Below are 54,460 nucleotides of genomic sequence, written 5' to 3'. Positions count from 1 at the left end.
CCGCAGTACAGCAACGAAGTGATCATGATGCTGCAGACCACCAGTCTGGCGTCCATCGTGACCCTGATCGACATCACCGGTGCCGCGCGCACGGTCAACGCCCAGTTCTACCTGCCGTTCGAAGCCTACATCACCGCCGGCGTGTTCTACCTGTGCCTGACCTTCATTCTGGTGAAGCTGTTCAAACTGGCCGAGCGCCGCTGGCTGGGCTACCTGGCCCCGCGGAAGCACTGATATGGAACGCATCGATCATGCATTGCCGTGGAGCCACCTGGGCAGCGAACGCCAGATTTCGGTGTTCCGCTTCGGCTGCGGCGAGCGCAAGGCCTACATTCAGGCCAGCCTGCACGCCGATGAACTGCCGGGGATGCGCACGGCCTGGGAGCTGAAAAAGCGCCTGGCCGAACTCGAAGCCCAGGGCTTGCTCAACGGCGTGATCGAACTGGTGCCAGTGGCTAATCCGATGGGCCTCGGTCAATTGGTTCAAGGCAATCATCAAGGGCGTTTCGAAGCGGGCAGCGGCAAGAACTTCAACCGTGATTTCGTCGAGTTGAGTGCGCCGGTTGCGGCTGCGTTGGCTGGAAGTCTTGGTGATGATGCGCATGCCAACATTCGCTTGATCCGTCAGGCGATGGCTGATCATCTGGCCGAATTGCCAGAGGCGAGCAGCCAGTTGCAAGGCATGCAACGCATCTTGCTCAGCCACGCCTGCACGGCTGACGTGGTGCTGGATTTGCATTGCGATTCGGAAGCGGCGCTGCATATGTACGCGCTGCCACAACACTGGCCGCATTGGCGTTCGTTGGCTGCGCACCTGAATGTGCGGGTCGGCCTGCTGGCGGAAGATTCCGGTGGCAGTTCGTTCGACGAAGCCTGCTCGCTGCCATGGCTGCGTTTGTCGCGCCTGTTCCCGGAGGCGCAGATTCCACTGGCGTGTCTGGCGACTACCATTGAATTAGGTGGGCAGGCTGATACCGGTCGCGTTGAGTCTGAGGCTCACGCTGAAGGCATTCTGGCGTTCCTCGCCGAACAGGGCTTGATCAGCGGTGAATGGCCGAAACCTGCGCAAGAGCCTTGCGAAGGCATGCCGTTCGAAGGCACTGAATTGTTGTTTGCACCGCACCCTGGTGTGGTGAGTTTTCTGCGTAAACCCGGTGAGTGGATCGAAACCGGTGACGAGATTTTTGAAGTGATCGATCCGTTGTCGGATCGGGTCAGCACGGTGTGTGCTGGTACGTCCGGGGTGCTGTTTGCCATTGAACGGCTGCGTTATGCCCAACCCGGTTTCTGGCTGGCCAAGGTGGCGGGGCGCGAAGCGCTGCGTCACGGGCGCTTGCTCAACGACTGACTGACTGTTTTTGTGAGAACCGACCGCATGTACAAACTTGAAGTCCAAGACCTGCATAAACGCTATGGCAGTCACGAAGTGCTCAAGGGCGTGTCCCTGAAAGCGGCGGCTGGCGATGTGATCAGCATCATCGGCTCCAGTGGCTCCGGCAAAAGTACCTTCCTGCGCTGCATCAACCTGCTGGAGCAGCCGCACGCGGGCAGGATTCTGCTCAACAACGAAGAGCTGAAACTGGTCGCCAACAAGGACGGCGCGCTGAAAGCGGCCGACCCGAAGCAGCTGCAACGCATGCGTTCGCGCCTGTCGATGGTGTTCCAGCATTTCAACTTGTGGTCGCACATGACCGCGCTGGAAAACATCATGGAAGCGCCGGTTCACGTGCTGGGCATGTCCAAGGCCGAAGCCCGCGAAAAAGCCGAGCACTACCTGAACAAGGTAGGCGTGGGTCATCGCAAGGACGCTTACCCGGGCCACATGTCCGGCGGCGAACAGCAACGCGTGGCGATTGCCCGTGCGCTGGCGATGGAACCTGAGGTGATGCTGTTTGACGAACCGACCTCGGCACTCGACCCGGAGCTGGTCGGCGACGTGCTGAAAGTCATGCAGGCCCTGGCCCAGGAAGGCCGGACCATGGTGGTGGTGACGCACGAAATGGGCTTTGCCCGTGAAGTGTCGAACCAGCTGGTGTTCCTGCACAAAGGTGTCGTTGAAGAAAGTGGCAATCCGCGTGAGGTGCTGGTCAATCCCCAGTCCGAGCGCCTGCAACAATTCCTCTCGGGCAGCTTGAAGTAATCAGGGCTGCCGTTGTGCACCGCGATAGTGCATGCTTCGCAGTCTGAAAGCTGGCCCCGATTTACTGTGGGAGCTGGCTTGCCTGCGATGGCGGTGGGCCAGTTAGCATCTTTGGCACTGATACACCGCTATCGCAGGCAAGCCAGCTCCCACATTTGATCTTTGCTGGCTTTGAGATTTGTGTTCATTTCCGGGCTAGCATTGGCCCATGCCTTCATCACCGTTCTTCGTTTCGGATTGCCCGCCATGACTGCCCATCGAATTGGTTTCCTGATTTGGCCCAGCACTAAAGCCCTGACGCTTGCGCTGGCTGAGGAGGCCTTGCGTGTTGCCCAGCGTGTGCACCCGGACGTGGTTTACGAACTGTCGTTTTTGCAGGCCGAACCGGCGACCGAAGGCGCCTGGCAATTGCCGGGTGAGCCCTGGGCCGGCAAGCTCGAAAACTTCCAGAAGCTGTTTCTACTCGCCGATGAGCCGCCGACTGCACTCGCGCCGGCGCTCAGCAGTGCGTTGAAACAGCTGGTGCGGGCCGGTTGCGTGATTGGCGGTTTGTCGGCCGGTGTTTACCCGTTGGCGCAATTGGGTTTGCTCGACGGCTATCGTGCTGCCGTGCATTGGCGCTGGCAGGACGATTTCGCCGAACGTTTTCCGAAAGTCATCGCCACCAGCCACCTGTTCGATTGGGATCGCGATCGTCTGACCGCGTGCGGCGGCCTGTCGGTACTCGACCTGTTGCTGGCCGTGTTGGCCCGTGATCACGGCGCCGAACTGGCGGGTGCCGTGTCGGAAGAACTGGTGGTCGAGCGCATTCGCGAAGGCGGCGAGCGTCAACGCATTCCTTTGCAAAACCGTCTCGGCTCCAGCCATCCGAAGCTCACCCAAGCGGTGTTGCTGATGGAGGCCAACATCGAAGAGCCGTTGACCACCGACGAAATCGCCCAGCACGTGTGCGTGTCCCGTCGACAGTTGGAGCGCATCTTCAAGCAGTACCTCAACCGTGTGCCGAGCCAGTATTACCTGGAGTTGCGCTTGAACAAGGCGCGGCAGATGTTGATGCAAACCAGCAAGTCGATCATCCAGATCGGCCTGTCGTGTGGCTTTTCCTCGGGGCCGCATTTCTCTAGCGCCTACCGCAACTTTTTTGGTGCCACGCCGCGCGAAGATCGCAACCAGCGGCGCAGCAGCAGTCCGTTCGAATTGTCGTCAGTGCCGTCCGAGCGCGGCTGACAGTGCTCGCCGCGCCCGGACATGCAGGCTGCTTTACTCGTCTACTTCGGAACCACCAGACGTCGATATCTCCATCTGGCCTTGGTTGATGATTTCTTCCACACCGAAATCCACTCCAGTGCGCTCGAAGTAGCTGACCAGCCGTGACAGGCTCTCCACGGAAAACCGGTTGCCTCTGAAATTGATGTTCTCTGCGATTTTCAGTGGCAACTCCAGAATTTCGCTGGGCACTTCGGTGATTGCGTTTGCGCTCAGGTCTGCCCATTCCAGTTCACTCATTTGCATCAGCCCGTGCGGTAGTTCGGTGATGCCGGTGTCATTGAGCAGGATGGTCTCCAGGCTGCTCATTTGGCTCAGGTCGGGTGCTTGCTCCAGCCTGTTGTAGCCCAGGTCCAGATACTCCAATTGTTCCATTGCCGCCAATGCACTGACTGAATCAGTGGTCAAGCGGACGCGGCAATGTGGCAGCGATAACGACCGGAGTTGACCCATCTTGAACACGGCTTCCGGTATTTCTCCGAGATTGCAGTAGCGCAATCTGAGGTTTTTGAGCTTGGGGAAAGACTCCAGGAAGCGCCCGATGCGCGTTACGCCATCGGCACTCTGCAGTTCCACCGACGAAACATGATCAAAGTTGGCGCTCAGGGTTGGCAGTTCTCCATGGACAGGCGATCGGATGACCAGCTCGTAGCCGGGTTCAAGTGACGAATCAAACTCATCCAGTTCCGTTTCCTTGCGCCAGCACTGCTCCAGTAGGTGCTTGAGTTCGTCGCGGCTTGAATGTTCGAAAAACTCTTGCAATGCGGTGAAGGGTTCACCTGTCAGGGGGTGATAGGGTGGCAAGTTGGCGGTCCAGGTGGACAGATCGACTTGGAGCTGACTCAGTTCCTGCTCAAGACGGGTCAATTCGATCCGGCCGTCTTCCAGCGTACCGGGCAAGTCATACACAAATTCGCTCGCCTGCTCGACCTCCATGCCCGGATACAGCGCTCTGACGCGGACAATATCTGCCTCAGGGGCGTAGGCACCCAAATCAAAGGAAGTGCTGAAGTATTGCTGTTTGATCAGCTGTCGCGCGGCGTTGGACAGGGGATTGTGTGTGAGATAAACGCCTTGTTTTTCATACACCGCACTGTCGAACAATTCAGTGGGTAGATCAGTGATTTTATTGTCCAGCAACATCAGCGATTCAAGGTGCGGGCTTCGGAACGCGCCGCGAGGGAATTTGGACAGGCCCGTGTCACTCAGGTCCACCTGGACCAGATCGGGCATCGATTCGAGGCTCGGGACTCCTTCAATCGAATTGCGATAGAGGTCCAGTGAACTCAGTTTGTTCAGCGATTGCAGCTTCGACCAATTGGCGGCGTCAAAGTTGATCCCGCAGTCGCTCAGCACCAACGCGTCGAGGCTGGTCATCCGGGGGATGGCGTCGGGCAGTGTGCTCAGATGGAAGCGGCGCAGTTCGAGACGGCGCAGCCCTTTGAAGTGTTCTAAAAAAGCCGGGATGCCCTGGGGGGCGAAATGACCCTCGAGCGACAGTGTGGACACGTGGTTGAAATCGGCATTCAGGGTCGGCAGATCGCCCGGGACCGGATCCACAAAGGTGAGCACATAGCGCTCGACGCCATCCTCGGAGTCCAATTCCCGATCAGTTTGCCGGCGCCACGCTCGCTGGATTTCCCGGGCCAGCAACTTGCGATTACGCTGGGCGATCTGGCGATCCATATCGTTCAGCGCGAACCCTGTTTCGGCGTCGGTGGTGGGCGCGTCGAGTACCCAGCCATTCAAATCTTGACGAAGCCGGGCCAATTCGCTGGCCAGGCGCGAAAGTTCGAAGCGAGCGCCATCAGGGTGACGTTGTAACCTCAGAACCATGGACCGGAGCTCTTCCTCGTTGAGCGAGGGATAAACCTCACGAACCCGGTCGTCGAGCGTTGGCGCCATGCCGACGCGGCGGGTGTAACCCTCGGTGCCGCCGGGCAGGCGCATGGTGGTGGGGTCGTAAAAGGGTTTTCGATGAGGGTTTTTCGCAAACAGAGTGCGCAGGCCCGGTTGTTCCAGTGCGTGTTCTGCAAGGCGTTGTTTGAATCTGCGGCTGTCCCCTATCGAGGTGCGCTCTGTGTCTGGCAGTGCCTGAAACAGGGTGTGGTAAAAGTCGCCGGGAGTGGCATCGTTATCGTGAAGTCGATAGCTACCGTCTACGGTGCGCACCAGTGTTTTGAGGTTTGGAGCGTCGACGCGGCCCATGCTGTCGCGCAGGGCGCCCTCCTGTGAAAAATCCCTGACTTCAAGGCGCAGGTCAGTGGGCCAGTCGGGCAGTGTGTTCAGGCTGTGCAGCGCCAATTGATGAGTGTCTGCGGTTTCCAGTGCGTCACGAAAAAGTCCTTCGTAAGCCCGGGTAATACGCACCGCCTCCATGGCTTTCAGTGCGACGTCCTTCAGGCGTTGAGGCACTGTTCCGTTATGCAGTTGCGTCAGCTCGGTGCCCGATGCGTTGCTGGCCAGTTCTTGTGCGATGTCTGTCGGCAGCCCTTGGGTGTTGGCCTGAAGTACTTGAACTGGCCGATCCGTGGTTTTCTCCAGCGCCCGATAGCGTGATTCGAATAGCGATTTGCGATGGCTGAGCGCCCGATCGTAATCGGGGTGTTCGGTGTGGTTCTGGTCAATCAGGTTTTGAATGTCACGATCGATTTTGAAGCGTTTGATCGTGTCGGTCAGAAGTGAGGGCGGGCGATGGTTCTCGACATGAATCTCCCGTAGCACATTGTCGTGATAGCCACTGATGCGCAGGATCGCTTCGCGTTCGGCGCGGCTGAAGGATTCGACGCTATGCCCGAGGCGATGCATTACGGTATCGCGGTCCCAGCTCAGCGGCTGTTCCAGCTCGGTCGTCCAGGCACCGTGGCCGTTGTGGCGCAAGGTGGGCTGATAGGCGTCGACCCGGTCGGGATGCTCGATCTTGAACGCACCTGTCCTGGCATTCGATTGCACGGCGTACAGCTTTCCCTCGAGGGGCAGCAGCGTCTTGTTCTCGTGTCGGTACAGGCCAAGGTCATCGGGTTGCAAGCCAGCGGGCAAGTCGATGGTTTGTTCGTAGCGGGTGAGGTCCGGATTCCAGTAACGGGTTTTTCCGTCCGGGCCCGGCACCGGTTTGAGCGGCTCGATCAGCGCCACTGATTCAGGGGAAAGCAGGCGCTGGAAGGTGCGGGCGGCAATGGCGCTGCCGATCACAAATGTTCCCGTTTGAACCACGGTTTCGACCACGCTCATCAGTTGCCTGAACGCTTCTGTTTTTTGGTCTTCGGCCCAGTCCACGATACCTTCGAAGGTTTCGTCGAGGACCTGATAGGCCATGTAGGCCAGCATCAATTCGCCGAGGAAGGGCACGAACGGCAAGGCGACGAACGTTGCGACTTCCAGGACCGCCGAGGCCACTTTGCTGAAGGCGTCCCACATTGCCCAGCGTGCGTTCTGGTCGGCGCGAGCGGTGGAGACGGCAACGGTGCTTGCATCATTGAGGATCTTGTTCAGCTGCCGTTGATAGAGGTGGTTCCACAGTCCCGCCCTGAACGGGGTCATCGAAAACCGTAGATTGGGATGGTCGATCGGGGTTTCCCGCCAGCTCGGCAGTGGGTCACCACGGGTATGCCGATGCCAGGTGACGGCCTGCAGGCGACGATTGAGATCAGCAAAGAAATAGCCCCGTTCGTGGTGATCGACGAATCGACTGAAAAACGCTTGATAAGCGGGTGAGTGCAGCTTGTGGGTCAGTTCATTCATGAACGCCACGGTGTCGGGGTATTGCTTGAGCGGATGCTCCGGATCATCGGGGATGTAGGCGATGATCCGGGTGGCCTTGGTTGTGTGGCTCGATTTGGCGCTGAATACGATGATGCCGGTCAGCGATGACGACATCATTGTCAGGTCGTGACAGTGCAGGGGATAGCCGTCCAGTGGCATGGGCGCGCGCGCCTCGAGCAAACGCTCGATTGCGTTATAGGCATCGTCCTCGATATCCCGGCGGGCATGAGCCAGCTTCAGCGCAGAGCGAAGTGCTGCCTGGTTTGTTTGGCCGACCTTCGATTTCAAAACAGCCCCGGCTACCCGGTTGGTCAGCCCCAGATTGTCTTTGAGATAAGCGTTGTATTGGCCGCCGATATCCAGTTCGCGGCACAGCTGGGTGAAGGCCTGGATCGTCAGTTTGCGAGAGACCTCGGGCAACGTATCGAACTGCCCTGTGGGCGACGGTGCGCTGATGAAGGTGGAGTCAGCCTCATAAGCGCCGACCTCGGCCTCTGATGGCTGAAAGTTGTGCAGCGCCGCGTCGAGCATCGACACCGTCCAGGTGCGGGCGGCACCGGTCTTGATCGCAAACCAGGGTGTGGTCAGCGGGATGTACAGACGCAGGAAGGTGGTTTTGACATCCAGCTCAAGGTCGAAGCGGGTTTTCAGCGCTGAGGCCAGAATCGGCTCTGCGTAGTCCTGAGCGTTTTGCACCTTCGCCAACATCGATCCCAACCGGTTTCGTTCGGTCCAGTGCGTCTGGCTTGAGCTTTTCAGCACCTGGTGTTGCAAGCGCGAAGCGGTGCGATGCCAGGGAGGCGCTTCAAGACTGGCGCTCTTCAGCGCGCCGCGCGTTTCGGTCGATGACTCTAATAGCCATGCGGGCAGGTTTTGGTAAACGTGATGAAAGTGAGAGTCCGGTTGCGAGGCGGGCTCAAAATCGTCTTGATTCATGCGCTATTCCTTTAGCGTTTGGATTAGCCGCCAGCAAAACAGATGATGATGAGTGGCGTGCGGTACATATTTACCGCACCGTTCATCAGGCCTGCCTATAACCTGCGCCGGCAGTTTAAACTGCGCCTTTGCGACGCTATATGTCGCATTGCCGTAAACCCGGCTGAATCCGGGGTTTGCGCTATAAGAAGTTGTCGCTTGGCGGCAAGGCCGGGCTGAAAACTGTCCTTACAATCCCCCCATCGCTCGCCAGTTTCAGGCGAGTGTTCCTCTTCAGGAGACTCCGATGTCCGTTGAGCACGCTGCGGTACAACGCGCCGATTTCGACCAGGTAATGGTTCCCAACTACGCGCCTGCCGCTTTCATCCCCGTGCGTGGTGCCGGTTCCCGCGTCTGGGACCAGTCTGGCCGCGAGCTGATCGACTTCGCCGGCGGGATTGCCGTTAACGTATTGGGCCACGCACACCCTGCGCTGGTCGGTGCCTTGACCGAGCAGGCGAACAAGCTGTGGCACGTGTCCAACGTGTTCACCAATGAGCCGGCCCTGCGCCTGGCGCATAAGCTGATCGACGCTACCTTTGCTGAGCGCGTGTTCTTCTGTAACTCCGGCGCCGAAGCCAACGAGGCCGCTTTCAAGCTGGCCCGTCGGGTCGCCTTCGATCGCTACGGCAGCGAGAAGTACGAAATCATCGCCGCGCTGAACAGCTTCCACGGCCGTACCCTGTTCACTGTGAACGTCGGTGGCCAGTCGAAGTACTCCGACGGCTTCGGTCCGAAAATCACCGGCATCACCCACGTGCCTTACAACGATCTGGCTGCGCTCAAAGCCGCCATTTCCGACAAGACCTGCGCCGTTGTGCTGGAACCGATCCAGGGTGAGGGCGGCGTATTGCCGGCCGAACTGGCTTACCTGCAAGGCGCCCGCGAACTGTGCACCGAGCACAATGCGCTGCTGGTGTTCGACGAAGTGCAGACCGGTATGGGCCGCAGCGGCAAGCTGTTCGCCTACCAGCACTACGGCGTGACCCCGGACATCCTGACCAGTGCCAAGAGCCTGGGCGGCGGTTTCCCGATCGCTGCCATGCTGACCACTGAAGACCTGGCCAAACACCTGGTCGTCGGCACCCACGGCACCACCTATGGCGGTAACCCGCTGGCGTGTGCGGTTGCTGAAGCGGTGATCGACGTGATCAACACCCCTGAAGTGCTGGCCGGCGTCAACGCCAAGCACGACAAGTTCAAGGCACGCCTGGAGCAGATCGGCGAGAAGTACGGCCTGTTCACTCAGGTCCGTGGCCTGGGGCTGCTGATCGGTTGCGTGCTGAGCGATGCCTGGAAGGGCAAGGCCAAGGACATCTTCAACGCCGCCGAGCGTGAAGGCCTGATGATTCTGCAAGCCGGCCCGGACGTGATTCGTTTCGCCCCGAGCCTGGTGGTTGAAGACGCCGATATCGATGCCGGTCTGGACCGCTTCGAACGTGCTGCTGCGAAGTTGACTCAAGCCTGATAGACCCTTCGGCGCCTGACTATTCAGGCGTCGAATCAATTTTTTGTGCCGGGCTTAGTAAGTGTGGGAGCGGGCTTGCCCGCGATGAGGGCCTGACAGCCGACTTCATTGTTATCTGACAGGACGCTATCGCGGGCAAGCCCGCTCCCACATGAGCCGGGCATTTTACTTATGAAAGTTTTTAGAGAAAGGAGTGACACCATGCTGGTGATGCGCCCCGCGCAAATGGCTGATCTGGGCGAGGTACAGCGTCTGGCTGCGGATAGCCCGATTGGTGTCACTTCCTTGCCGGATGACGTTGAACGCCTGAGCGACAAGATCGCGGCAAGCGAAGCCTCGTTTTCTGCCGAAGTCAGCTTCAACGGTGAAGAGAGCTATTTCTTCGTCCTCGAAGACACCGCCACCGGCAAACTGGTCGGTTGTTCGGCCATCGTTGCTTCGGCGGGTTATTCCGAGCCGTTCTACAGCTTCCGTAATGAAACCTTCGTGCACGCTTCCCGCGAGCTGAAGATTCATAACAAGATTCACGTGCTTTCCCAATGCCACGACCTGACCGGCAACAGTTTGCTGACCAGTTTCTACGTACAGCGCGAGCTGGTGGGGTCGCCTTGGGCCGAACTCAATTCCCGTGGCCGCCTGCTGTTCGTGGCCAGCCATCCGGAGCGCTTCGCCGACTCCGTGGTGACCGAGATCGTTGGCTACAGCGATGAAAACGGTGACTCGCCATTCTGGGATGCCATCGGCCGTAACTTCTTCGACCTCAACTACGCTGAAGCCGAACGTCTGTGTGGCCTCAAGAGCCGTACGTTCCTGGCCGAGCTGATGCCGCATTACCCGATCTATGTGCCGCTGCTGCCGGACTCCGCTCAAGAGGCGATGGGCCAGGTGCATCCACGGGCGCAGATCACTTTCGACATCCTGATGCGCGAAGGTTTCGAGACCGATCACTACATCGATATTTTCGACGGTGGCCCGACCTTGCACGCACGTGTGACGGGGATCCGTTCGATCGCCCAGAGCCGCGTCGTGCCGGTGAAAATCGGCGAGCCGGTCAAAGGTGCCGGTCGTCAGTATCTGGTGGCCAATGCCCAATTGCAGGATTACCGCGCCGTGTTGCTTGAGCTCGATTACGCGCCAGGCAAACCGGTAACCCTGGACCTGGAAGCGGCCGAAGCCCTGGGCGTCGGCGAAGGTGCCAGCGTGCGCCTGGTGGCGGTTTAACGCCGGCTTTGATTTCCAGAAAGAAATGCCTGGAAAGCAGCGAAATTTCACGGGTGGCGCAAGCGGCCCGTTTGAGGAGATAGCATGATCGTTCGTCCCGTACGCAGCAGCGATTTACCCGCTCTGATCGACCTGGCCCGCAGCACTGGCACCGGCCTGACCACTTTGCCGGCCAACGAAGAGCGGCTGGCCCATCGGGTCGGCTGGGCCGAGAAGACCTTTCGCGGCGAAGCCGGGCGCGCTGATGCGGACTACCTGTTCGTACTCGAAGACGACACGGGGCGCGTGGTGGGCATTTCTGCCATCGCCGGCGCCGTCGGCCTGCGTGAGCCCTGGTACAACTTCCGGGTCGGCCTGACGGTCAGCGCTTCGCAAGAGCTGAACATCTACCGCGAGATCCCGACGCTGTTCCTGGCCAATGACCTGACCGGTAACTCTGAGCTGTGCTCGTTGTTCCTGCACGCCGATTACCGCACCGGGCTCAATGGCCGCATGCTGGCCAAGGCGCGGATGCTGTTCATTGCCGAGTTCCCGCAACTGTTCGGCAACAAGATCATCGCCGAGATGCGCGGTGTGTCCGACGAAGCCGGGCGTTCGCCGTTCTGGGAAAGCCTGGGCCGCCACTTCTTCAAGATGGAATTCAGCCAGGCCGATTACCTGACCGGCGTGGGCAACAAGGCGTTCATCGCCGAACTGATGCCGAAGTTTCCGCTGTACACCTGCTTCCTGTCGCCAGATGCGCGCAATGTTATCGGTCAGGTCCACCCGGACACCGAGCCGGCACTGGCCATGCTCAAGAGTGAAGGGTTCAGCTACCAGGGTTACGTCGACATCTTCGACGCCGGCCCGGCCGTGGAATGCGAAACCGGCAAGATCCGCGCCGTGCGCGACAGCGAGGCACTGGTGTTGGCCATCGGCACGCCGGGTGACGACGCGACGCCTTTCCTGATTCATAACCGCAAGCGCGAAGACTGCCGGATCACTGCCGCGCCAGCACGCTTCGCCGCCGGCACGCTGGTGGTTGATCCGCTGACCGCCAAACGTCTTCAACTCAACGCCGGCGATCAAGTGCGCGCCGTTCCGTTGTCTGCTGCTCGGGAGTCAAAGTAATGAATTCGCTATACATCGCAGGTGAATGGCTGGCCGGCCAGGGCGAAACCTTCCAGTCGCTGAACCCGGTGACCCAGCAAGTGCTGTGGGCCGGCGAAGGCGCCACTGCCGCTCAGGTTGAATCCGCCGTGCAAGCCGCTCGTCAGGCATTCCCCGGTTGGGCCCGTCGTACGCTGGATGAGCGTATTGCCGTGCTTGAGGCCTTTGCCGCTGCGCTGAAAAACAAGGCTGACGAACTGGCGCGCTGCATCGGTGAGGAAACCGGCAAGCCGCTGTGGGAATCGGCGACCGAAGTGACCAGCATGGTCAACAAGATTGCGATTTCGGTGCAGAGCTACCGTGAGCGTACCGGCGAGAAGAGCGGCCCGCTGGGCGACGCCACCGCTGTGTTGCGTCACAAACCACACGGCGTGGTGGCCGTGTTCGGTCCTTACAATTTCCCTGGCCACTTGCCGAACGGTCATATCGTGCCGGCGCTGCTGGCCGGTAACAGCGTGTTGTTCAAACCGAGCGAGTTGACCCCGAAAGTCGCCGAGCTGACGGTCAAGTGCTGGATCGAAGCTGGCCTGCCAGCGGGCGTGCTGAACCTGCTGCAAGGCGCTCGCGAAACCGGTATTGCCCTGGCGGCGAACCCGGGCATCGACGGCTTGTTCTTCACCGGCTCCAGCCGCACGGGCAACCACTTGCATCAGCAATTTGCCGGTCGTCCGGACAAAATCCTTGCGCTGGAAATGGGCGGTAACAACCCGCTTGTGGTCGACGAAGTGGCGGACCTGGATGCCGCCGTTTACACCATCATCCAGTCGGCCTTCATTTCTGCCGGCCAGCGTTGCACCTGCGCACGTCGTTTGCTGGTGCCGCAAGGCGCATGGGGCGACACGCTGCTGGCGCGTCTGGTGGCGGTCAGCTCGACGATTGAAGTCGGCGCGTTTGATCAGCAGCCGGCACCGTTCATGGGTTCGGTGATTTCCCTCGGTGCTGCGAAAGCGCTGATGGATGCGCAGGAACATTTGCAGGCCAATGGTGCGGTGGCGTTGCTGGAGATGACTCAGCCTCAGGCTCAAGCGGCCTTGCTGACCCCGGGCATTCTGGATGTCACTGCCGTTGCCGATCGTCCTGACGAAGAGCTGTTTGGCCCGTTGCTGCAAGTGATCCGCTACGCTGATTTTGAAGCGGCGATCGCTGAAGCCAACGACACCGACTATGGCCTGGCGGCGGGCCTGCTGTCGGACTCCGAGGCACGTTATCAGCAGTTCTGGCTGGAAAGCCGCGCCGGTATCGTCAACTGGAACAAGCAATTGACCGGTGCGGCGAGCAGCGCGCCATTTGGCGGCGTCGGTGCCTCGGGCAACCATCGCGCCAGCGCCTACTACGCCGCCGATTACTGCGCGTATCCGGTGGCCTCGCTGGAAACGCCGAGCCTGGTGTTGCCGGCGGCCCTGACGCCTGGCGTGAAGATGGCGTAACGCCGATTCGCGGGCAAGCCCGCTCCCACAGGATTTGTGAGGGTCACAACATGTGTGAACACCTCTAAACCTGTGAGAGCCGGGCTTGCCCGCGATGGCAGCGACTCGGTCGCACTGAACAGCTAGTTATTGAAGCCTATAACAACAGATTCTCGTGGAGCCTCGCTGATGAAATCCTATGAAGTCAATTTTGACGGTCTAGTGGGGCCGACCCATAACTACGGCGGCCTGTCCTACGGCAACGTCGCGTCCCAGAGCAACAGCCAGCAGTCTTCGAACCCGAAGGAAGCCGCGCTGCAAGGCCTGGCGAAAATGAAATCGCTGATGGAGATGGGCTTCCAGCAGGGCGTGCTGGCGCCGCAAGAACGCCCGGACATCGCCGCGCTGCGTCGTCTTGGCTTCAGCGGCACCGATGCTCAAGTGATCGAGCGCGCCGCCAAAGAAGCGATGCCGTTGCTGGTCGCCAGTTGCTCGGCGTCGAGCATGTGGGTGGCCAACGCCGCCACGGTCAGCCCAAGTGCCGACACGGCCGATGGCCGCGTGCATTTCACTGCCGCCAACCTCAACTGCAAATATCACCGCAGCATCGAACACCCGACCACCAGTCGCGTTCTGGGGGCAATGTTCGCCGATCAGAAGCACTTTGCTCACCACGCCGCGTTGCCGGCCGTGGCGCAGTTCGGTGACGAAGGCGCCGCCAACCACACCCGTTTCTGCCGTGAATACGGTGAAGCAGGCGTCGAGTTCTTCGTGTTCGGTCGCAGCGCTTTCGATACCCGTTACCCGGCGCCGCAGAAATACCCGGCGCGCCAGACACTGGAAGCGTCCCAAGCCGTTGCCCGCCTGCACGGCTTGAGTGAAGACGGCGTGGTCTACGCGCAGCAGAACCCGTCGGTGATCGATCAGGGCGTGTTTCACAACGACGTGATCGCCGTGGGTAACGGTGAGGTGTTGTTCTATCACGAGGACGCGTTCCTCGACACCGAGCAGATGCTGGCGGAACTGCAAAGCAAACTCGCCAAGGTCGGTGGGAAATTCCAGTCAGTCTGCGTACCGCGTTCGGCAGTTACCGTCGAAGACGCCGTTCGTTCCTACTTGTTCAACAGCCAACTGCTGTCGCGTCCTGACGGTTCGATGCTGTTGATCGTGCCGGAAGAGTGCCGTGGCAACGAGCGTGTCTGGCAATACCTGCAAGGTTTGACCAGCTCCGGCGGCCTGATCCGTGAAGTGAAGGTATTCGATCTCAAGCAAAGCATGCAGAACGGCGGTGGCCCGGCTTGCCTGCGGCTGCGCGTCGCACTGAATGAAACCGAGCTGGCGGCCGTCAATCCAGGGGTTATCATGACGGCCCCGTTGTACGGCACGCTGACCGAATGGGTCGACAAGCACTACCGCGACCGCATGACCGAAACCGATCTCGCGGACCCGCAATTGTTGCTTGAGTGCCGGACGGCACTGGATGAACTGACGCAAATCCTTAAACTGGGCGCGGTTTATCCATTCCAGATCAATTGAAAGTCTCAACCGAGAGCGTAAAAAACATGAGCGATACCCTGCAGCTGATCCTTGAAGACACCGACGGCACGCAACTGGAAACTTCCTGCACCCGCGTCGCGGTCATGTGGCAAGGCAAAGAGCTGTGGATCCAGCACGATGGTCGCGGCCAACTGCTGATCGGTGTGGACGTTGAAGAAGGCGACGCTGAATACGCCAACCTGCTGCTGCGCCCATTGGCGACTAATCTGGTAAGTCTGCAACTGGAAATGGAACCGGCTGAAGTCGGCGACGAAGACCACGTGCATGGCCCGGATTGCGCACACGACCACTAAGGAAACGCTCTATGCTCGCCCTCGGCAAACTGCTTGAACTAACCCTCGCCGGCCGCGAACCGGCGGAGAAGACTCAACTGACAGTCGAAGGCGTGCGGATGCGCTGGTTGAGCGAAGGTGCGCTGGAAGTCCGGCCACCTGAGGCTCGCGACAACGGCCTGGACCTGCTGCTGTCGGCCGGTATCCATGGCAACGAAACAGCGCCGATCGAATTGCTCGATCGCCTGTTGCATGACATCGCCCGTGGCGACCTCAAGCCACGCGCACGTATTCTGTTCCTGTTCGGTAACCCCGACGCGATCCGTAAAGGCGAGCGTTTTATCGAGCAGGACGTCAATCGGCTGTTCAATGGCCGTCACGAACAAAGCAGCGGCTCAGAAGCCTTGCGCGCTTGTGAGCTGGAGCGGCTGGCGGCGAGTTTCTTCAGCCTGCCGGATCGCCAGCGCCTGCACTATGATCTGCACACTGCGATTCGCGGCTCGAAAATCGAACAGTTCGCCTTGTACCCCTGGAAGGAAGGCCGCCAGCATTCGCGTCTGGAACTGGCGCGCCTGCGTGCTGCCGGGATGGAGGCCGTGCTGTTGCAGAACAAGCCGTCCATCGTCTTCAGTTCCTACACCTACGACAAGCTGGGCGCCGAGTCCTTCACCCTTGAACTGGGCAAGGCACGGCCGTTTGGGCAGAACGACGGGGTCAACGTTTCCCTGCTGGAAAACCGCCTGAAACAGATCATCGAAGGCACCGAGCCGGAACTGACCGACGCAGCGCTGGACGGTTTGCAGCTGTACAGCGTGGCGCGGGAAATCATCAAGCACAGCGATAGCTTCCGCTTGAACCTTCCAGTGGACATCGAGAATTTTTCGCAGCTGGAGGTGGGTTATCTGCTGGCGGAAGACATCGCCAATACCCGCTGGATCATCGAAGAAGAGGGCGCCCGGATCATCTTTCCGAACCCCAAGGTGAAGAATGGCTTGCGTGCCGGCATTCTGGTCGTGCCGACGACTGACGAAAACCTGGCCTGACCACAACTTAAGCGATACGCAACCCACCCTGTGGGAGCGAGCTTGCTCGCGATAGCGGTATAACAAACAACATCACCGTTGAATGTTAAACCGCTATCGCGAGCAAGCTCGCTCCCACAGTTGGTTTGGGTGAAGGCAGAGACTTCACCCGGACCAAAGATTTTGGATTAGACAGCCATTGCACGCGGCTCGGTGCGGCGCAGCGCACGCATCTTCTGCAGCGTATCCGCGCACGTTTTCGCCGCTTCCTGGCCTTTATGCAGGAAATGCTCGAAGAAGAATTTCTGGTGCTCTTCACCGGCATGGAAGTGGTGCGGGGTCAGGGATACCGAGAACACTGGCACTTCGGTTTCCAGTTGCACCTGCATCAGGCCGCTGACTACCGACTGGGCGACGAACTCGTGACGGTAGATCCCGCCATCAACCACCAGGGCTGCGGCGACGATGCCGGCATAACGACCGGTCTTGGCCAGCAACTTGGCGTGCAGGGGCATTTCAAAGGCGCCGCCGACTTCGAAGAAATCGATTTCTGACTCCTGATAACCCTGGGCAATCATTTCGGTCACGAAGCCTTTACGGCTCTGATCGACGATTTCCTTGTGCCAGCAGGCCTGGATGAACGCAACGCGCTCGCCATGAGGGTGTTTGCTTTTGCTGTCGATTGCGGTGGGTTGCATGTTCTGACTCCTGTTTATGGTTAAAACAGGGCATATGAATCGAATGGGATTTGAGGGTGCGCACGCTCGCACGAATGCCTGCGGACGGCCCTATGGTGTCAATCCCGTTCTCTCTTCATCCGGACTATGACCGTCGGCCCCGGGATCACACCGGGTCTGCTGACCTTGTCGTCATACACAGCCAATGCCGTGCCTGTCGCCAAGCGCTCGCGGGCTATGCGCATTGCGCGCAATTACCGCCGGTGGGGAGTTGCACCCCGCCCTGAGAACGTTTTTGCCGCCGGAATGTTTGGCGGCGCAGCGTTTTTATCACATATTTGCGGTATGCGCATGGCCCCTTTTGGATGATTGTCATCGACTTTTCCGTTGGATTAATCGACCTTTTCCTGCGCAAGGGTTGATTAATCGTCGTCATGCCCGCAGTAATTCTTTCCTGAAAGGGATTTCCCCTGCTTACCGAGGCCAGATTCATGAGTGTTATCGATCTTCGCAGCGACACCGTCACCCAACCTTGTGCCAGCATGCTCGACGCGATGGCCACAGCCACCACCGGTGACGATGTTTATGGTGAAGATCCGACGGTCAATCGTCTGGAAACCGAATTGGCCAAGCGCCTGGGTTTCGCGGCGGCGCTGTTCGTTCCGACAGGCACCATGAGCAACTTGCTGGGCCTGATGGCGCATTGCGAGCGTGGCGAGGAGTACATCGTTGGCCAGCAGGCGCACACCTATAAGTACGAAGGTGGCGGTGCGGCGGTGCTCGGTTCGATTCAGCCGCAGCCGCTGGAAGTGCAGGCCGATGGCTCGCTGGACCTGGCCCACGTGGCGGCCGCGATCAAACCGGACGATTTCCATTTCGCCCGCACCCGTTTGCTGGCGCTGGAAAACACCATGCAAGGCAAGGTGCTGCCGCTTGAATATCTGGCGCGGGCCCGCGGTTTTACCCGTGAGCACGGGTTGCAACTGCACCTGGACGGCGCGCGGTTATACAACGCGGCAGTCAAACTGGGGGTTGATGCCCGGGAAATCACTCAGCACTTCGATTCCGTTTCGGTCTGCTTGTCCAAAGGCCTGGGAGCGCCAGTCGGTTCGGTGCTGTGCGGTTCGGTCGAGTTGATCGGCAAGGCACGCCGGTTACGCAAAATGGTCGGCGGTGGCATGCGTCAGGCCGGGATTCTGGCCGCGGCGGGCCTGTACGCGCTGGACAACAACGTCCAGCGTCTGGCCGACGACCATGCCAACGCACAGTTGCTGGCCGAAGGCCTGCGTGCGGCGGGCTATGAGGTTGAACCGGTGCAGACCAACATGGTTTACGTGGCCATGGGTGACAACGCCGAGGCGATCAAGCACTTCGCCGCTGATCGTGGCATCAAGCTCAGTGCTGCCGCTCGGCTGAGAATGGTCACGCACATGGATGTCAGCCGTGCTCAAATCGAACAAGTCGTCGCGGCATTCGTCGACTTTTCGCGCAAGTGATAGCGTTAGCGTTCCATTTGACCGTTTCTATCGTATAAACACGCTGTACCCCGCGCGCAGGGCCGATATAATGCGGCCCTTTGCCGTCGCTTCGTCTGTTGACGTTTCGAACAGGCCTTTGGCCGCAGCCTCCGTGGAAGAACCTAATGAAAAGCGCAGAAATCCGTGAAGCCTTCCTTCGCTTCTTCGAAGAGCAAGGCCACACCCGTGTAGCCTCCAGCTCTTTGATTCCGGGCAACGACCCAACCCTGCTGTTCACTAACGCGGGGATGAACCAGTTCAAGGACTGCTTCCTGGGCCAGGAAAAACGCGCGTACACCCGCGCCACCAGCAGCCAGAAATGCGTACGCGCCGGCGGCAAGAACAGCGACCTGGAAAACGTCGGTTATACCGCTCGTCACCACACATTCTTCGAAATGCTCGGTAACTTCAGCTTCGGTGACTATTTCAAGCACGACGCGATTACCTTCGCCTGGACTTTCCTGACCGGCGTTTTGAAGCTGCCGAAGGAAAAACTCTGGGTCACCGTCTATGCCTCGGACGACGAAGCGTATGACATCTGGACCAAAGAAATCGGTGTGCCGGTCGAGCGCATGATTCGCATCGGCGACAACAAGGGCGCGCCTTACGCCTCCGACAACTTCTGGACCATGGGCGATACTGGCCCGTGTGGCCCATGCACCGAGATTTTCTACGATCACGGCGACCACATCTGGGGCGGCCCACCGGGCTCGCCGGAAGAAGACGGTGACCGCTACATCGAGATCTGGAACAACGTATTCATGCAGTTCAACCGCACCGCCGATGGCGTATTGCATCCGCTGCCAGCGCCGTCGGTCGACACCGGCATGGGCCTGGAGCGGATCAGTGCGGTAATGCAGCACGTAAATTCCAACTACGAAATCGACCTGTTCAAGAACCTGCTGAGCGCGTCGGCCGATGCGATCGGCTGCGAAAATGGCGATCAGTCTTCGCTGAAAGTGGTTTCCGACCACATCCGTTCGTGCGGCTTCCTGATCGCCGACGGCGTTCTGCCGTCCAACGAAGGTCGCGGTTATGTACTGCGCCGGATCATTCGTCGCGCCTGCCGTCACGGTAACAAGCTGGGCGCAACCGGTAGCTTCTTCTACAAGATCGTCGCGGCGCTGGTGGCCGAGATGGGCGAAGCCTTCCCGGAACTCAAGCAGCAACAGACCAACATTGAGCGCGTGCTCAAGGCCGAGGAAGAGCAGTTCTCCAAGACCCTGGAACACGGCTTGAAGATTCTCGAGCAGGATCTGGCCGAACTCAAAGGCACTGTGGTGCCGGGCGACGTGGTGTTCAAGCTGTATGACACCTACGGTTTCCCAATGGACCTGACCGCCGACATTGCCCGTGAGCGAGAGCTGACTATCGACGAAGCCGGATTCGAGCGCGAGATGGAAGCCCAGCGCGTGCGTGCGCGTTCGGCCAGCTCGTTCGGCCTGGACTACAACACCCTGGTCAAGGTTGACGTGGCCACCGAATTCACTGGCTACACCGATACCAGCGGTTCGGCAAAAATCGTTGCCCTGTACAAGGACGGCCAGTCGGTCGACGTATTGAGCGAAGGCGACGAGGGCGTGATCGTTCTCGACAAGACGCCGTTCTACGCCGAATCCGGCGGCCAGATCGGCGACTGTGGTTATCTGCAAGCCGGCGCTTCGCGTTTCGACGTGCGTGACACCACCAAGACCGGCGGAGCGTTCCTGCACCACGGCGTGCTGGCAAGCGGCAGCCTGATCATCGGCGCTCCCGTGGAAGCCCACGTTGAGGCTGACGTGCGTCACGCCACTTCGCTGAACCACTCGGCGACCCACTTGCTGCACGCGGCATTGCGTCAGGTGCTGGGCGATCACGTTCAGCAAAAAGGCTCGTTGGTCGACAGTCAGCGCCTGCGCTTTGACTTCAGTCACTTCGAAGCGATCAAGCCTGAGCAGTTGAAAGCGCTGGAAGACATTGTCAACGCCGAGATTCGCAAGAACTCCGCCGTTGAAACCGAAGAAACCGACATCGAAACCGCCAAGAAGAAGGGCGCCATGGCGCTGTTCGGCGAGAAGTACGGCGACAACGTGCGTGTACTGAGCATGGGTGGCGATTTCTCCGTCGAGCTGTGCGGCGGTATCCATGCAAACCGTACCGGCGACATCGGCCTGCTGAAAATCATCAGCGAAGGCGGTGTGGCATCGGGCGTACGTCGTATCGAGGCAGTCACTGGTGCTGCGGCACTGGCCTACTTGAACGCGGCTGAAGAACAACTCAAGGAAGCGGCGAACCTGGTCAAGGGTAGCCGCGACAACCTGATCGACAAGCTGTCGGCTGTGCTGGAGCGCAACCGTCTGCTGGAGAAGCAACTCGAGCAGTTGCAGGCCAAGGCTGCCAGCGCGGCGGGCGACGATCTGTCGGCCTCTGCACTGGACGTCAAAGGCGTGAAGGTGTTGGCCGTGCGTCTGGACGGTCAGGACGGCAAAGCGCTGCTGGCGCTGGTCGATCAACTGAAAAACAAACTCGGCCGCGCAGTGATCCTGCTCGGCAGTGTCCATGAGGAAAAGGTCGTTCTGGTTGCAGGCGTAACCAAAGACCTGACTGGCCAACTCAAAGCCGGTGATTTGATGAAGCAAGCCGCTGCGGCAGTGGGCGGGAAGGGCGGTGGTCGTCCAGACATGGCGCAGGGCGGCGGTACAGACGCTGGCGCACTGGATGCAGCATTGGCCCTGACCGTTCCATTTGTAGAGCAGGGTTTATAAGGCAGTGTGTCTGGCCCGCGGTCTAGTGGTGGGCCAGAACGCTGTTTGAGTGATTATTTGGGCGCCCTTCATGGGCAGAGGCGGCTTTGAAATGGCTTTGATCGTACAGAAATTTGGAGGCACCTCGGTCGGCACTGTCGAGAGAATCGAGCAGGTCGCCGACAAGGTTAAGAAATTCCGCGATGCCGGCGATGACCTGGTGGTTGTGCTGTCTGCAATGAGCGGCGAAACCAACCGTCTGATCGATCTGGCCAAGCAAATCAGTGGTGATGACCAACCGGTTCCGCGTGAACTGGATGTGATTGTCTCCACCGGTGAGCAGGTGACGATTGCGCTGTTGGCCATGGCGCTGATGAAGCGTGGCGTGCCAGCGGTGTCGTACACCGGCAATCAGGTACGGATTCTGACCGATAGCGCGCACAATAAAGCGCGTATCTTGCAGATTGATGACCAGAAGATTCGCGGCGACCTGAAGGCCGGTCGCGTGGTGGTTGTCGCCGGTTTCCAGGGCGTCGACGAGCACGGCAACATCACCACCCTCGGTCGTGGCGGTTCCGATACCACCGGCGTGGCGCTGGCAGCAGCCTTGAAGGCTGATGAATGCCAGATCTACACCGATGTCGATGGTGTCTACACCACTGACCCGCGCGTGGTGTCCGTGGCCCAGCGCCTGGAAAAGATTACCTTCGAAGAGATGCTGGAAATGGCCAGCCTCGGTTCCAAGGTTTTGCAGATCCGTGCGGTCGAGTTCGCCGGCAAGTACAACGTTCCGCTGCGCGTTCTGCACAGCTTCAAGGAGGGTCCGGGCACCCTCATTACTATTGATGAAGAGGAAACCATGGAACAGCCGATCATTTCCGGTATCGCTTTCAACCGCGATGAAGCCAAGCTGACCATCCGTGGCGTGCCAGACATCCCGGGCGTTGCATTCAAGATTCTCGGCCCGATCAGTGCCGCGAACATTGAGGTCGACATGATCGTGCAGAACGTTGCGCACGATAACACCACCGACTTCACCTTCACTGTGCACCGCAACGACTACCAGGCGGCGCAAACCGTGCTGGAAAAAACTGCTAGCGAACTGGGTGCCCGTGAAGTCGTGGGTGACACCAAGATCGCCAAGGTGTCGATCGTGGGCGTTGGCATGCGTTCGCACGCAGGCGTGGCCAGCCGCATGTTCGAATCGCTGGCGAAAGAAAGCATCAATATCCAGATGATCTCGACCTCGGAAATCAAAGTCTCCGTTGTGATCGAAGAGAAGTACCTGGAACTGGCTGTGCGCGCTCTGCACACGGCTTTCGAACTGGACGCGCCAGCCCGTCAGGGCGAGTGATGCGTTTGACGAAGGGCGCGGTCTGACCGCGCCCTTCGTTTTTTTTTGAGTAGCGCGACCTGGAACTGTTCTTTTGCTCGCGCTGGTCAATACTCAGGCATGTAGGGCTGCGATCATTCTGGTTGTGGGTCGAGTGCCTTTTTTTGCAGACTGTTGTCCCTGAAATGAAATGCGTTAGGAGAAAGGTATGCTGATTCTGACCCGTCGGTGCGCAGAAAGCCTGATTATTGGTGATGGCGAAATCACCGTGACCGTGCTCGGCGTCAAAGGAAATCAAGTGCGTATCGGTGTGAACGCCCCGAAAGAGGTTGCTGTGCACCGTGAGGAAATTTACCTGCGTATAAAGAAAGAGAAGGACGAAGAACCAAGCCATTAATTTTTATCGTTTTTTATGTTTGCAAACGGGGAAAAGGTTGGTTAAGATACGCCCCGTGTTGCGGAGAGCTGGCCGAGTGGCCGAAGGCGCTCCCCTGCTAAGGGAGTACACCTCAAAAGGGTGTCGGGGGTTCGAATCCCCCGTTCTCCGCCATTATTTGCGTAGTACGTTGTAATCTGGCTTCTTCGGTAAGTTGTTGAAATTACTAGAAAAAAGCGCTTTACAAAAAGATTCAACGGCCTATAATGCGCGGCAACAAATGCACTCGTAGCTCAGCTGGATAGAGTACTCGGCTACGAACCGAGCGGTCACAGGTTCGAATCCTGTCGAGTGCACCATTTAAGAGTCATCTGCAGCAATGTGAATGACTTGGCTTCAACCAGTTGTGATCTGGTCTAAAAACACAAATGCACTCGTAGCTCAGCTGGATAGAGTACTCGGCTACGAACCGAGCGGTCACAGGTTCGAATCCTGTCGAGTGCACCATACAACAGAAAGCCCGCATTTAATGCGGGCTTTTTGCCGTCTGGGATTTGGCTTTTCCTTTCGTACATCCTTTCTCGTCGAACTCGACATGTGCGCTGCGACCTCGCTTGGTGTCGTAACGGTAACTCGTTGATGAATTCCTGATACTGATCTTGTCTGGCTTGCCGAGAGCGCTCTCGACATCCTGTTGGCTCATGCCGGCAACGACTCGTTGATTGATGATCGCTTCGCGCCGTTTTCTGGCGTCGATCAGATTTCCACATTTGTCCTCGGCTTGACCCACAATGGTCGGCGCTCTGCTTTTGCTATTCCTGCCTGATTTTTCAGTGCTGTCGGCGTTCGGCATGAGCGCCATCACGCTACCGGGGGTGAAGGGACGCACCTCCTGCACTGACAGACTCTCTGCGTCCGTGCAGCTCATGGTGGTGAAGGTCAGGTGCCCGTTGGGTGCCTCGCACCGGTGGACAGCCGCCGCATGCAACCAAGGCGACAGGCAAAGCAGCGCGCTCAGCAAAAAATAGTAGGAATAAGGTGACATTTGGCGTCCTCCATGACGGTCGATATCAAGGGTAGCTGCTACATTTTTTGAGAGCGGTGTGTTTTCTTTTCAGAATGAGTCGTCGCAGTTTGATAGATAAGGTGGCGCTCAGGTTTGGCTTGCAAGCGCTTGTTTCAGCCACGATTTTTTAACGTTTAAAACCGTTGGGCGGTGTATCATTGCGCCCGTCAGCCCCGCCGGGGCTTGTGGAATACATCCATGGACTTACCCAGTAGTTACTCAATACCCCGTTTTACCAATCATGAATTGACTGATTGATCCTTCCGGCGTGCCCCGCTGCTGGGAGTGGAGTTCGCCTATGTCCGAAGTTGAAGTAAAGAAAACGCAAGAAAGCCTGCAGGACCGCCTCGCTCAAGTTGTTGAGCTGTTGCAGCGTCAGCGGGTTGTCGAAGACCTGACTCATCGCCAGGAAGGTCCGCACCACGACCGGGTCGAGAACCTGGTTCACCGGCAGAATCTCGTCGAGCTGCAACGCAAGCTCGATGATCTGCACTCCGCCGACGTCGCCTACATCCTTGAAGCACTGCCGCTGGACGATCGTCTGACGCTTTGGCAGCTGGTCAAGGCGGATCGTGACGGCGACATCCTGCTCGAAGTATCCGACTCGGTCCGTGAAACCCTGATCGCCGACATGGACGATCACGAGCTCCTGGCGGCGGCCAAGGACATGGACGCCGACGAACTTGCTGACCTGGCTTCCGAGCTGCCGCGAGACGTCGTCCACGAGCTGATGGAAACCCTCGACGGCCAACAGCGTGAGCGCGTTCGCTCCGCGTTGTCCTATGACGAGGAGCAGGTCGGTGCACTGATGGACTTCGAGATGGTGACCATCCGTGAGGATGTCAGTCTCGAAGTGGTCCTGCGTTACCTGCGCCGTCTCAAGGAGCTGCCGAGTCATACCGACAAATTGTTTGTGGTCGACTATGACGGCGTGCTCAAGGGTGTGCTGCCGATCAAGCGTTTGCTGGTCAACGATCCGGAAAAACAGGTTTCGGAAGTCATGGCCAGCGATCCGGTGAGTTTTCACCCGGACGAGGACGCCTACGACGCTGCTCAGGCGTTTGAACGTTATGACTTGATCTCTGCCCCCGTGGTCGACAAGAACGGCAAGCTGATCGGCCGTCTGACCATCGACGAAATGGTCGACCTGATTCGTGAAGAGAGCGAAAACGAAGTTCTCAACATGGCGGGTCTGCGCGAAGAAGAAGACATTTTGCGTCAGTCTGGAAATCCCTGCGTAACCGTTGGGCCTGGCTGGCGGTGAACCTGATTACTGCGTTTATTGCTTCCCGGGTAATTGGCCTGTTTGAAGGCTCCATCGAAAAACTGGTCGCGCTGGCGGCACTGATGCCGATCGTCGCCGGTATCGGTGGCAACTCCGGTAACCAGACCATCACCATGATCGTGCGGGCCATGGCCCTGGATCAGGTCAGTACCGGCAATACCTCGCGACTGATGCGCAAGGAGCTGGCGGTCGGTTTGATCAATGGCCTGGTCTGGGGCGGGGTGATTGGGGCAGTGGCCTATATGCTTTACGGCAGTTGGTCCCTTGGCGTGGTCATGACTGCCGCCATGACGCTCAATCTGTTGCTGGCAGCATTGATGGGGGTTTTGATTCCAATGACCCTGGCGCGACTTGGGCGCGACCCGGCGATGGGCGCGAGTGTAATGATTACTGCCATGACCGACAGCGGCGGATTCTTCATCTTCCTCGGGCTGGCGACGATCTTTCTGCTCTGACGTGTACGCTTTTGAAAACCCGCCCAACCCGGCGGGTTTTTTATTGCCAGATTTCAGGCAAAAAAAAGCCAGCAATTATGCTGGCTTGAGCTTTCGGGATGAATCAGGAAGCGTCGGCGGCCAATTCGGCGTCGTGGGCAATCAGCGACACGAGAGCGTTTTGTTGGCGGTGAGAGAGTTGACGAAAGCGTTGCAGTAACTCGCGTTCGTGCAATGACAGTTCGGGGCTGTCCAGGCGCATGCTCAATTCTTCGCCCAGTGCGCCTTCCTGAATAAGGCTCTGCTCAAGGCGCGCAATGATTTCGGAGTTCATGCTGCGATGATGATTGCGAGCCACCTCGGCAATGCGTTCACGCATTCCGTCTGGCAGACGTACGACGAACTTGTCAGCCGTACGGCTGGAATAAATTGCCTGTTTCAATGGGCGCATATATTTAACCGGTTAGTTCAGGGGAGCGGTTCTCGGGATTGGCCGCAGGATGTCTGGTAGGACAAGCGTTATGGCCAAATGTTCAACCTGAATTGATAGAGGCGCGCATCATGCCTCAAAGCAGCCAGATCATTGGCGTCAATTCTGTGACAAATATTGATCTGGGTAAAGGCGTTCTGCCAGCACCCATTTTCAGAAATGCGGACTGGTTGGAAAAATTTGCCCAGCGCCGCATCGCTGAATGCATCCTTTGCCTCCGCAGGTGATGTCCGAAAACGCCTGAAGGTGCATGCTATAAGGATTCGATCCTTGATCCTTGTCTAATACAGAATAGTGGCAAATTGCCGATTTACTAGGGGCTCAAGTGTCGTGGGGGATGATTCAGGATGGATGGCAGGCTGATTTATCTGATGGGGCCTTCCGGATCCGGCAAAGACAGCCTCATTGAAGCGGCTCGAATACCGTTGCGCTCGATGAACTGCGAAGTGGTGCGTCGGGTCATCACACGCTCGGCCGAGTCTGTGGGTGAGGATGCCATCGGCGTATCCCGCGAAGAATTCGAGCGTCGCAAAGACGCAGGGGACTTTGCCTTGTCGTGGCATGCCAATGGCCTGGGTTATGGCATTCCGATTCAGATTAATGATTGGCTCAAGGGCGGTCGTCACGTACTGATCAACGGTTCTCGCGGTCATTTTGCCGAGGCGCTACAACGCTATCCCGCGCTGTTGCCGGTAGTGTTGACCGTAAAGGTTGAAGTGTTGCGCGAGCGCCTGGTGCGGCGTGGCCGCGAGAGTCTTGATGAGATCGAAGCGAGACTGCGGCGCAATGAACAATTCGCCGCTAACGATTTACTCGATAATACGCAGGTCCATCGACTGGATAATTCCGGGGAGCTCTCTGTCACCGTTGCCAACCTGCTGCATCTACTGACACTCAACGCAGAACCGGATCGAATTTGATTTTTCGACCGGCAATCAATGCCAGCACAAATAAGCCACCAAAAACGCCGCAGGCAATCAGGGGCAGGGTGACCACCGATTCCTGAACCATTGCCAGATGAAGAATGCCGCTCAGTAAGGCAAGGATCAAAAATCCTGCAGCTGATTTGGACATGCTGTGCTCCTGATAGGGATGATTCAAAATACAAAGCGTTCTGAAGCCTGCGACACGGGTGTACCTTCCTGGCTCGCATCCTGGCGAATAAAACCGTGCTGATCATTCATGACCGCTAACTGCGGGGCTTTTTGCAGTTGCAGGTAATGCGGCATGCGCTGAGCAACCTGCGTCGCACTGCTCTCGGGGGGCAAAATGAAAACCCGCCAGGACTGCAAGAGCGATTGCATTCGAGAGTAAAGGGCGCGGTTCATGAGGCTCACCTCAGCTGTTCTGGAGAACATTCTTGAGAACAGCTGAAGCAGCCCGCGTGCCAGGAGTTTAACGGCTATTAAATCCTTTAAAAACAAAGAATTAACTTATCTTTGAAAACGGCCTGCGTTGCAAATTGCAATGATGGCATTTTGAGAGGATGCAATTTGCACGGTAAACGAACCCACCCTCATGCGGGCGTCTGCCTACAGTTAAAAAGCCCTACGGACGACATGACAAACGCAGGCCTGCCCGTTAACATGCAGGCCCTCCATCGCACCGCAATGCGTGCGACTTGTGTCCCAGTAGCTCAATTGGATAGAGCATCCCCCTCCTAAGGGGAAGGTTGGCAGTTCGAACCTGCCCTGGGACACCATATAAATCAAGCCTTTCAAGCCGTCAGCCGAAATTGTCATTTGCCTTGTGACAGCAGGGTGGCAGCAACAGGCACAGAAAGCCCCGCTAGGAAATTACCCTGCGGGGCTTTTTTCGTAATGATGCTAGCTGGCAGGCAAGGAGGCTTTGTGAAGTACGGTAGAAACGAGCAATGTTTTTGTGGGTCAGGCAAAAAATATAAGCATTGCCACCTGGGGCGTGAGCAAGAGCCGCGTGTGAATCCGTGGGATGTCAGCGCAACGGTTCGAAAAGACTTTTCTGTAAAGCTGTGCTCTGCCCCAGATGCAATGTTAGGTAGCTGCTCCGGCAAGATCGTGGCTGCTCATACGGTCCCTAGATCCGGAAGTTTGAACAAAATTGCTCGAGATGGGCACGTCCTAACATTCGTACCATCCTTTGAAAATCTAAATAAACATAATGGGATGCTTTACCCTGAACTAGTAGGGGTTGGCAAAGCATCCACATTCTCCGGATTCTGCTCGGTACATGATGACGGGTTGTTCGGTCCTGTCGAGAAGGAAGCATTCACGGGAAGCCAGAAGCAATGCTTCCTGCTGGCTTATCGTGCGTACGCTAGAGAGATTTATACGAAGCGAGCGGCAGCGAAGACATCTAAGTTGCACAAGGATTTGGATCGAGGCAGATCGCAAGATATCCAAATGTCTATCCAAATGTTTAGCTTCACACACGGTCTTGGTCTGGATGCCGCCCTGAGAGACATCAATCATCACAAGCCGCGTTTTGAGGCTCCTCTTTTGAATGATGACTACTCTTCAGTCCGATCCTACATTGTCGAGATTGAAGGTCCTCCACCGGTAATGTGCAGCGGTTCGTTTGCTCCTGAATATGACTTCGATAAGACCCAACTGCAGGATATGGTGGACATCACCATAACCCCTCATATGCTTAGCGTCACTTCGTTCTACGGCGGGGCGAGTGGTCAAATCGTCTTCACGTGGCTGTCGGAGGATGATCCAGTCTGCATTCCAGTGATTGAAAGCCTGGAGCGTATAAGCGACCACGATCTATCGTCGAGGATGGTCGCCTTCCTATTTGAAAATTTTGAGAATGTGCATATTTCGCCAGATTGGTGGGACGCAATTGGCAAAGGGTCGCAATCCGCCCTTATCAACCGGATGATGGGTGATATGGGGACTATGTTCGGTGCGCCTCGCTCTAAGAAGCTGAAATGCGAGGTCCCTCCGTGGTCAGTAATTAGTCGGCGCCGCGTGGGTTGCTGACATTTAAACCCCGCGAACCATCGTCAACTCATATCCCTGACTCTTAGTACTGTCGTGGTTGAGCAGTCAGCGTGCCGGGCAGTGGCTCGGATCCCCAGCCCAGCCTTAAGTAACTCTTTAACGCGCCTGTGCAGATCGGAGTCGACCGGTCGGCCTTGGTACTTGCCAGCAGCTTTAGCCTTCTCGATACCCTGAGCCTGGCGCTCGCGGCGCTGCTCATAATCCTTCCGCGCGATCGCGGCCATCATTTCCACCAGCATTGAGTTGATCGCCCCCAGCATCCGGCCAGTGAACTCGTCACCCTTGGTGTCCTGCATTCCCTGGTGGCTGGTTGGCAGATCGAGCGCGACGATGCGCAAGCCCTTGGAGTCGATAGCAGCCTTGAGCTTCTGCCAGTCCTCCACCGGTAAGCGGGAGAGCCGATCTATCGACTCCACCAGCAGCACGTCACCCTTGCGCGCATCTTTGAGCAGGCGCAGCAGCTCAGGGCGGTCTGCCGTGGCTCCGCTGGCGTTCTCCAGGTACACGCTCGCAATGACCTTGTTGTGGTCGGTGGTGAATTGCTCGAGTGATACCCGGGCGCGGCCGGCGTCCTGCTCTTCGGTCGATGCTCTGAGGTATGCGCGGATGAACATGATGTGCGTCCCGTATCAGTTAAGGTGTCTCACTAACACTGTTGCACTTTGAGTGTTACTTATCAAGCGAAAAGGGCAAATAAACGCAAATTTGCGTGTATCAGCTCAGGCATACCCATTTGCTCCATAGACAGGATGGTGGCGAAACAGTAGCTTCAGCGATCAAGTGATTGAAACCAACAAAAAGGGACAGTGCCGCCGATGACGACTTCCGCCTACCAAGAAAATCCTATCCGCGCCACCGTGCAACAAATGTTGGGTATGCGGAAAATGCCGGAGTTTTCGTCTGAGGCGCTCGCAGAAAATGAGTCGTTTGCCTTCGCGCGCGATAAAATATTTGCCATTCTCCAAACGCTAAAGGATCTCCTGGAGGAAACGCCGGCGGTGCTCGCTAGCGTCCCTGGGATGTCTGCAATCAATGCGAACCTGCAAGCGCCTCTTGCAGAAATGGCGAATTTTCTTGCGAACGGCAATGGGGGACACCTGACTAATGCCGCGTCGCAGTTAGAGCAGAATGTGATGTCTCAGTTTTGGGCATTTACGCCGCCGCTACCCTTTGTGGCCGAAAGTACATTTCCTGCTCTACTGAAGTCACAGTCCGACTTTTCGCAATCAGTTATTCGAGAGTTGTCCGGGCAGCGAGATCAGCTTGCGAAAAATCTGGAGGTTGTCTCCGAGAAGAGTGACGCCCTTGCAAAAAGGCTCGAGGATGCCGCCGAGGCAGCCGCCCGCGAGCGAGCTGAAAGTGCCGCTACGGTAGCCAAGCTGGAGCAAATGTTCACTCAGGCCGAAGGTGCTCGGCAACTTGCCTTTGACACAGCACTTGCTGAGCAGCAGAGATTGCACAAAGAGGAAATGGATCTCGAGGTATCCGTAGCCAAAGATACTCTTGCAAAGCTGGGGGCATTTCGGGATGACGCCGCACGTATCGTGCAGGTAGTCGGTAATATTGGGGTGACGGGAAACTACCAGCGAATCGCTAACACGGAAGGTGAGAGTGCAAACTTCTGGCGATGGGCAACCGTCATAATTTCGGAGCGGGCATCGCAATTGCGATCGCTACATTTATCAAGTTTTGGCACGAGCCATTTTCGCAAGATACTGCGATATCGGTACTCATTCGCTTGTTCTACGCCATCGTCATAACGTCGCCGGCGATATACACCGCGCGGGAATCTGCTCGCCATCGCACCAATGCCGATAGAGCTAGGCAGACAGAGTTGGAACTTGCTTCTATCGGGCCGTTCATTGAGCTTCTGCCAGAGGAAAGCAAGGTCGCCATTCGTACTGGGCTTACCTCAAGCTATTTTGGTCGAACCACCGAACCGCATACAGTCAGCAGCCCACTTGATCCAGAGCACATCAAAAATCTCGTCGAAATATTGAAGGCGGTCAAACCTAAGTGAGTAAGCAAAGTGTTGAAAGCCCCACGCAGTGTAGGTTTCAACAAACTGTGTAGTTTTCGACACGGTGGACGATCAGGGATATGGGCGAAAGCCCGAGGTTACTTAGCGTAGTCAACGTATGGGCCCAGATAGAAGCCTTGCATATCCCCATTGATTCGATAGATGGATTCCTTCCCAGGCTTGACGTTGGCCGCGACTGTTTTGATTGCCGCGCCCGAACATAAACCTGATTCAGCAAGCCCGGTGCCGAGATTTACAGTGCCTTCGGGTAGATTGAAGGATGCCTTCTCGCCTGGTCCGATCTTGGCTGCGCGCTGCCCATCGATGTACAGCATGATGTCGCAACCCGATCCGACAAATCCGTCATCCCTGAAAACCGTTAGGCTTCCCGAGTCTTTCGAGGCAGCGTTTTTGAATCCATAGACCTCGTCAGAGGGAACCGGCTTCGCTTTTGAAACCGGCATCGGTGACGTCGCACAGCCACCCAAAGCCAGTGCTACCAGCCCCGCCGCAATAATCCTTTGCATGGCTTAACTCTCCTAGGGAAAAGGCGAATGTATCACTGGCCCCGAGTCATTGCAGAACTTCGCTCATGCCGGAATCGCCTCTGCCCATGTTCCAACCGCAACAACGCTGGAGCCAACCAGCATCTGCCCGTAGACGATGGGGACCGGTAGGCCTTGTTGGGTCGAATTGGCTGCGCCGTTGAACAGGTAGCTGGGCTTATTTTCGGTCGTGGCTTGTTCTTGCTGGCCGGGGGCTTTTGGGACCGGCGAGAGCATTTGCATCACGCCGCCGATAGCTAACGAGATGCCCATCGCGATTAAAGGAGCACCGAATGGAGTTGCCGAGGCAAGGGCGCCGACGACGATTAGCGCAACGCCTACGACTGTCTGAAACAGGCCACCATTTTTGCTGCCCGCAATGACCGGAACAATGCGGATCTCAGTTGTGCCGCTCAACGTAAACTCAGATTCGCCTACATTTTCGCGATTACGGAATATGGCGTAACGAAGACCCTTGCGGGCTGAGTCCCGGATGAAGTCCTCGAATCCCGGCAAAGTGTGTTTCAGCGCACTAAAAGCCTCGATGGTTGTTCCGGTTTCCAGCAGTCGATCGATCTTACGGCCAAATTTTTGAGCCAGGCTGCCTGATAGGAGAATGCGGGTCATGGGTCGTTTGACGATATCGCTCATTTCTACACCTCAATAATATTTACGTGGGGCTGGGAGTGGGCACAGTTACGCCCAAGCGGATAGCCAACAGGTTTCGCGACATCAACGCCTGATCGTGTTGCAGTTGCTCCCGCTTAGGGTCGTAGTTCCATATCCGGTCATAGATCCCCTGGTACGCCCTGGCGCCGCGGAACGTTCCTCTGAGCAAGTCAGCTGAGACACGGGCCTCTTCTTCGGTGAGATATGGGCCGTCGATGGTCACCTTCTGGCCGTCGCGAACGTGCTGGACATCCCACGCCAGGTATCCAGACTCCGGGCCTTTGGCCATGTGATGTGATTGAAACTGAGTTGTCTTGCACGCCTCGGCGAAGCGCTCTTGGTAGGTCATTGATCGTTACTCCAGGTAGTCGGTGAGAGGGCTTCGTCGAAAGCATCCTGGAGAGACGGTTGCGGGCGTGTTTCACCGCCGCCTGCCGCCGCTGCGCTCAATTCGTCCATGAGGTCGCTAATTGCCTTCACGTCACTATCGGTACGGGCTTGGCCGGCCTGCTGGCGCAACTTTGCGAGCTCGCTACGGACGTTCATCGCGGGTCTCCATGATCTGCTGGTGCTGGTCGGCCACGTAGTCGGCCAGGGCGACCCCCTCAGGCGGTCGCTGGAACATCCAGGCATTAACCGGGGGAAAGGGGCGCATATCCATCACGCCGACCTGGGGGCGCATACCACTGCGCTCTGTGCTGATGACGTGGCAGATCATCGACTTCGCCATCTCCTCGGCCTCGGCGCTGCTCATCTCACTCAACGGGAAGTACAGAGGAACGCTCACCCCGGAAATGCGGTAATCGACGACGTGGCCGACGGTTTCCGGCAAGTCCATCGGCGTCTTGCTGCAATTCACGATCGCCAGGACGATCAGCACCACCATCTCTTCGTCGGCGCCGACCTTCTCTGCAATGCGTTTGATTTCAGACCGAAGTGCTTTGAGGCTCATCGCTGCATTCCCTCCATCTGTTGACGAAGCTCTTCGACGGCCTTCTGCAGCTCTACGACCTCGATCACCCGGGCCACGGCGCCCAGGCCCTCGATGAGTGACTTACCCTGATCGGGTGCGAGCTGCCCGCCAGCGACGGCGCGCATGATTGAGCGCGCGGCGCTGGGCAGGTCGGTATCGTCAAATTCGAATTGCACGGGCTCGGAGGTCGGCTTGATCGGCGGCACCAGGCGTTCAAGGATCAGGCGGCAGGCCTGCATATCGCCCTTCTTGGCCGCCGCCAGAACCTTTCGAGTGACAGCATCAGCGCCGGCGGCAAGTTGCGCGCGAATGGCTTGGGTCTGTCCGGAACGCCCGCCTGGGTTGCCAGAATGGCCGGGGGCGAACCTCCCGCCAGCGACTCGCTCCGGTATCGCCTCAGGGAGTGGCGACGGCTTAGCCAATGGTTACAGCTCCTGTGCGGCGGTGCTGCCATGGATTTGCTTTTTGAGCGCTTCGTCCTCGGCGTCTGCCTCTTCTTGAGCGCGCGCCAACCGATCTTGAATACGCTCAATAGTCGACTCAGCGGGGCCCTTCACAAGCTCCTTGGCGCCCTCGCCGGCCATCTCGACACGCTCATCAAGGGTAATTCCTGCGTCCTTACCGATGATCTCGAATGCGTGCTGAAGTGTTTCCTGCGCAGCATTGACGGCCTGGTAGAGGTCCTCCAACTCATCAGCCTCGCGTGGATTAGATCGCGCCACCGCCTCCTTGACGATGCGTGCGTACCATTCGCCACTTATGCCTGTTAGCTCCCTTGGCAGCCGCAGAGCCGCGTCGGTGTACGCTTTCTCCGTCCCCATCAAGAGAATGGCATTTCGTTCGGCGGGCCCCATAGCGCGGAGCTGGGCCGCCAGCGCGATGTCGATGTGTACTGCGGCCGGATCGCTGTCGCGATAGGACTTCACCGCCGTCATCTTGCTGGCGCGCTCGTCGACGTGCCCCTTGAACACTTCGAAATTGCGCTGCAGTTGCCCAAGGAAGTACAAACGATCCTTGGCAGTGGCGCGGGCGTCTTGCTTTTTCGCTTGTTCCGAAAGACGGCCGTCGTTGTTGATGTTCTGGGTCGCGATGCTCAAGCCCTCGACGTGGTTCCGAGCCTCGCGAGCAATCGAGAACAGGTCCTTGAATGGCCCGTCCTCGCGGGTTGGCCAAAGTCCAATAATGCGCTCGCGGCCGCCGATGGTTGCTCGAAGTTGTTTAACTGCCATTACGAAATTCTCCTGGTGAGGGTCAGTCCCAGCGCCGTGGCGCAAGGTCTTTCACATCGACATCGGCCAAGTCCATGACGCGAAAGTCGACATAGCCATTCCGGCCGTGAAGGCGATAACCGCCTGTTGGAACTGGATCAATCCGAACGCCGAGAACTCCGGCGCGCTGACGCACGATTTCGCGGATTTCTTCGACGCTGTTTTTCATTGGATCGAGTTTCCGTAAACCTCGTCGCCGCTCTCCACACGGATGCGCTTCTTGATCGCGCCTGCAACAGTGGCCACGTGGGAGCGGGCGCTTTTCAATTGAGGATCGACGCTGTATTGGTCGAGAGTGGCGTCGACTTTCTGAAGCAGGTCGAGCGCGTAATTCATGTCTTCGATGGCTTTGGCCATGGGTTTCACCTATGCGGTAAGGGTTTCGGTGGTGGCGATCAGGGGGCGGTTTTCAACGAGCGCGATAAGCAGAGCACTTGCCTGAACACTGCCCTGATCCGCCGCGGCGCGTAGGCGCCCCCAGGCGGCTTTGACTTCGGCGCGGGTTGGTTTGGCCTGGTGGCCGCGGGGCTTGTTGGTGATCGACATGATCTGTCCTCGATTAGCTGCTGGAAGCCGTACAAGACTCACATTAGGGCTGATCTGAGCTTATATCCAGTGCTTTTAGGGTGCACCTAAGGTGCTACACGGAACGGGACTTAACGGGACTGAAATAGTTGGTTTGGAGGGGATCGAGAAGGGGGTTTTCGTTGCAGTAAGTAGCAGGCAGGCAAAGTGATACAGGGCTGGGTTTTCAGCTCAGTCCATCCTCAATTTGAGGTCGGGTAATTACTGGAGCGCTTCGGAGAATGGAGGGAGCGGGATGGGGAAGACCTGACCTCCCATTTCGGTATGGCAGGTGTCGCGACACGTTTTGCGAATAACGAAAACGTGTCGCGGAAAGGGACAATTTCGGGCAAGTGATTGATCCTGCTCAATTCTGTCAGACTGACAGAATTGAATGGGGTAGCGTTTCGCGGCCCCATGGCTCAAATGTGAGCCATGATCACAATTGAATTGGGCCTGTCAGGATGATCATGCTGAATCTGGCCACTCGGATTTGAAGTCCATGTGGCAAATGTACGCAAGTCGGAGATCGCCGGCAGAAGATGCTCCGAGCTTTCGGCGTATCAACCCAAAGTCTGATTAGGGTGATGTGTCCAGATTTGGACGGATCATTCCCCAGTAGGAGAATACCCGCGATCACACCTGTTCCGGCCTGCTGTCAGGGTAGGCCTACTCATCCCGCCAACTATCAACAGGTGCGACAATTCCCTTCGCGCGCATTCGTGCTATGAAAGGTACGCCGTCACCCGTGAGGTGACTTCCGTCGAGTAGCTCTCCACTGTTCGGCATGGCTGCGGTTAACGGACCTCCGTAAATTTCGTTGTGGTATTCAAGGCAAGCCTGGCCAATGCCCTGGCCCTTGCAAGCGTCGAGCGCTAAGTGGCAAATGTAGAAGTAGACTTCGCCCGAAAAGCCGTCCTCCCGCTCATCAATGTCGATCGTGCCGACACGCTTACCGGCTTTTCCCACATATATCCTATGCGTGTCCTCGTCGATCTCAATCTCATAAATCTCGCCGCGCGCTGTAAACTCTTTGATCATTTAAGGCTCCTATACGCCAACCGATCCGGAGGACTATCTCTTCCCACTACTGGTTACCGAGTGCAGATATGCTCAGTTTTGAGCACATCTATTTGGACGGCTAACGTTAGATAACGGTTAAGTAACGGTGGGAGCGTTACCCGTCGGAGGAATCGGCTGAAAACTTAGCCTATCAGTGAGACCAAGCCGTCTCACAGAGACCAAATCGTCACACATCGCGATATTCCACTGTCGGAGCGGAGTATCGCAGGGCTTTTACCTGAGCAAGGGAGATGTACTCAAAACTGAGTGTATTGGTGAGATGCGCGGAATTCTGCTCACATCTCTCCCAAGCACCCGATGTGCTCAGCTTTGAGCACATCTCCATGCATTGTTGATCACTGAAGAGTCGCCGCGAGGAAACGCTCGACGTCATCAATCATGCCCCTCACATCCGCGACCGTGAATTCCTCCGGCTTGCCATGGGCGGCGCTATTGCGGATTGCGGCCAAAGCGGTGATTCGCTTTTTCTGACTGGCGTTGTATGCGCCGGCCTTGGCCAGGTCATCGTTCATTTTGTTGAGGCTACCGTGCTCTAGCTTATGGGTGGAGCACCGATCGCGCAAAGTCGTTTCCAGAACAACTCCAGCAATGACTGCTGCTGCTGTTGCGTAACCCGACTTAAGGAGCTCTTCGGCTTGCTCGAGCTCGCTTGTGAATACTTCGGCTTGCACCAGGTTTCGAAGCGAATTTAGATGCCCTCCCTCGAAATCCTCCTTAACTGCAAGAAAAACCGCCCTGAGTTGTTTCAGAATGTCGTAGTTGGTTGAGAAGCCGGGGGATTTCTCAGCAGCAATGAAACTGGTCAGTTGTTGCGATGATTCCCCGCATGTGTTGATAAGAAGCGTTTTTGCTTTGACCTTCCAGTTGAGCAGCGCATTTTGGTCGACGTATATCGAGGCTGCCCCTGTAATCGGGCTGGCCGCACTTGTCTTGGCCGCCGCGACTGCCTCCAATTGCTCCGCGAGTTCAGAGAACCGCTTTTCGAACAGCTTCGTCATTTCGAATTCCTTCTCCAAGTAGGGGTAGATCCCCCGGGCAGATACTAGCCCGAGCCTGCGACGTTAGCATTCGCAATCGAGTGTCCTCCTCGATCCGACCACTTCCGGATCTCAAATCCAGATGTGAGCAGAAAACCGCGCATCTTCGACCTGAAATTATTTTGCATACCCCTATTGCGTTACCCGTAACGAAGGATCGCTATTGCTCCACGTTACGGGTAACGAGGTAAGCATGACAGACAACAAGAAGACGAAGACCACGACCGAGCGGCAGCGGGAGTTCAGGGAGCGACAGCGCGAAGCTGGATTCAAGCAACAAACGCTCTGGATTCACTCGGAGACGCTGGAGGAAGGCAAGCAGGCTGCGCGGGATGGCAAGCCACTCAAGCCGATGGCGTCGAAAGACCCCTTGAGCTGGGCAGCAGGCTGGATCAGCGAGAAGGGTAAGCAGTAGATGCGGGGAAATCCCGTATGTCGATCGGCTGAAAATTTAGCCGATTGATCGATGGTCCAGAAATGGGCCATCACAGAAGAGGTGCCAACCCGGTGCGCGAACACCGGGATGGCGATCACACGACGAAACTTGAAGGTACACGTCATGCAATTTAATCAGAATACCATCCAAATCCTCGATGCGCGTGGGGAAATCATCGGCACCATGGTGCTGCCCGCCAGCATCAAATTGAACGACCTGGCCCCGCTTAAAATGCTGGGCGCCATCAGCGTGAAGGTTGTTCCTTTCTCCGCTCCATTCAGCGGTATCAGTGCGGGGGGTGTGCAATGAGCCGCGAACTGATGGTAATAGAGCCTGAGCACATCGAAGGCCAAGTTGTTTCGGAGACAGCCGTCCTCGATGGGCGCGATATGTGCTCGATGAACTTCGCCCGCTTAGAACACGACAGGTTGTCGAAGATATTGTTAACTTTCGTGATCCCTGCAATGGGTGGGTACGACAACGAGCTGGCGTGCGACATCGCGCGACACCTAGAACAAATCCAAACGTTTAGCGGCAATTACTGCTGGCGCCACCGGCACGTTGGCTCTGCATGGGGAGAAGTAGGCAAGCGCCCTGGCCTCGATGACTGACAAACCACGAAAGTTTCGTAGTAACCAAGGCACTACCCCGCAACAGGGTGGTGCCTTTTCCGTTAATCCACGGCAGTGCCCCCGCCTGCGAATACCCCCGCCTCACCTCAATGCAACATCCAAGACTGGCCGGTATGGTTGGTATATATCTAAAAGGGTGTGCACTTTCTGCACAGGTAAAAACCCGATTACGGTGCACTTTCTGCACACGATGGATCATGTTTAAAACTGATCGGGACTGAACGGTACACACAGAATTGCCACTGTGTGCAGAAAGTGCACCAGTCTTAGTGCAGTTTATGCACCGATAGAATTCGAATCGAGAAGGGTGGGCAGTGGCTTTGGCGGCGTGCGTGTTGGTAGCAATTCGAGGTATTTCCCTGGGCATTCATCGATAGGAAGCCATGACAGCGCGTAAAGCGCGCAACGTGCGCCCTGACGACCGAATACACTGGTGCGACTGAGCATGATCCAACCGCCTGACTCCAGCTCTTCCAGCGCTCGCTGCAGGGTGTGAGCTGACCCAATTCCCCATTCCTTTGCCATTGACCTGGTCGCTGACAGGTCGCCATTGTTCTGCCCGTTGTATTGCGCTAGTAACTCAAGGATGACGGCGCGTGACCATGGTCCGAGCGCGCGAAATCCCACCGACTGGATCATTCGCCTTTGAATCATGGCGAACGGTGGTGTTTTTGATTTCTTGGCTTTGGCGTTTCTGGTTGCCATTAAACGCTCGCAAACAGGCGCAAAGACCACCTCACAATTGAGTTGGTCCTGCGAGTAATGGCTTTTAGGAGGCTTCGCGCATCAGGATGTACTTGGCCACCCGGTGAGGGGGGCGGCCTGGCTCCGTTGACTGATAGGTCCAGTAGGTGCGGATCTCGAAACCCCTTTTCCTGAGGCGCCGGATCGTGTTTGGCGGCTGGACGATATCCAGTTCTTTGGCGGCCTCGATGGTTGATACCGGCCCGGTTCGCAGCGCTTCGATCATCTTGCGGTCTTGCTCAGTCGAAGAATGGCGTGTCATAGTTTGCCCTTCACGTTGGTGCTATCCAGTGTGTTTTCGCTAAGGCGGTGCTCGAACACCGCCTTGGCAATCTTCTGCGCAGCCCTGCGCAATACGTCATCCTTATTCTTTTTGCACTTCACCGCGCGCCGTCCTTTGCTGCGCGCTCGATCCAGGCCTTGAGCTCCGTCATCAAAATCAGACGGCGCCGACCAAGCTTGAAGGCCTTCAAGTCCCCGGACGCAATCAGTTCATATACGCCCGACCGGGAATAGCCGACGATCCTTGCTGCATCTTCGACGCTCACTGAGAGGGGGGCGATTTGGTGTGCTTGTTCCATAGGTTTCTCCAAATGCCCATCGAGATTGATCGGGCGATGTGAGAAGCCTATTGCTGTATTTGCTGTACGTCAACTGCAATCAGAAGCTGAATATGAACGCATGGACTTCGCCGGACGCAAAAGGTAGGATTCGATTTAGGCGTAAATTGACAGGTGTTGACGAGATGGCTAAGAACAAGCCCAGCCAAGGCGCACGGAAGACAGAGACCTTGACGTTACGTCTTGACCCTAAGGTTAAGATGATGATCGAGATGATCTCGCGTATTCGTCGGCAATCCATTACGGGAGTGGTGGAAGCGGCAATCGAAGAAATTGCGTTCGATTTGGATGTACCTTTTTTCTATGGAAAAGAGACAAGCACTTGGTCGCTTTCCAGTGTCATCACCGAAGTCTGGTCGACCGATGAAAGCGAAAGATTCATTAATACGTGCTATCACCTGCCTACGCTGCTCACTTACGAAGAGCAGCGAATCTGGGAAACCATCAAGGCGTCTAAAGTTTTCTTGGCCACAGACGCAACGATTATGGAAACTTTTGGGAGATAGAGGGGGTTGGTCGCATTGACCGCTTTAGCGTCCGTATTTGGTGGACTTATCTTCTCGAGCACGTAGACGAACACAAGGATAGTCGAACCATCGTTCCGTTCGAGCCGCCATTCTAAATCAGCTCGACCGCCGCAGCCTTAGTACCCGGTGCCAAATGCGCGTAGCGCAAAGTCATTTTAATATCGGCGTGCCCCAGCAGATCCCGTACCGTGTTGAGCGGTACGCCGGCCATTACCAGGCGTGACGCGAAGTCGTGGCGCATATCGTGCCAGCGGAAGCCTTCGATCTTGGCGCGCTCCAGCAGATTGAGCCAGGCGCTTTTAACGTCCTCCAGGCGGCCGCCGGCCTGACTCGGGAAAACGTACCGAGACTTCCCGACCTGCTTTTTCCAAACCTCCAACACGCCGAAGGTTTCCTTGTTCATCGGGATATGTCGCGTGTCGCTTGTTTTGGTGGTGGCGCCGGCGGCGGTGATTGTCTTCGTTTGGAAGTTCACCGCCGACCATTTCAAGTCGAACAGCTCGCCGCGCCTCATGCCGGTGTTCAGCGACACCAGCACCATGGGCTTCAGGTGGTCAGTGAATGGCAACTGCAGCAAACTTTGCATCTGCTCTTTGCCGCGGTCAGCCCGCCACTTGTTTGCAGTCTCCCGCTCGGCCCGCGCTTCGTCTTGGCGCGCGTCCAGCGCTTCGCGTAGGCGCTTGGTCTCGTCGGCATCCAGATAGCGGACCAGCCCCATGGAGTCGACCTTGAGAGCTTTGAGCTTGTCCATCGGATGTGCGTCGATGTACTCCCATTCAACGGCCCTGCTAAATAGGCCGCTAATCGAGCCCATTTTTCGGTTTACCGTCGATGGCTTGTTGCCTGACTGCATCCATCCGGTGCGGATCTGGTCCACGTCGCGGCCCGTGATCGCATCGAGACGCTGAGACATGATCGTTTCGAAGTTGTTGTCGAGCGTGTGCAGGGTCTTCTCATGCCCTTTGTGGTGTGTCTTGAACCAAGGCATATAGGTGTCGTCGATGAATTCCCGCAAGGAGGGCAGGGCGGCACCCTTGCGACCCTGGGTAACTGCCAGAGGCTCCCCGTGGGCGTGCGCATCGGCCAGGTATTGGGCGGCCTCGGTACGCGCTTGATCGAGCGTCACAACCCCAACGCGGCCGAGGGTGGCATTCTTGTTGCGGCCCCAGGTGACCATGTACGATTTATGTCCGCTCGGCAGCACGCGGATGAACAGGCCGGGCTGTACAGTGTCATGTACGCGGTACGCCCTCGGCTCAGTGGGCAGGCTGTTGATAAGCTTTTGGGTGATCTTCGTTTTCAAGCGATACAGCTCCGTGACAGCACCGTGGCAGCAAAAATAACTATACGGGGCCGTTTTCACGGACACAACCGGACTCGAAGCCCAATGAATAAGGAATTGGCCAATGTCTGCTGGGGTTAATATGACCCTCCTAAGGGGAAGGCTGGCAGTTCGAACCTGCCCTGGGACACCACCTTCCTTTCCACACCGATGACGTTCCTTTTGCCGCTCCGGCCAAGGTCAGAAATCGTATTTCACCCCCAGCATGCCCTCATAGCTATGGCTGTCGCCATCAAAGGCCTTCTGATAGCCGGCTGAAATATAGAACGTGACTTTCTTGTCGGCCTGATAATCGACACCCAGGTTGGCCTCCCACCAACTCCCGCCAATATCCGCCTCGAAGGGTACGAAGCCGTCGGCCGAGGAGAGTTCGGTTTTGGGTTGCCCCTTGAACTCATGCCAGACACTGGGACGCAGCCAGCCATTGGTGCGCAATGTTTCTCCTTTGTCATTTTCGCGGAACCAGTCTTTGGCAAGGCGCACGCCCAGGCGGCCAATCAGCGAGTCGACATCCCTGAAACGTACGTCGGCAGCAATGTCATTGCTGTCATCGAGGTCGATGTGCGAATAGATCAATTGGGCCTGCGGTTCGAGGTAGAGGTTTTCGTATTTGTCCTCACCTTCGCCCTTATCGATCAAGAACGGGTAGCCGCCTTCCAGTGAGGCTGTATAACCCCGGGATTGACGGCGTTGACTGTCACGGTTGTACCGACCGGTACTGTGCAGTTCGTGTTATTGGCCACCGCCGGTGACGGACAATCAACCGGCCATGCCGGCGCAACCAGGCCACCCAGCAGCGTCACGACGGTCGCGAACTGCCCTGGCAGGCGTATCTCTGGAGTAATGCTCGAGTCGGCGGACTTCGCCGGGAGGAGGTCTTCGTTTATACGCGTCGGGCCGGGGGGCGGTGGGGTTCTGACCACTCGCTCAAACATTTAGCCGACACTTGAGGCCTACTAATTCTCAAGGTAACGCCAGTGCTGGCCGATAACCCGAACGGTCACGCTCTTCCTCTTAAAATTGCCTGGAAATCTTCGATGCTGTCGTATCACCAAAAGAGTTTTCTGATCGTCGATGATTTCTCGGATTTCCGCAGTTCCGTCAGGTCCATGCTGCGTGAACTGGGCGTCAAGGACGTGGATACCGCAGATTCTGGCGAGCAGGCGCTGCGCATGTGTTCGCAGAAGTCCTACGATTTCATCCTGCAGGATTTCCACCTCGGCGACGGCAAGAAGAACGGTCAGCAAGTGCTTGAAGACTTGATGATCGAGAAGCTGATCAGCCATGAAAGTGTGTTTGTCATGGTCACTGCTGAAACCAGCCAGGCCATGGTCCTCAGTGCGCTGGAGCACGAACCGGATGCCTACCTGACCAAGCCGTTCAACCGCTCGGGCCTGGCTCAGCGCCTGGAGCGCCTGGAGCAACGCAAGAACCTGCTCAAGCCGATCCTGCAAGCACTCGACCGTGGCAAGCCACTTGAAGTGCTCAATGCCTGCATCGAGCTGTGCAAGAAAGACATCCGTTATTCACCACTGTGCTTGCGCTACCGTGCGGATGCGTTGCGCGACTTGAATCAGAACGAAGCGCTGGAGCGCCTCTACGACAGCATCATTGCTGATCGACCGTTGCCGTGGGCGTTTGCCGGGTTGGGCCAGTTGCTGTTCAAGCGCGGCCAGGTCAGCCAGGCCAAGGGCATCTACGAAAAAGCGCTGAAAGTGTTTCCGTTGATGCCTGCGTTGTATGACGGCATGGCCGACGTGCTGGTGGTCGAAGGCGACAACAAGGGCGCCCAAAAAGTACTGGAAGAAGCCATTCGTCTGTCGCCGCTGGCGGTTCGCCGACAAGCGCTGCTGGGCAAACTGGCGATGGCCAACGAAGATTTCGACACCGCCTCCCGAGCTTATCGCCAGGCGGTGAGCCAAGGGGCCCAGTCGCGTTTCAAGGATGCGGAAAGCAACCTGGGCCTGGCTCATGCCTTGATCAGCAAAGGCAGCGAGAAAGGCCTGGATACTCGCACCCGCCTGGAAATCAACACGACCCTGAGCCTGGTGGCCAAGGAAAATCCGAGCGACCCTGGCCTGCAGATTCGTGCGCGCCTGATGAAAGCCACCAGTCTGTTGCTCAACGATGCCGAAACTGCCGAGAAGCTCACCGAGCAAGCGATGATGCGCCTTGATGGCATGGAGCAATTCATGAGCGCCGAAGCGGCGCTGCTGGTGGCCAAACAATTGCAAATGCTCGGTCAGGCGAGTGCTGGCGCATCGATGTTGAAAAACTGCGCGGAAATCTACGGTGACGATCCGGTCGTGATGAAGGGCATCGCCAAACTGACTGACGACCCGACGATCCTCAGTTCCAGCAACGCCGCCGCCGAACTGAACCGCCAAGGCGTGCGGGTGTACAAGACCGGCAACCTGGTGGAAGCCCGCGCGGTGTTCCGCAAAGCGCTGGCAATGCAGCCGAAAAACATCAGTATCGCCCTGAACATGGCGCAGTCGCTGTTGCACGGCACTGACACCAGTGTGCTGTCGGCGGAAATAGAAGAATGTCGGGTTTGCCTGAAAATGGTCGGCTTGATGCCCGATACCGACGCGCGTTATCCGCGCTATCAGAAACTCAAAATCAAGGCGTTCAACGGATGAGCCAAGACAGCCCGGCATTGGATTTCTCGACGGTGATTGCCTCCACCGTGCATGACATGAAGAACTCGCTGGCCATGGTGATGCAGGCACACAGCCATTGGCTGGCGCGCTTGCCTGATCCGCAGCAGCACTGCCCGGAGCAGGGCGTCATCGAGTATGAGTTCGCGCACCTCAACGGCATGTTGGTGCAGTTGTTGGGCCTGTACAAACTGGGCGTCAATCAGCTACCGCTGCAGCCGGCCTACCACGATCTGGATGATTTCCTTGAGGCGCAACTGGCCAGTCATCAAGAAGTGTTTGCCAGTCGCGGCATCATCGCGACCTACGAAGTCGACCCGTTGAGCCCGCTGGGTTTCTTCGATCGGGAACTGGTCGCCTCGGTGCTGGGCAACATCATCAACAACGCCATTCGTTACGCGCGCGAGTCGCTGCTGATCAGCGTCAGTGACGAGGGCGGTCAACTGGTGCTGAGCATCAACGACGATGGCAACGGCTATCCGGCCGAGATGATCGAGTGTCAGGCGGATTATGTGCAGGGCATCAACTACAGCAGCAGTAGCACCGGGCTGGGCCTGTATTTTGCCGGGCGGATCGCCGCGCTGCACCAGCGCAATGGCGTCGGCGGACGCACCCTGCTCAGCAATGGCGGCCCATTGGGCGGCGGTATGTTCACCCTTTATCTGCCCTGACCGTTCTTTATTGTGTGGCACTGCTTGAAATTCTGAACAGGCGGAGCCTATTTTGTACGGGTCGCCGTTCGCGGCTCGCACAACAAAGGATTGCGTCATGACAACCGATGGCCATCGTTCACTCGCACAGCGATTGGCGGGCATTGATGAGATTGAATGTGTCACCCCGGACTTGAATGGCGTACCCCGGGGCAAAGTCATGACGGCCGAGGGTTTTCTCGAAGGACGACGCTTGCAGTTGGCGCGGGGTGTGCTGCTGCAATGCATCATGGGCGGCTATCCGCCGGCACGTTTTTACGGCAGCGATGATGGCGACCTGGCCTTGGTGCCGGACGTTGCGCACATCTATCGGTTGCCCTGGAGCCAGCAGCCTCGGGCGCTGGCCATTTGCGATGCGGACGAATTGAGCGGCGAGGGTTCGCGACTGTCGACCCGTGGTCAGCTCAAGGCTGTGATCGCGCGCTATGCGGCTCGTGGCCTGGCGCCGGTGGTAGCGACCGAGCTGGAATTCTTCGTGTTCGCGCCCAACCCCGATCCGACACAACCGTTCCAGCCTCCCGTGGGCCTGGACGGTCGTCGCGAGGACGGTCAGTCGGCGTTCAGTGTCAGTTCCAATAGCGGCTTGCGGCCGTTCTTCAGTGAAGTCTACGAATGCATGGCGGCGCTGGGTTTGCCGCGCGATACCTTCATGCATGAAATGGGTGTCAGTCAGTTCGAGATCAACCTGCTGCATGGTGATGCGCTGCTGCTGGCCGACCAGACATTGCTGTTCAAGCACCTGCTCAAGGAAGTCGCGCTCAAGCATGGCCTGACCGTGGTCTGCATGGCCAAGCCGCTGGCGCACACGCCGGGCAGTTCGATGCATATTCACCAAAGCATCGTCGACATTGCCACCGGAAAGAATGTGTTCAGTGACGAAGCCGGTCAGCCGACCGCCGCTTTCCGTCACTTCATCGGCGGTCAACAGGCCGGCATGGCTGATTTCACGGCACTGTTCGCACCCAACGTGAACTCTTATCAGCGCTTGTGCCATCCGTATGCGTCACCGAATAATGCCTGCTGGTCCCATGACAACCGTGCTGCAGGGTTGCGCATTCCGGCCAGTTCGCCGGTCGCTCGTCGGGTCGAGAACCGTTTGCCGGGGGCTGACGCCAATCCCTACCTGGCCATCGCCGCCAGCCTGGCCGCGGGCTTGTATGGTATTGAAAAAGAACTGGAGCCGAGTGAGGCGATCCAGGGTGAATTCGAAGTGCCGGATAATCTTTCGCTGCCGTGTACCTTGCATGCGGCTCTTGAGCGTCTGAAACGTAGCCAATTGGCGAAGGAACTGTTTGGCGCCGAGTTCATCGAAGGCTACGTCGCTTCGAAGTCCATGGAGCTGACCAGCTTCTTTGATGAAATTACCCCTTGGGAACGGCGTGTTTTAGCCGCCCAGGCCTGACGCTTCGTCGTCTTCGGGCTATCGTTTGGTTAGCCTGATCTTCACTGCAAGGAGCCGCTCGGAACGCCGATGCGCCAAATCTGGAAATCCTTTCGAGCGCTGTATTTCGCCTCGCTGATGATGTTGATCGGCTCGGGCCTGTTAAGCACTTACCTGGCCTTGCGCCTGGCCGCCGACCATGTCGACAGCCTGTGGGTGGGTGCGTTGATGGCGGCCAACTATTTCGGCCTGGTGCTGGGTGGCAAGATCGGTCACCGGCTGATTGCCCGGGTCGGGCACATTCGTGCGTATGCCGCGTGTGCCGGGATCGTCGGGGCGGCGGTGCTCGGCCACGGCTTGATCGACTGGCTGCCGGCCTGGCTGTTTCTGCGGGTAATCGTCGGCCTTGGCATGATGTGTCAGTACATGGTCATCGAGAGCTGGCTCAACGAACAGGCCGACGCGAAGCAGCGCGGCATGGTGTTTAGCCGGCTATATGATCGCCTCGTACCTGGGCTTGGTGCTGGGTCAACTGATACTGGTCATGCACCCCGGCCTGGGCCTGGAACTGCTGATGCTGGTCGCCTTGTGCTTCGCCTTGTGCCTGGTGCCGGTGGCCCTCACTCGAAGGATTCACCCGGCGCCGTTGCACCCGGCCCCGATGGAGCCGCGTTTCTTCATCAAACGCGTGCCACAGTCGCTGAGCACGGTATTGGGTGCGGGGTTGATCGTCGGCTCGTTCTACGGTCTGGCGCCGCTGTATGCGTCCCAGCAGGGACTGTCCACCGAGCAGGTCGGTCTGTTCATGGGTAGCTGCATTTTTGCCGGCCTGCTGGTGCAGTGGCCGCTGGGTTGGCTGTCTGACCGTTATGACCGGGCGCTGTTGATCCGTTGTTTTGCCTTCAGCCTGGCACTGGCCGCGCTGCCGCTGGCGATTCTGCAGAAAGTGCCGTTGGAGGTGTTGTTCATCTCCGGCTTCCTTTGCTCGCTGGTGCAGTTCTGCCTGTATCCGTTGGCCGTGGCGTTCTCCAATGACCACGTTGAAGGTGATCGTCGGGTTTCGCTGACGGCGATGTTGCTGGTGACCTACGGTGTCGGCGCCAGTATCGGGCCGTTGGTCGCCGGGGTACTGATGAAGCTGTTCGGCAGCCAGAGTCTTTATGCGTTTTTCAGTTTCTTCGCGTTGGTGCTGGTGTGGCGGATCCGCCCGAAAGCGGTCACCAACCTGCATCAGGTCGACGATGCGCCGCTGCATCACGTGGCGATGCCGGACAGCATGTCGAGCTCGCCGCTGGTGGCGTGCCTTGACCCGCGTGTCGATGAGCAGGTAGTGCAGGAGCAGATGCACAGCCCGGTTCATCCTGAAGCGGAGCCGGACCCGACTCCTGAGCCCGAATCGACGCCACCGGAAGACCCGGACTCAGGTCGCGAGCCAAGTTTTACTGAGGCCAGGCCCTAACCTTGATGCATAAAAAAACGGGCAGTTCCGCAAGGGACTGCCCGTTTTTTGTTGAAGCGCTGGATCAGATATCGTCTTTGTCGAAGCGTCGGGCTTCACGCTGAAGCTGGTACACGAAGCGCTCGACCTGGCGCTGCTCCAGCCCGCTCATATTGTGAAAGCGGAGTCCGGCGAAGGTGGTGGAGATCTTTTCTTCGAAGTGCAGGTAACGCAATTCCACCGGTGTGGTCATGCTGCCGAAGGGCAGGGCGGCAACGAAGCGCTCGTAGACCTGGCCCAATTGCAGGCGGCTGGTGATGTCGCCCTCAAAACGCAATTTGCAACCGGTGGCGGAAATATCCAGCAACTTGCCACTGACCGGCGACTTGAGCTTTTCACCGCCCAGTTCGACATTGACCAGTTGCGCCAACTTCAACGCAGCCCGGAAGGCATTGCGGCGCTGGTGGTAGACCACTTGGTCGGGGAGTTTGCCGCGATAGCAGCGTGTGTTGCCGGATTCGTCGATGTTCAGCAGACCGTTGCTTTCCCAGGCGATGCGCACGCCCTCATGGAAGCCTTCGATCCGAAACGACTCGCCCGCCAGCAGATAGCGTTCGCCATCGCGGGGCACCATCTCGTCCAGGGCAATCATGTTGTTGTCACGGTCAACGTCCACCAGATAGCTCTGGAAGCGCTGTTTACGCTCGTGGAATGTGATGATCAGCGGATCATGGCTTTCTTGCAGTTGCCGCAGGTTACCCGCGATCTCCATGGGTGTGGAGAGTACCTTCGGTGGCTGCGGAGCATCTTCCGCGGTTAAGGCATTGGACACGGTTCATCATTCTCCGGACAAAATATGACTGCGCATAGCCAGCATATTGCCAGCATGTGACGCGTCTTGATAGAGCGAGCTATTCAACAGAATCAAGCCTGACTGAGCGGGCGCGGCTTCGCTAATTTGGAGGTTGATCCGCGGGCATCGTAAAGCGCAGGTGGTTCGCCGCCGGTGAGGATCTTCAGCTGATTGGCCGTGGCGGCCTGTTGTATCAGGATCGACTGACCATTATTGACATTGATCGCCTGGCACTGAGCCAAAAGGTCTGTCAGGGCATCGCTCTGCGCCAGCAATTGCTCACCCACGCTCGACTGGCTGGCGAGTTGCTCCAGGCCTTGGCGATTGGTGGGCAGGTTGAGGCTGGCGAGGATTTCGCTGCGCTTGCGGCCATGCTGTTCGAGCAGAATGATCATTGCCTGTTTGCGCGCCAGAATGTCTTCGAGCAGCGGCATGTCGCGACCATGCAAGGCGAGGGACTCGGTTTGCAATAACTCCAGCAAGTGTTGCGCTGGAGCAAAGTCGTCGATGATCAGTTGCAGTAAATTAGTGTCGTGCATGACTGGCCTTGGGGTTTAAGCGTCCAAAAGCCTGGCGCAGGCCGTGGCCTAGCGCTGGGCTTCGAAGTTGAGCAGTTTGCTGGCTACACGGTTGCTGTCGACTTTATAGCTGCCATCGGCAATCGCTGCTTTCAACTCGGCCACGCGGGCGTTGTCGACGGCAGGTTGATCGCGCAGCTTGTCAGTGACCTTCTGCAACTGTTGAGCCTCATCGCTGAGGTGTACCGATTCCCCGATATTGGCGGTACTGGCCTGTTGAGCCGCCGTATTCAGCGGCGCGGATTTGCCGGCTTCGGCAGCTTCCTTGTTGGCGCTGGTACGCGTACTGCCGGGCAGTGGCGAGGAACTGTTCAAACGGCTGAAATCGATGACCATGATAAAAAACCTCTGGGTATTTGGACGCTTGCCATGTTTTCGGCTCTCCCTGCAAAAACTTTAGACCCATTTATCAATGAGCTTGCATGCGCCAGCGCATTTCCTGCGTGCGGCACAGTTTAGGGAACAGCCAGGCAGCGCGCCATAGCTTTACCAAACAGAGCGCCTTACATGGAGACCTCCACCTGTCCCGGCGCGATCACCTGCGCCTTGATAACCCGTTGGGAGTTAAGGTTTTTCACCCGGATCTGTTCACGCAAGCCGCCGTTCGACAGCGCTTCGCCCGGCATGCGCACACTGAGCGTACCGCTGCGAGCGGTAATCACCACCTGGTCGCCCTTGGTGATGACTTCGGCCTGTTCGAGGTGGACCAGCGTCAGGACCTGATCAGCGACCGTTGGTCGGGTTAGTTTCTGTCCGATCGTTTGATCCGTAGAGGTGAAGTAGCCCTGGCCGATCAGGCTGATGTCTCGTTCGCGCAGCATGACGTCGCCCGGCTCGATAAAGCCGGCTCGCTTGAGTGGCCGAGTGGTGGTGACGACGTCTCGAAACAGGCGGACTTGAGCGGGCACGAAGACCGTCCAGGGGGAAGTGCTGTCACAACGAACCTTGACCGTGACGCGACCAATCGGGATCGCCGGGCTCTCCAGCGTGGCTGTCAATTCCTTGTCGCACATGGGCATGCGCAGGCGTGGATCGAGCTGCTTGACCTCAATCTCATAACGACCTTCGGTTTGACTGGTCGCCAAATAGTCTTCTACGGTGAACTCAAGAAAGCCCTGAGTGACGCCGATAAGCATGTCAGGCAAGGTAACTGCGTCAGCAAGGGCAGGGCTGCCAGCGTTGAACAGGCAGACGGCAGACACCGCGCAAAGCACTTGGCGAGCGTGTGATGTCAGGCGTCGGAAAAATGTCGGTTCTGTGTTCATAAGAGTTAAAAAGCAAGCGCCGTGCCGTTTAGCAATTAACGTGCGTCGCAACACACTTAGGCGTTGGTGTAGGAGTCTGTGCATGGCTGGTGTAATGGATGCGGTAAACCAGCGCACGCAACTGGTAGGGCAGAATCGCCTGGAGCTGTTGTTGTTCCGTCTCGACGGCCAGCAGCTTTACGGGATCAACGTGTTCAAGGTTCGGGAGGTGCTGCAATGCCCCAAACTCACGCTGATGCCAAAATCCAGTCCTGTCGTGTGCGGTGTGGCAAACATCCGGGGGGCGACCATTCCGATTCTTGATCTGGCGATGGCGACCGGTTCCGGCGCGCTGAAAGATCAAAGCAATCCGTTCGTGATCATCACGGAGTACAACACCAAGACCCAGGGTTTCCTGGTGCGCTCGGTGGAACGCATCGTCAACATGAACTGGGAAGAGATTCACCCGCCGCCCAAGGGCACGGGGCGCGATCATTACCTGACGGCTGTGACTCGGGTCGACAATCAGTTAGTCGAAATCATCGACGTCGAGAAAATCCTCGCGGAAGTGGCCCCGACACCGGAAGTGATTTCGGTCGGCGTGGTGGATGTCGAAACCCAGCACAAGGCCTTGTCCTTGAAGGTCCTGACGGTCGATGACTCGTCGGTGGCACGCAAGCAGGTGACCCGTTGCCTGCAAACCGTCGGTGTCGAAGTGGTCGCGTTGAACGACGGCAAGCAAGCGCTGGACTATCTGAAAAAGCTGGTCGACGAAGGGAAAAAGCCGGAGGAAGAGTTCCTGATGATGATTTCCGACATCGAGATGCCGGAAATGGACGGGTACACCCTGACGGCCGAGATCCGCAACGACCCGCGCATGCAAAAGCTTCATATCATCCTGCATACTTCGTTGTCGGGTGTATTCAATCAGGCGATGGTCAAGAAAGTCGGTGCCGATGACTTCCTTGCCAAATTCCGTCCTGATGACCTGGCATCCCGGGTAGTCGACCGGATCAAAGCAGCAGATATCAGCTAGGGGCCTTCTGCCCCTGGTGGTTAACACGATTTAAGAGGCGGCATCATTGTCTACGGGTAATTTGGATTTCGAACAGTTCCGGGTGTTCCTGGAAAAAGCCTGTGGCATTTTGCTCGGTGAAAACAAGCAGTACCTGGTCTCGAGCCGTCTCAACAAACTGATGGAACAGCAAGGCATCAAATCCCTGGGTGAGCTGGTCCAGCGCATCCAGACCCAGCCGCGCAGCGGTTTGCGCGAAATGGTGGTGGATGCCATGACCACCAACGAAACCCTGTGGTTTCGTGACACCTATCCGTTTGAAGTCTTGAAGAACAAGGTATTGCCTGAAGCGATCAAGGCCGCTCCCGGTCAGCGTCTGCGGATCTGGTCGGCGGCGTGCTCGTCGGGTCAGGAACCGTACTCGCTGTCGATGTCCATCGATGAGTTCGAGCGCGTCAACATGGGCCAGTTGAAGATGGGGGCGCAGATTGTAGCCACCGACTTGTCCGGCACCATGCTGACCAACTGCAAGACCGGCGAGTACGACAGCCTGGCCATCGGCCGAGGCCTGTCGCCCGAGCGTCTTCAGCGTTACTTCGACCCAAAAGGGCCGGGACGCTGGGCGATCAAGGCGCCGATCAAGAGCCGGGTGGAGTTTCGCTCGTTCAACCTGCTGGACAGCTACGCGGCCCTTGGCAAATTCGACATCGTGTTCTGCCGCAACGTGCTGATCTACTTCTCCGCAGAGGTGAAGAAAGACATCCTGTTGCGCATTCACAGCACGCTCAAACCGGGCGGCTATTTGTTCCTCGGCGCGTCCGAAGCGCTGAACGGTTTGCCGGATCATTACCAGATGGTCCAGTGCAGCCCGGGGATCATTTACCAGGCGAAGTGATTGTTCACCGGCAATACAAGAACGGGAGTCCTCAGGGGCTCCCGTTTTTTTTGCCTGATGATTTCCCACCAACACCGCTAACCCCTGTAGGAGCCGGGCTTGCCCGCGATGGCGGTATGTCAGTCAAATTAACTTTGTCAGATATACCGCCATCGCGGGCAAGCCCGGCTCCCACAGTGTATTTCGGTGTTCTGAAAACCGGTGATAAGCGGCAGAAAAGCGGCAGCCAGCGGAAACCGGTTGCCGCTTTTCTGGCATTGCCGCTTTGCCACCGCCCGCAAAGCCCCTGTTTTCGGGCTTTTTCGAATTGGCACGCCGCTTGCTATGTCTCTGGTTACGAAAAATCAGGTCACCCGAAGGTTTCCCGACATGAGCATCAGCTTCGATAAAGCGCTCGGTATCCACGAACAAGCCCTGGGCTTCCGCGCTCAGCGTGCCGAAGTCCTGGCCAACAACATCGCCAACGCCGACACCCCGAACTACAAGGCTCGGGATCTGGAATTCTCCAAAGTGCTCGCTGCACAGAACGAGAAAACCAAGAACGGCACCTTTGCCTTGAACATGACCAACAGCCGTCATATCGAAGCTGAAGGCCTGGGCAATGGCGACGAGTCGCTGATGTATCGCACGCCGATGCAGCCATCGATCGACCAGAACACCGTGGACGCCCAACTGGAACAGTCGAACTACGCGGAAAACGCGGTCGGCTTCCAGGCCAGCTTCACCCTGCTCAACAGCAAATTCAAAGGGCTGGTGTCAGCCCTGCGCGGAGAGTAAGTCATGTCTCTATCCAGTGTTTTCAACATTGCCGGTAGCGGCATGAGTGCTCAAACCACTCGCTTGAACACCGTGGCCTCGAACATCGCCAACGCCGAAACCGTCTCATCGAGCATCGACCAGACCTATCGCGCCCGTCACCCGGTATTCGCCACCATGTTCCAGGGCGGCCAGAGCGGCGGCAGCAACTCGCTGTTCCAGAGCCAGGACGCTGCGGGTCAAGGCGTGCAAGTGCTGGGCGTGGTCGAAGACCAGAGCAACCTTGAAGCGCGCTACGAGCCGAACCATCCGGCTGCCGATGCCAAGGGCTACGTCTACTACCCGAACGTCAACGTCGTCGAAGAAATGGCCGACATGATTTCCGCGAGTCGTTCGTTCCAGACCAACGCTGAAATGATGAACACCGCCAAAACCATGATGCAGAAGGTCCTGACTCTCGGTCAGTGATAAGGGGCGACTCAGATGAGTGTTATCGATACCACCAGTGGCGTGAGCCTCAAGGATGTCCTGGCCAACTCTTCGGTCAAGGCCAATAAATCCAGCAGCGATGGCCTGGCTGCCGCAACCGGCAGCGCCACGGGCAAGAAAGCGTTGGGCAAAGACGCGTTCCTGCAGTTGCTGGTGACCCAGCTGAAAAACCAGAACCCGTTGGAGCCGCAGGACAACGGCGCGTTCGTCGCGCAGTTGGCGCAGTTCAGCAGCCTGGAAGGCATCACCACGCTGAACGATACCGTCAGCGGCATTGCCGGCAACTACAACTCCTCGCAAGCGCTGCAAGCGTCTTCGCTGGTGGGGCGTTCGGTGGTTGCCCAGACCGATACCGCAGTGGTCGATACCTCCAAGAGTTTCAACGGTACGGCGGTCGTACCGGCTTCGACGAATCCGGTGACGATCAAGATCACGGATACCGATGGCAAAGTCGTTCGCACCATCGATCTTGGCAGCCAGCAGGCCGGCAACGCCGGTTTCATCTGGGACGGCAAGAACGATGCGGGCGAAGTGGCCAAGGCTGGCACTTACAAGTTTGCAGCTACCGCGACTTACGACAGCAAGGCGACCTCGCTGGTGACTTACCTGCCGGCAACCGTCAACAGCGTGACCATCAGCCAGACCGGCGGTGAGTTGATGCTGAACCTGGCAGGCCTGGGCAGTGTTGCCCTGTCCAAAGTACAGACCATTGGTATATAGAGCCGACTAACACGGCACAAAGGAGTGGAATATGTCTTTCAATATCGGCCTTAGCGGTCTCTATGCAGCCAACAAACAACTGGACGTAACCGGCAACAACATCGCCAACGTCGCGACCACCGGTTTCAAATCGTCCCG

At 57.6% G+C, this 54,460-nt stretch carries 59 protein-coding genes, 4 tRNA genes, 4 pseudogenes and 1 riboswitch (2 of these 68 running past the window's edge); of the genes and pseudogenes, 39 read left to right on the top strand and 28 right to left on the bottom strand.

Annotated features, from left to right (window positions below; genetic code table 11):
- From AB4N76_RS06860 to argR, 4 genes are all read left to right on the top strand, one after another.
- Positions 1-234: the final stretch of an ABC transporter permease gene (locus AB4N76_RS06860; protein ID WP_140667450.1), read on the top strand. 465 nt of this gene lie to the left of the window's left edge; 234 of the gene's 699 nt are visible here — the last part of the coding sequence; its start codon lies off the left edge, out of view; it ends in the stop codon at positions 232-234.
- A gap of 1 nt (position 235) precedes the next feature.
- Positions 236-1,348 carry a succinylglutamate desuccinylase/aspartoacylase family protein gene (locus AB4N76_RS06855; protein ID WP_046031525.1) on the top strand — a complete coding sequence of 371 codons (1,113 nt, stop codon included), beginning with the start codon at positions 236-238 and terminating at the stop codon, positions 1,346-1,348.
- 27 nt (positions 1,349-1,375) lie between these two features.
- Positions 1,376-2,140 carry an ABC transporter ATP-binding protein gene (locus AB4N76_RS06850; protein WP_046031526.1) on the top strand — a complete coding sequence of 255 codons (765 nt, stop codon included), beginning with the start codon at positions 1,376-1,378 and terminating at the stop codon, positions 2,138-2,140.
- Positions 2,141-2,386: 246 nt separating this feature from the next.
- Entirely contained in the window at positions 2,387-3,367 is a 981-nt protein-coding gene (gene argR / locus AB4N76_RS06845) for a transcriptional regulator ArgR (protein ID WP_046031527.1), read from the top strand.
- Between the two features lie 33 nt (positions 3,368-3,400).
- On the opposite strand, the gene AB4N76_RS06840 is transcribed toward argR, so the two are convergent.
- Positions 3,401-8,104 (bottom strand): leucine-rich repeat domain-containing protein, encoded by a 4,704-nt coding sequence (locus AB4N76_RS06840; protein ID WP_046031528.1) that lies wholly within the window; start codon positions 8,102-8,104, stop codon positions 3,401-3,403.
- 286 nt (positions 8,105-8,390) lie between these two features.
- Here AB4N76_RS06840 and AB4N76_RS06835 point away from each other — a divergent pair, with 286 nt between their 5' ends.
- The 7 genes from AB4N76_RS06835 to astE all read left to right on the top strand — a co-directional run bounded on the left by AB4N76_RS06835 (position 8,391) and on the right by astE (position 16,259).
- On the top strand, positions 8,391-9,611 hold the full coding sequence (locus AB4N76_RS06835; protein ID WP_046031529.1) for an aspartate aminotransferase family protein: 1,221 nt from the start codon (positions 8,391-8,393) through the stop codon (positions 9,609-9,611).
- 201 nt (positions 9,612-9,812) lie between these two features.
- Entirely contained in the window at positions 9,813-10,832 is a 1,020-nt protein-coding gene (gene aruF / locus AB4N76_RS06830) for an arginine/ornithine succinyltransferase subunit alpha (protein ID WP_046031530.1), read from the top strand.
- A gap of 84 nt (positions 10,833-10,916) precedes the next feature.
- Positions 10,917-11,942, top strand: coding sequence for an arginine N-succinyltransferase (gene astA, locus AB4N76_RS06825; RefSeq protein WP_046031531.1), 1,026 nt, complete (start codon positions 10,917-10,919; stop codon positions 11,940-11,942).
- Positions 11,942-13,408 (top strand): succinylglutamate-semialdehyde dehydrogenase, encoded by a 1,467-nt coding sequence (gene astD / locus AB4N76_RS06820; protein WP_460164303.1) that lies wholly within the window; start codon positions 11,942-11,944, stop codon positions 13,406-13,408. The genes astA and astD overlap by 1 nt, the downstream gene beginning before the upstream one ends.
- Before the next feature lie 168 nt (positions 13,409-13,576).
- The gene (gene astB / locus AB4N76_RS06815; protein ID WP_460164302.1) at positions 13,577-14,923 is read left to right on the top strand and encodes an N-succinylarginine dihydrolase; all 1,347 of its coding nucleotides are present in this window, start codon (positions 13,577-13,579) and stop codon (positions 14,921-14,923) included.
- Positions 14,924-14,949: 26 nt separating this feature from the next.
- The gene (locus AB4N76_RS06810) at positions 14,950-15,237 is read left to right on the top strand and encodes a hypothetical protein (RefSeq protein WP_046031534.1); all 288 of its coding nucleotides are present in this window, start codon (positions 14,950-14,952) and stop codon (positions 15,235-15,237) included.
- A gap of 11 nt (positions 15,238-15,248) precedes the next feature.
- Positions 15,249-16,259, top strand: coding sequence for a succinylglutamate desuccinylase (gene astE, locus AB4N76_RS06805; protein ID WP_046031535.1), 1,011 nt, complete (start codon positions 15,249-15,251; stop codon positions 16,257-16,259).
- Between the two features lie 167 nt (positions 16,260-16,426).
- On the opposite strand, the gene AB4N76_RS06800 is transcribed toward astE, so the two are convergent.
- A complete protein-coding gene (locus AB4N76_RS06800; protein WP_046031536.1) occupies positions 16,427-16,936 on the bottom strand; it encodes a 6,7-dimethyl-8-ribityllumazine synthase in 510 nt (169 codons plus the stop codon).
- A 102-nt stretch (positions 16,937-17,038) separates the two neighbouring features.
- Positions 17,039-17,210, bottom strand: a riboswitch (FMN riboswitch).
- A 196-nt stretch (positions 17,211-17,406) separates the two neighbouring features.
- Between AB4N76_RS06800 and ltaE the strand changes: the two genes are divergently transcribed.
- The 7 genes from ltaE (at position 17,407) to AB4N76_RS06765 (ending at position 23,371) form a co-directional block, all read left to right on the top strand.
- On the top strand, positions 17,407-18,411 hold the full coding sequence (gene ltaE / locus AB4N76_RS06795; RefSeq protein WP_077431447.1) for a low-specificity L-threonine aldolase: 1,005 nt from the start codon (positions 17,407-17,409) through the stop codon (positions 18,409-18,411).
- 146 nt (positions 18,412-18,557) lie between these two features.
- Positions 18,558-21,176, top strand: a complete 2,619-nt coding sequence (gene alaS / locus AB4N76_RS06790) for an alanine--tRNA ligase (RefSeq protein ID WP_046031538.1) — start codon at positions 18,558-18,560, stop codon at positions 21,174-21,176.
- A gap of 91 nt (positions 21,177-21,267) precedes the next feature.
- Positions 21,268-22,509: an aspartate kinase gene (locus AB4N76_RS06785; RefSeq protein ID WP_046031539.1), complete on the top strand. Its 1,242-nt coding sequence runs from the start codon at positions 21,268-21,270 to the stop codon at positions 22,507-22,509.
- Positions 22,510-22,696: 187 nt separating this feature from the next.
- The gene (gene csrA, locus AB4N76_RS06780) at positions 22,697-22,885 is read left to right on the top strand and encodes a carbon storage regulator CsrA (RefSeq protein WP_002554426.1); all 189 of its coding nucleotides are present in this window, start codon (positions 22,697-22,699) and stop codon (positions 22,883-22,885) included.
- Positions 22,886-22,947: 62 nt separating this feature from the next.
- Positions 22,948-23,038 (top strand) — tRNA-Ser (locus AB4N76_RS06775).
- A gap of 108 nt (positions 23,039-23,146) precedes the next feature.
- A tRNA-Arg gene (locus tag AB4N76_RS06770) sits at positions 23,147-23,223 on the top strand.
- Between the two features lie 71 nt (positions 23,224-23,294).
- Positions 23,295-23,371: transfer RNA gene (locus tag AB4N76_RS06765), tRNA-Arg, on the top strand.
- A gap of 19 nt (positions 23,372-23,390) precedes the next feature.
- Here AB4N76_RS06765 and AB4N76_RS06760 read toward each other — a convergent pair.
- The gene (locus AB4N76_RS06760) at positions 23,391-23,909 is read right to left on the bottom strand and encodes a SmpA/OmlA family hypothetical protein (protein ID WP_046031540.1); all 519 of its coding nucleotides are present in this window, start codon (positions 23,907-23,909) and stop codon (positions 23,391-23,393) included.
- A gap of 319 nt (positions 23,910-24,228) precedes the next feature.
- Between AB4N76_RS06760 and mgtE the strand changes: the two are divergent.
- Positions 24,229-25,670, top strand: a pseudogene (mgtE, locus tag AB4N76_RS06755) (magnesium transporter).
- 103 nt (positions 25,671-25,773) lie between these two features.
- Here mgtE and AB4N76_RS06750 read toward each other — a convergent pair.
- Positions 25,774-26,100, bottom strand: a complete 327-nt coding sequence (locus AB4N76_RS06750; protein WP_028620557.1) for an Arc family DNA-binding protein — start codon at positions 26,098-26,100, stop codon at positions 25,774-25,776.
- 386 nt (positions 26,101-26,486) lie between these two features.
- On the opposite strand from AB4N76_RS06750, the gene phnN reads away from it, so the two are divergent.
- Positions 26,487-27,059, top strand: coding sequence for a phosphonate metabolism protein/1,5-bisphosphokinase (PRPP-forming) PhnN (phnN, locus tag AB4N76_RS06745; protein WP_046031542.1), 573 nt, complete (start codon positions 26,487-26,489; stop codon positions 27,057-27,059).
- On the opposite strand, the gene AB4N76_RS06740 is transcribed toward phnN, so the two are convergent.
- Together AB4N76_RS06740 and AB4N76_RS06735 are read right to left on the bottom strand one after the other, a co-directional pair.
- A complete protein-coding gene (locus AB4N76_RS06740; protein WP_046031543.1) occupies positions 27,034-27,213 on the bottom strand; it encodes a PA3371 family protein in 180 nt (59 codons plus the stop codon). The genes phnN and AB4N76_RS06740 overlap by 26 nt on opposite strands.
- Before the next feature lie 23 nt (positions 27,214-27,236).
- A pseudogene (locus tag AB4N76_RS06735) lies at positions 27,237-27,438 on the bottom strand (hypothetical protein).
- Positions 27,439-27,764: 326 nt separating this feature from the next.
- On the opposite strand from AB4N76_RS06735, the gene AB4N76_RS06730 reads away from it, so the two are divergent.
- From AB4N76_RS06730 to AB4N76_RS06720, 3 genes and pseudogenes are all read left to right on the top strand, one after another.
- Positions 27,765-27,841, top strand: a tRNA-Arg gene (locus AB4N76_RS06730).
- Between the two features lie 118 nt (positions 27,842-27,959).
- Positions 27,960-28,031, top strand: a pseudogene (locus AB4N76_RS06725) (hypothetical protein); the annotation flags it as partial.
- 45 nt (positions 28,032-28,076) lie between these two features.
- The gene (locus AB4N76_RS06720; RefSeq protein WP_460164678.1) at positions 28,077-29,102 is read left to right on the top strand and encodes a hypothetical protein; all 1,026 of its coding nucleotides are present in this window, start codon (positions 28,077-28,079) and stop codon (positions 29,100-29,102) included.
- A gap of 23 nt (positions 29,103-29,125) precedes the next feature.
- On the opposite strand, the gene AB4N76_RS06715 is transcribed toward AB4N76_RS06720, so the two are convergent.
- Positions 29,126-29,737 carry a recombinase family protein gene (locus AB4N76_RS06715; protein WP_460164301.1) on the bottom strand — a complete coding sequence of 204 codons (612 nt, stop codon included), beginning with the start codon at positions 29,735-29,737 and terminating at the stop codon, positions 29,126-29,128.
- 201 nt (positions 29,738-29,938) lie between these two features.
- Between AB4N76_RS06715 and AB4N76_RS06710 the strand changes: the two genes are divergently transcribed.
- Positions 29,939-30,883: a hypothetical protein gene (locus AB4N76_RS06710; RefSeq protein WP_460164300.1), complete on the top strand. Its 945-nt coding sequence runs from the start codon at positions 29,939-29,941 to the stop codon at positions 30,881-30,883.
- Positions 30,862-31,143 (top strand): hypothetical protein, encoded by a 282-nt coding sequence (locus AB4N76_RS06705; RefSeq protein WP_460164299.1) that lies wholly within the window; start codon positions 30,862-30,864, stop codon positions 31,141-31,143. The genes AB4N76_RS06710 and AB4N76_RS06705 overlap by 22 nt, the downstream gene beginning before the upstream one ends.
- Positions 31,144-31,241: 98 nt before the next feature.
- On the opposite strand, the gene AB4N76_RS06700 is transcribed toward AB4N76_RS06705, so the two are convergent.
- From AB4N76_RS06700 to AB4N76_RS06645, 12 genes are all read right to left on the bottom strand, one after another.
- A complete protein-coding gene (locus AB4N76_RS06700) occupies positions 31,242-31,670 on the bottom strand; it encodes a hypothetical protein (protein WP_460164298.1) in 429 nt (142 codons plus the stop codon).
- Between the two features lie 63 nt (positions 31,671-31,733).
- Entirely contained in the window at positions 31,734-32,339 is a 606-nt protein-coding gene (locus tag AB4N76_RS06695; protein WP_460164297.1) for a tail assembly protein, read from the bottom strand.
- Positions 32,340-32,358: 19 nt separating this feature from the next.
- The gene (locus AB4N76_RS06690) at positions 32,359-32,706 is read right to left on the bottom strand and encodes a hypothetical protein (RefSeq protein ID WP_460164296.1); all 348 of its coding nucleotides are present in this window, start codon (positions 32,704-32,706) and stop codon (positions 32,359-32,361) included.
- Entirely contained in the window at positions 32,703-32,903 is a 201-nt protein-coding gene (locus AB4N76_RS06685; RefSeq protein ID WP_460164295.1) for a hypothetical protein, read from the bottom strand. The genes AB4N76_RS06690 and AB4N76_RS06685 overlap by 4 nt, the downstream gene beginning before the upstream one ends.
- Positions 32,890-33,309: a hypothetical protein gene (locus AB4N76_RS06680; protein WP_460164294.1), complete on the bottom strand. Its 420-nt coding sequence runs from the start codon at positions 33,307-33,309 to the stop codon at positions 32,890-32,892. The genes AB4N76_RS06685 and AB4N76_RS06680 overlap by 14 nt, the downstream gene beginning before the upstream one ends.
- Positions 33,306-33,752: a DUF5681 domain-containing protein gene (locus AB4N76_RS06675; RefSeq protein ID WP_460164293.1), complete on the bottom strand. Its 447-nt coding sequence runs from the start codon at positions 33,750-33,752 to the stop codon at positions 33,306-33,308. The genes AB4N76_RS06680 and AB4N76_RS06675 overlap by 4 nt, the downstream gene beginning before the upstream one ends.
- Positions 33,753-33,755: 3 nt before the next feature.
- The gene (locus AB4N76_RS06670; RefSeq protein WP_460164292.1) at positions 33,756-34,559 is read right to left on the bottom strand and encodes a hypothetical protein; all 804 of its coding nucleotides are present in this window, start codon (positions 34,557-34,559) and stop codon (positions 33,756-33,758) included.
- 22 nt (positions 34,560-34,581) lie between these two features.
- The gene (locus tag AB4N76_RS06665) at positions 34,582-34,767 is read right to left on the bottom strand and encodes a hypothetical protein (RefSeq protein WP_460164291.1); all 186 of its coding nucleotides are present in this window, start codon (positions 34,765-34,767) and stop codon (positions 34,582-34,584) included.
- On the bottom strand, positions 34,764-34,955 hold the full coding sequence (locus tag AB4N76_RS06660) for a hypothetical protein (protein ID WP_460164290.1): 192 nt from the start codon (positions 34,953-34,955) through the stop codon (positions 34,764-34,766). Before AB4N76_RS06660 ends, AB4N76_RS06665 begins: the two co-directional genes overlap by 4 nt.
- A 9-nt stretch (positions 34,956-34,964) precedes the next feature.
- Positions 34,965-35,144, bottom strand: a complete 180-nt coding sequence (locus AB4N76_RS06655; RefSeq protein WP_460164289.1) for a hypothetical protein — start codon at positions 35,142-35,144, stop codon at positions 34,965-34,967.
- Between the two features lie 687 nt (positions 35,145-35,831).
- A complete protein-coding gene (locus tag AB4N76_RS06650) occupies positions 35,832-36,203 on the bottom strand; it encodes a hypothetical protein (protein WP_460164288.1) in 372 nt (123 codons plus the stop codon).
- A gap of 377 nt (positions 36,204-36,580) precedes the next feature.
- On the bottom strand, positions 36,581-37,243 hold the full coding sequence (locus tag AB4N76_RS06645) for a DUF4145 domain-containing protein (protein WP_460164287.1): 663 nt from the start codon (positions 37,241-37,243) through the stop codon (positions 36,581-36,583).
- A 232-nt stretch (positions 37,244-37,475) separates the two neighbouring features.
- Here AB4N76_RS06645 and AB4N76_RS06640 point away from each other — a divergent pair, with 232 nt between their 5' ends.
- The 3 genes from AB4N76_RS06640 (at position 37,476) to AB4N76_RS06630 (ending at position 38,329) form a co-directional block, all read left to right on the top strand.
- Complete coding sequence (locus tag AB4N76_RS06640) at positions 37,476-37,697, top strand: hypothetical protein (protein WP_460164286.1); 222 nt, start codon at positions 37,476-37,478, stop codon at positions 37,695-37,697.
- 144 nt (positions 37,698-37,841) lie between these two features.
- Entirely contained in the window at positions 37,842-38,027 is a 186-nt protein-coding gene (locus AB4N76_RS06635; protein ID WP_460164285.1) for a hypothetical protein, read from the top strand.
- On the top strand, positions 38,024-38,329 hold the full coding sequence (locus tag AB4N76_RS06630; RefSeq protein ID WP_460164284.1) for a hypothetical protein: 306 nt from the start codon (positions 38,024-38,026) through the stop codon (positions 38,327-38,329). Before AB4N76_RS06635 ends, AB4N76_RS06630 begins: the two co-directional genes overlap by 4 nt.
- A gap of 297 nt (positions 38,330-38,626) precedes the next feature.
- Here the strand turns inward: AB4N76_RS06630 and AB4N76_RS06625 are convergent, their stop codons facing one another.
- The 3 genes from AB4N76_RS06625 to AB4N76_RS06615 all read right to left on the bottom strand — a co-directional run bounded on the left by AB4N76_RS06625 (position 38,627) and on the right by AB4N76_RS06615 (position 39,675).
- The gene (locus tag AB4N76_RS06625) at positions 38,627-39,055 is read right to left on the bottom strand and encodes a hypothetical protein (protein ID WP_460164283.1); all 429 of its coding nucleotides are present in this window, start codon (positions 39,053-39,055) and stop codon (positions 38,627-38,629) included.
- 64 nt (positions 39,056-39,119) lie between these two features.
- Positions 39,120-39,320, bottom strand: coding sequence for a helix-turn-helix domain-containing protein (locus AB4N76_RS06620; RefSeq protein WP_460164282.1), 201 nt, complete (start codon positions 39,318-39,320; stop codon positions 39,120-39,122).
- 154 nt (positions 39,321-39,474) lie between these two features.
- Entirely contained in the window at positions 39,475-39,675 is a 201-nt protein-coding gene (locus AB4N76_RS06615; RefSeq protein ID WP_046042354.1) for a helix-turn-helix domain-containing protein, read from the bottom strand.
- 164 nt (positions 39,676-39,839) lie between these two features.
- Here AB4N76_RS06615 and AB4N76_RS06610 point away from each other — a divergent pair, with 164 nt between their 5' ends.
- The gene (locus AB4N76_RS06610; RefSeq protein ID WP_460164281.1) at positions 39,840-40,220 is read left to right on the top strand and encodes a hypothetical protein; all 381 of its coding nucleotides are present in this window, start codon (positions 39,840-39,842) and stop codon (positions 40,218-40,220) included.
- A 112-nt stretch (positions 40,221-40,332) separates the two neighbouring features.
- Here the strand turns inward: AB4N76_RS06610 and AB4N76_RS06605 are convergent, their stop codons facing one another.
- Together AB4N76_RS06605 and AB4N76_RS06600 are read right to left on the bottom strand one after the other, a co-directional pair.
- Positions 40,333-41,544: a phage integrase gene (locus AB4N76_RS06605; protein ID WP_460164280.1), complete on the bottom strand. Its 1,212-nt coding sequence runs from the start codon at positions 41,542-41,544 to the stop codon at positions 40,333-40,335.
- A 219-nt stretch (positions 41,545-41,763) separates the two neighbouring features.
- Positions 41,764-42,309: an autotransporter outer membrane beta-barrel domain-containing protein gene (locus tag AB4N76_RS06600; protein ID WP_080943049.1), complete on the bottom strand. Its 546-nt coding sequence runs from the start codon at positions 42,307-42,309 to the stop codon at positions 41,764-41,766.
- Positions 42,310-42,620: 311 nt separating this feature from the next.
- On the opposite strand from AB4N76_RS06600, the gene AB4N76_RS06595 reads away from it, so the two are divergent.
- From AB4N76_RS06595 to AB4N76_RS06580, 4 genes and pseudogenes are all read left to right on the top strand, one after another.
- Positions 42,621-44,225, top strand: coding sequence for a tetratricopeptide repeat-containing response regulator (locus AB4N76_RS06595; RefSeq protein WP_046031545.1), 1,605 nt, complete (start codon positions 42,621-42,623; stop codon positions 44,223-44,225).
- A complete protein-coding gene (locus AB4N76_RS06590; RefSeq protein WP_046031546.1) occupies positions 44,222-44,914 on the top strand; it encodes a sensor histidine kinase in 693 nt (230 codons plus the stop codon). The genes AB4N76_RS06595 and AB4N76_RS06590 overlap by 4 nt, the downstream gene beginning before the upstream one ends.
- A gap of 199 nt (positions 44,915-45,113) precedes the next feature.
- Positions 45,114-46,355, top strand: coding sequence for a glutamine synthetase family protein (locus tag AB4N76_RS06585; protein WP_185752280.1), 1,242 nt, complete (start codon positions 45,114-45,116; stop codon positions 46,353-46,355).
- A 69-nt stretch (positions 46,356-46,424) separates the two neighbouring features.
- Positions 46,425-47,793, top strand: a pseudogene (locus AB4N76_RS06580) (MFS transporter).
- A gap of 64 nt (positions 47,794-47,857) precedes the next feature.
- Here AB4N76_RS06580 and AB4N76_RS06575 read toward each other — a convergent pair.
- The 4 genes from AB4N76_RS06575 to flgA all read right to left on the bottom strand — a co-directional run bounded on the left by AB4N76_RS06575 (position 47,858) and on the right by flgA (position 50,468).
- Entirely contained in the window at positions 47,858-48,604 is a 747-nt protein-coding gene (locus AB4N76_RS06575) for a flagellar brake protein (RefSeq protein WP_077431454.1), read from the bottom strand.
- A 92-nt stretch (positions 48,605-48,696) separates the two neighbouring features.
- A complete protein-coding gene (locus AB4N76_RS06570) occupies positions 48,697-49,164 on the bottom strand; it encodes a flagella synthesis protein FlgN (protein WP_077431456.1) in 468 nt (155 codons plus the stop codon).
- Positions 49,165-49,212: 48 nt separating this feature from the next.
- Complete coding sequence (flgM, locus tag AB4N76_RS06565; RefSeq protein WP_046031551.1) at positions 49,213-49,539, bottom strand: flagellar biosynthesis anti-sigma factor FlgM; 327 nt, start codon at positions 49,537-49,539, stop codon at positions 49,213-49,215.
- 167 nt (positions 49,540-49,706) lie between these two features.
- Positions 49,707-50,468 carry a flagellar basal body P-ring formation chaperone FlgA gene (flgA, locus tag AB4N76_RS06560; protein ID WP_077431458.1) on the bottom strand — a complete coding sequence of 254 codons (762 nt, stop codon included), beginning with the start codon at positions 50,466-50,468 and terminating at the stop codon, positions 49,707-49,709.
- A gap of 82 nt (positions 50,469-50,550) precedes the next feature.
- On the opposite strand from flgA, the gene AB4N76_RS06555 reads away from it, so the two are divergent.
- The 6 genes from AB4N76_RS06555 to flgE form a co-directional block, all read left to right on the top strand.
- A complete protein-coding gene (locus AB4N76_RS06555) occupies positions 50,551-51,483 on the top strand; it encodes a chemotaxis protein CheV (protein ID WP_077431459.1) in 933 nt (310 codons plus the stop codon).
- 46 nt (positions 51,484-51,529) lie between these two features.
- Entirely contained in the window at positions 51,530-52,357 is an 828-nt protein-coding gene (gene cheR / locus AB4N76_RS06550; RefSeq protein WP_010457158.1) for a protein-glutamate O-methyltransferase CheR, read from the top strand.
- A 369-nt stretch (positions 52,358-52,726) separates the two neighbouring features.
- Positions 52,727-53,134 carry a flagellar basal body rod protein FlgB gene (gene flgB / locus AB4N76_RS06545; protein ID WP_046031554.1) on the top strand — a complete coding sequence of 136 codons (408 nt, stop codon included), beginning with the start codon at positions 52,727-52,729 and terminating at the stop codon, positions 53,132-53,134.
- A 3-nt stretch (positions 53,135-53,137) separates the two neighbouring features.
- Positions 53,138-53,581, top strand: a complete 444-nt coding sequence (gene flgC / locus AB4N76_RS06540) for a flagellar basal body rod protein FlgC (protein WP_046031555.1) — start codon at positions 53,138-53,140, stop codon at positions 53,579-53,581.
- Between the two features lie 15 nt (positions 53,582-53,596).
- The gene (gene flgD, locus AB4N76_RS06535; protein ID WP_046031556.1) at positions 53,597-54,322 is read left to right on the top strand and encodes a flagellar hook assembly protein FlgD; all 726 of its coding nucleotides are present in this window, start codon (positions 53,597-53,599) and stop codon (positions 54,320-54,322) included.
- Between the two features lie 31 nt (positions 54,323-54,353).
- Positions 54,354-54,460: the 5' portion of a flagellar hook protein FlgE gene (flgE, locus tag AB4N76_RS06530; RefSeq protein WP_046031557.1), read on the top strand. 1,210 nt of this gene lie beyond the right edge of the window; only the first 107 of its 1,317 coding nucleotides appear in the window; the start codon lies at positions 54,354-54,356; its stop codon lies off the right edge, out of view.

Source organism: Pseudomonas sp. S2_F03 (assembly GCF_054668335.1).
This window is presented reverse-complemented; position numbering and strand designations above follow the sequence as displayed.

Excerpts from the sequence above, each read along its gene's own strand:
- AB4N76_RS06855 (WP_046031525.1), top strand. The coding sequence starts at position 236 with ATGGAACGCATCGATCATGCATTGCCGTGGAGCCACCTGGGCAGCGAA.
- AB4N76_RS06850 (WP_046031526.1), top strand. The coding sequence starts at position 1,376 with ATGTACAAACTTGAAGTCCAAGACCTGCATAAACGCTATGGCAGTCAC.
- argR (WP_046031527.1), top strand. The coding sequence starts at position 2,387 with ATGACTGCCCATCGAATTGGTTTCCTGATTTGGCCCAGCACTAAAGCC.
- AB4N76_RS06840 (WP_046031528.1), bottom strand. The coding sequence starts at position 8,104 with ATGAATCAAGACGATTTTGAGCCCGCCTCGCAACCGGACTCTCACTTT.
- AB4N76_RS06835 (WP_046031529.1), top strand. The coding sequence starts at position 8,391 with ATGTCCGTTGAGCACGCTGCGGTACAACGCGCCGATTTCGACCAGGTA.
- aruF (WP_046031530.1), top strand. The coding sequence starts at position 9,813 with ATGCTGGTGATGCGCCCCGCGCAAATGGCTGATCTGGGCGAGGTACAG.
- astA (WP_046031531.1), top strand. The coding sequence starts at position 10,917 with ATGATCGTTCGTCCCGTACGCAGCAGCGATTTACCCGCTCTGATCGAC.
- astD (WP_460164303.1), top strand. The coding sequence starts at position 11,942 with ATGAATTCGCTATACATCGCAGGTGAATGGCTGGCCGGCCAGGGCGAA.
- astB (WP_460164302.1), top strand. The coding sequence starts at position 13,577 with ATGAAATCCTATGAAGTCAATTTTGACGGTCTAGTGGGGCCGACCCAT.
- AB4N76_RS06810 (WP_046031534.1), top strand. The coding sequence starts at position 14,950 with ATGAGCGATACCCTGCAGCTGATCCTTGAAGACACCGACGGCACGCAA.
- astE (WP_046031535.1), top strand. The coding sequence starts at position 15,249 with ATGCTCGCCCTCGGCAAACTGCTTGAACTAACCCTCGCCGGCCGCGAA.
- AB4N76_RS06800 (WP_046031536.1), bottom strand. The coding sequence starts at position 16,936 with ATGCAACCCACCGCAATCGACAGCAAAAGCAAACACCCTCATGGCGAG.
- ltaE (WP_077431447.1), top strand. The coding sequence starts at position 17,407 with ATGAGTGTTATCGATCTTCGCAGCGACACCGTCACCCAACCTTGTGCC.
- alaS (WP_046031538.1), top strand. The coding sequence starts at position 18,558 with ATGAAAAGCGCAGAAATCCGTGAAGCCTTCCTTCGCTTCTTCGAAGAG.
- AB4N76_RS06785 (WP_046031539.1), top strand. The coding sequence starts at position 21,268 with ATGGCTTTGATCGTACAGAAATTTGGAGGCACCTCGGTCGGCACTGTC.
- csrA (WP_002554426.1), top strand. The coding sequence starts at position 22,697 with ATGCTGATTCTGACCCGTCGGTGCGCAGAAAGCCTGATTATTGGTGAT.
- AB4N76_RS06760 (WP_046031540.1), bottom strand. The coding sequence starts at position 23,909 with ATGTCACCTTATTCCTACTATTTTTTGCTGAGCGCGCTGCTTTGCCTG.
- AB4N76_RS06750 (WP_028620557.1), bottom strand. The coding sequence starts at position 26,100 with ATGCGCCCATTGAAACAGGCAATTTATTCCAGCCGTACGGCTGACAAG.
- phnN (WP_046031542.1), top strand. The coding sequence starts at position 26,487 with ATGGATGGCAGGCTGATTTATCTGATGGGGCCTTCCGGATCCGGCAAA.
- AB4N76_RS06740 (WP_046031543.1), bottom strand. The coding sequence starts at position 27,213 with ATGTCCAAATCAGCTGCAGGATTTTTGATCCTTGCCTTACTGAGCGGC.
- AB4N76_RS06715 (WP_460164301.1), bottom strand. The coding sequence starts at position 29,737 with ATGTTCATCCGCGCATACCTCAGAGCATCGACCGAAGAGCAGGACGCC.
- AB4N76_RS06710 (WP_460164300.1), top strand. The coding sequence starts at position 29,939 with ATGACGACTTCCGCCTACCAAGAAAATCCTATCCGCGCCACCGTGCAA.
- AB4N76_RS06700 (WP_460164298.1), bottom strand. The coding sequence starts at position 31,670 with ATGCAAAGGATTATTGCGGCGGGGCTGGTAGCACTGGCTTTGGGTGGC.
- AB4N76_RS06695 (WP_460164297.1), bottom strand. The coding sequence starts at position 32,339 with ATGAGCGATATCGTCAAACGACCCATGACCCGCATTCTCCTATCAGGC.
- AB4N76_RS06690 (WP_460164296.1), bottom strand. The coding sequence starts at position 32,706 with ATGACCTACCAAGAGCGCTTCGCCGAGGCGTGCAAGACAACTCAGTTT.
- AB4N76_RS06685 (WP_460164295.1), bottom strand. The coding sequence starts at position 32,903 with ATGAACGTCCGTAGCGAGCTCGCAAAGTTGCGCCAGCAGGCCGGCCAA.
- AB4N76_RS06680 (WP_460164294.1), bottom strand. The coding sequence starts at position 33,309 with ATGAGCCTCAAAGCACTTCGGTCTGAAATCAAACGCATTGCAGAGAAG.
- AB4N76_RS06670 (WP_460164292.1), bottom strand. The coding sequence starts at position 34,559 with ATGGCAGTTAAACAACTTCGAGCAACCATCGGCGGCCGCGAGCGCATT.
- AB4N76_RS06665 (WP_460164291.1), bottom strand. The coding sequence starts at position 34,767 with ATGAAAAACAGCGTCGAAGAAATCCGCGAAATCGTGCGTCAGCGCGCC.
- AB4N76_RS06660 (WP_460164290.1), bottom strand. The coding sequence starts at position 34,955 with ATGGCCAAAGCCATCGAAGACATGAATTACGCGCTCGACCTGCTTCAG.
- AB4N76_RS06655 (WP_460164289.1), bottom strand. The coding sequence starts at position 35,144 with ATGTCGATCACCAACAAGCCCCGCGGCCACCAGGCCAAACCAACCCGC.
- AB4N76_RS06650 (WP_460164288.1), bottom strand. The coding sequence starts at position 36,203 with ATGATCAAAGAGTTTACAGCGCGCGGCGAGATTTATGAGATTGAGATC.
- AB4N76_RS06645 (WP_460164287.1), bottom strand. The coding sequence starts at position 37,243 with ATGACGAAGCTGTTCGAAAAGCGGTTCTCTGAACTCGCGGAGCAATTG.
- AB4N76_RS06640 (WP_460164286.1), top strand. The coding sequence starts at position 37,476 with ATGACAGACAACAAGAAGACGAAGACCACGACCGAGCGGCAGCGGGAG.
- AB4N76_RS06635 (WP_460164285.1), top strand. The coding sequence starts at position 37,842 with ATGCAATTTAATCAGAATACCATCCAAATCCTCGATGCGCGTGGGGAA.
- AB4N76_RS06630 (WP_460164284.1), top strand. The coding sequence starts at position 38,024 with ATGAGCCGCGAACTGATGGTAATAGAGCCTGAGCACATCGAAGGCCAA.
- AB4N76_RS06625 (WP_460164283.1), bottom strand. The coding sequence starts at position 39,055 with ATGGCAACCAGAAACGCCAAAGCCAAGAAATCAAAAACACCACCGTTC.
- AB4N76_RS06620 (WP_460164282.1), bottom strand. The coding sequence starts at position 39,320 with ATGATCGAAGCGCTGCGAACCGGGCCGGTATCAACCATCGAGGCCGCC.
- AB4N76_RS06615 (WP_046042354.1), bottom strand. The coding sequence starts at position 39,675 with ATGGAACAAGCACACCAAATCGCCCCCCTCTCAGTGAGCGTCGAAGAT.
- AB4N76_RS06610 (WP_460164281.1), top strand. The coding sequence starts at position 39,840 with ATGGCTAAGAACAAGCCCAGCCAAGGCGCACGGAAGACAGAGACCTTG.
- AB4N76_RS06595 (WP_046031545.1), top strand. The coding sequence starts at position 42,621 with ATGCTGTCGTATCACCAAAAGAGTTTTCTGATCGTCGATGATTTCTCG.
- AB4N76_RS06590 (WP_046031546.1), top strand. The coding sequence starts at position 44,222 with ATGAGCCAAGACAGCCCGGCATTGGATTTCTCGACGGTGATTGCCTCC.
- AB4N76_RS06585 (WP_185752280.1), top strand. The coding sequence starts at position 45,114 with ATGACGGCCGAGGGTTTTCTCGAAGGACGACGCTTGCAGTTGGCGCGG.
- AB4N76_RS06570 (WP_077431456.1), bottom strand. The coding sequence starts at position 49,164 with ATGCACGACACTAATTTACTGCAACTGATCATCGACGACTTTGCTCCA.
- flgM (WP_046031551.1), bottom strand. The coding sequence starts at position 49,539 with ATGGTCATCGATTTCAGCCGTTTGAACAGTTCCTCGCCACTGCCCGGC.
- flgA (WP_077431458.1), bottom strand. The coding sequence starts at position 50,468 with ATGAACACAGAACCGACATTTTTCCGACGCCTGACATCACACGCTCGC.
- AB4N76_RS06555 (WP_077431459.1), top strand. The coding sequence starts at position 50,551 with ATGGCTGGTGTAATGGATGCGGTAAACCAGCGCACGCAACTGGTAGGG.
- flgB (WP_046031554.1), top strand. The coding sequence starts at position 52,727 with ATGAGCATCAGCTTCGATAAAGCGCTCGGTATCCACGAACAAGCCCTG.
- flgC (WP_046031555.1), top strand. The coding sequence starts at position 53,138 with ATGTCTCTATCCAGTGTTTTCAACATTGCCGGTAGCGGCATGAGTGCT.
- flgD (WP_046031556.1), top strand. The coding sequence starts at position 53,597 with ATGAGTGTTATCGATACCACCAGTGGCGTGAGCCTCAAGGATGTCCTG.